This is a genomic window from Solibacillus sp. GQ1 (assembly GCF_059758555.1).
On record NZ_JCAXEX010000002.1, the window covers coordinates 230274 to 287944 of the forward strand.

Sequence of the window (57671 nt, forward strand, 5' to 3'; positions counted from 1 at the left end):
ACATCCTAATAAAGGAGGTGTAAAAAATGAAGAACAATCCGAAAAAGAATCAAAATGAAGAAATGAAAAACCGGCAAGTAGAAGAAACGCTTGGCTTTTCACCAAATGACAGCAAAGCGCTACTTGCTCATGCTGTGGAAGTACAAACAACAGATGTGATTCCAATGGATGAGCTGAATGAATACACCAAAGTGGACAGCACGACAACGACTTTGAATAATTTACATGAAGATAACACGTCCGCAATTTTAGATCGAAACGCACCGAGGTAAGTGCCAATGAGAACATCATTCAATTGATGTTCTTCTATTTTTAGAGTGTACGAAACAAAAAGAACACGGAAATTAATCCGTGTTCACTGTAATTATTTTCGAGTTGTCGTTGTTTCCCACATATCCTTCAGCCAAGCGTCAAACTGTGCACCTTTTTCGCCTTCATATGTGTTGTAAATATCGATACGCATTTTTTCCAATTTTACTTTGAAGTCCTCGTACGTGTGGTCCGCAGGCAAGCTCTTCTTAATACGTTTGAAAATTTTACGCAGGTCTTTGAACAATTCGCCTTTCGGTGCTTCCGACGGTTCAACTTGCTGACCCATCTTCTTTAATTGTTTCGCAGCAGCATCACGAACTTTTGTTACTAGATCGGCCTTCGCTACATATTGCAAAATTTTAATTGATTCATCGGCTTTAATTTTCGCTAATTCCTGTACCGCATCTAAACGTGCTTCCCAATCTGCTGTACGGTTTACAGCTTTCTTTAATTCACTGAAATTTTCAGGTAATTGTTGTGTTGTTTCTTGATTTTGTTGACTCATTATTTTGTCTCCTTTGTCATTGCCTTACTAGCAACGATCCGCTCCATCTATTATAGCATGAAAGTGAGGTAATTACTCGTTCTACTAGATGGGCGGAATCGATTGCAGTGAGGGTGATTTTCTAATAAAGCTCTCCATTGTTCTAATATCCCGAAAAATCTTCTAATAAAAGTGAGATGTTCAAATATAAATCCTATTTTTTCTAATAAGTGCTCCAACTATTCAAATAAAGCACGCGAATGTTCTAATATCCCATACAACTCTTCTAATATGTACGCGAACTTTTCTAATAAAAATCCGCCCCGTCACTCAATAACGTGATAATCAAAGCTTGCACCGGCAAAAAAGCACAACCTCAAACACGAAATCTCAACCCATTTCAGTTACACTCTTACTAAGCAATTTATAAAGGGCGCAAGGAATCGGGCGCTCCGTAGCAACCCATTTTGCAAAAGCCGGTGCGAATGTTATCATCGCAGATATCGAACATGACTTAGGTGTCCAGCTGGCAGGGGAACTCCAAAAAGAAGGGCACTCCGCCATTTTTGCCGAGACCGATGTGCGCAGTGAAGAGAGTGTACGTCAATTGATGGGAATGGCAGCTGACCGTTTTGGCGAGATTCATATTTTGATCAATAATGCGGGAAAAGGGAAATGGATTTCACCGCTGGAATTATCGCTTGAAGACTGGGATGACATCATCAATACGAATTTGCGGAGTGTCTTTTTATGTTCACGTGAGGCGGCAAAGCTGATGAAAAACGGTGGGGCAATCATCAATCTTGCTTCAACGCGTGCCGTCATGTCCGAACCGAATTCAGAAAGCTATGCGGCAACAAAAGGCGGAATCCTTGCCCTGACACATGCATTGGCAAGCTCGTTCAGTGAGCTCAATATAACAGTAAACAGCATTTCGCCTGGATGGATTGAAACAGGAGATTACGATGCTCTCAGACCTTCCGACCACGCCCAGCATTTTTCAAACCGCGTCGGCAAACCGGATGATATTGCACGTGCCTGTCTGTATTTAGCGAACCCGCAAAATGATTTTATTACAGGGACGGATCTGACAATCGATGGCGGGATGACAAAGAAAATGATTTATGAAGAATAGTAGATTAAAAGAAGGGCGCTTTCCTTGCAACGAGGAACAGCGCCATTTCCAATTGTTAAACGCACTCCTCGTTCTATCATCGTAATCTAATAGAGTTCTCAGTATTTTCTAATTTTGGGATGGTACAGTTACAATTAATAAATTTTGGAGGGATGCCTAATGAAAATTGTAATCGTACCATCAGGGTTTAAAGAATGTTTGGATGCAGAGGATGTCGCATTAGCGATGGAACGGGGGGTAAGACGTTTTGACCCGACCATTGATTTGGAAGTAATGCCAATGGTTGATGGCGGGGAAGGATTCGTGAAGACAATTGTTCGTTTAAAGGACGGAGAATTAGTTTATAAAAAAGTAACCGGACCGGTCGGCAAAAAGATTAAAAGCTATTTTGGTATTTATGAAGAGAACGGGAAACGGACTGCGGTCATTGAGATGGCGGCGGTGGCAGGTTTGAAACTCGTGCCGCGCCATCAAAGAAACCCGTTGAAAACGACTACTTATGGTGTAGGGGAATTGATTGTTGCGGCACTTAATATGGGCATTGAAAATATTCTGATTGGCTGCGGGGATTCGGGTACATCGGATGGGGGTGCAGGAATGGCGCAAGCATTGGGCGTTCAGTTTTTAGATGAAAACAGGCAAATTGTCCAAATGAATGGCGGAGAAGATTTAATGGCTGTCAATACCATTGATACGGAAAATGCTGATCCACGGTTAAAGAACGTTTCGATCAATGTTGCGTGTAACTGGGGAAATATTCTGTGCGGGGAAAAAGGGGTTGCGCATATATTTGGACCTCAAAAAGGAGCTACACCAAAACAGGTGGAACAACTAGCATCTACGCTTGATCATTATGCGGATTTGATTGAACAAGCAACTGAACTGGATGTTCGTTCATTACCGGGCAGCGGGGCATCCGGCGGGTTAGGTGCGGGACTGATTGCATTTGCGGGTGCCACGTTGCATCCACGGTTCAATATCATCATGAAATATATCAATATAGAAGAAAAAATTCTGACGGCGGATATCGTATTAACAGCGGAAGGCAGTCTTGATTTTCAGACACCGAACGGGAAAATCCCTGCTGAGGTTGCACGCATTGCGAAAAAGAATCACATCCCGGTCATCGCGATTACAGGAACAATCGGAAAAGGCGCAAATCTGAACTATCATGCCGGGATTGATGCCTACAGCAGCATCATTCAAAAACCGATATCTTTGGAAAAGGCGATTAAAAAAGCACCGAAATGGATCGAGGAAAGTACGGAATCAATTTTACGTAAAGTTTCAATTGGCATGGAAATAGCCAATAAAGAAAATAGAAAAGAAAGAGCCATTTAACATGTCTAGCAAAGTAGAAAGAAATAAACAAAAGCAAAATCGCCTGAAATCAAAGATACAATCGATGCCGAATAAGACAGCGATCATTATATCCATACACATTCTAATCCTGATTGCCGTTATTTTCATTCAAGATTTGGATTACAGTGCAAAAGTATCCCTTTTTGCATTTTTATCAGCGATGACGTTATGGGTGACAACGAAATTTTCAGCAGGCTGGGTGGCAATGACCCTTATTGCATTTATAATTTTAATGAATGCGGCAGAGCCTGATTTATTGTACAACTCATTATCCGAGAAAGTCGTGTGGCTTATGATCGGCGCGTTTATTATCGGGGAAGCCGTTAAAAAATCAGGGCTGGCCGAGCGACTGACGCTGTTCATCTTAAGTAAATCGAATAAAAAAGAAAATGTCGTGCTTGGACTAAGTTCGGTATTGTTTGCATCGGCCTTCTTTATCCCTTCAACATCAGGGCGAGCAGCATTGTCGATGCCGATTATTAAGCAAATCAGCGAGAAATTTTCTTCTAAAGAACAAAGTATTTTGGCGATTATTGCACCGGTAATCATTTTAATGAGTACATCGGCGACTTTAATCGGAGCAGGTTCCCATTTAATCGGCATCGGCTTTCTGGAAAATACGGCCGGTGAATCGATTTCCTACATCCAGTGGTTAATATGGGGTGTTCCGTTTGCACTTGTTGTAACATTGCTTTCATTAATCGTCATCAAATGGACATTGTGGCCGCGGGGTAGTGTAGAGAAATTGGAAAGTATTGAAACGATTCCTGTAACAAAACCTTTTGGAAAAGATGAAAAAAAGACAATGGTTCTCATATTATTTTTAATCATCGGCTGGATGACGGAAAGCCTCCACGGGTTGGATATTGAACTGATTACAGTAATCGGTGCCATTCTTTTCATGATGCCAAACTTCGGAATTATCAGCTGGAAACAAGGAATGAATGCCGTTTCATGGAATCTTGTGATGTTTGTTGCTGCAGCGACCGCGCTCGGCAAAGTATTGGTCGATACGGGCATTGTGGAATGGATAGAAAGTGAAATGATCAGCGTGTTGCATCTGTTTGTCGGTGCACCGGACTGGCTGATCGTATTAATGATCCTAACGATTACCGTAACAAGTCATCTGTATATTACTTCCCATACGACACGTGCCATAGTCTTCATTCCAGGACTGATCTTGTTCAGTGAGTTAATCGGCGTAAACCCCTCAACTGTCGTGTTTTTAAGTTTAATCGGGATGAACTATTGTGTAACGGTGCCGGTCAGCTCAAAAGCATTGCTGCTGTTTTATGAGGAGGGGGATATTTCCTATGATGCGCGGAATCTCGTAAAGCTTAGCGCCATTTTAATGCCCCTATATATATTCATCATCATGCTTTTCTACTTTACTTTTTGGCAATGGACAGGCATGCATTTATAAAGTTAGTGTCAATTTTCTATTTGAGGGAATTGGCACTTTTTATCTGCATTTTGCACGATTCCTAGCCTTTATTAACTAAAAGTTTTAAATTTAATAATTGTTCAGAAAATAAAGATTGTTTTTATTATTACCCTGTTATAATATAAAGTTTATTAAATAACTAGGAATTAAAAGCGGAGGCATTTAGCATGAAAAAATTACTATCAATCGTTACATTATCAGCGCTCGTTTTAGCAGCATGTGGTGGCGATAAATCAGAAGAAAACGCAAGCGAGGCAAAAAATAAATTAGAGGAAATCCAGGCAGACGGAAAAATTCAAATCGGTCTTGAAGGAACATTCCCTCCATTCAGCTTCCATGATGAATCAGGAGCATTAACAGGCTTTGAATATGAAATTGCTGATCAGATTGCAAAAGACCTAGGTGTTGAAGCTGAGTATGTTGAAACAAAATGGGATTCATTAATTGCGGGTTTAGATACAGATAAATACGATTTCGTAATTAACAACGTATCGATTACAGATGAGCGTAAAGAAAAGTATGATTTCTCAACGCCATATATGAAATCAGAAGCGGTTGTTGCTGTACATACAGATAACACAGAAATTAAAGAGCCGGCTGACATGGACGGCAAAAAATCTTCACAAACAATTACAAGTAACTTTGCCCGCGATGCAGAAGCGCTTGGTGCAGAAGTTGTCGCAACAAATGATCTGATGAGTTCAATCGAGCTTGTTGTACAAGGCCGCGCTGATGGAACAATCCATGACCGCGTGACATTCCTGACATACTTGCAGGAACAGCCGGACACGAAATTGAAAGTACTGGACGGTGCGATCAATTCAACTGATATCGCATTAATTTTAAATAAAGAAAACGATGAGTTCCGTGAGAAGTTAAATGAAATTATTAAAGAACGTACAGAAGACGGTACATTCGAAGCAATTTCGGAAAAATATTTTGGTGAAAATGTTATTTCAAACAACTAATGGAAAGGTCGTTTCGACGGCCTTTTTTACGTGGATTTAACTATAGAAAGGAGTGTTAGTGGATGAGTAGAGAAATGGATATTTTACTTAACTCGATCTGGCCGATTTTAAAAGCAGGACTTCTTGTTACCATTCCGCTATCGCTCATTGCCTTTGCCATAGCATTAGTCATCGCAGTCGTGACGGCACTGGCTAGAATCTCAAACTATAAAGTATTACGCTGGATTTTCGGTACTTACGTCTGGGTATTCCGTGGAACACCATTATTGGTGACATTGTTTATCGTATTCTTCGGTCTTCCGAAATTGGGGATTACCCTTGATGCCTGGACAGCGGCGATTATTACATTCTCACTGAATACAGGCGCCTATGCATCTGAATCGATTCGAGCTTCGATTTTGGCCATCCCAAAAGGACAATGGGAAGCTGCAGAATCTCTCGGTATGACGTATTGGCAAATGATGCGACGAGTTATCGCACCGCAAACCGTCCGAATTTCATTACCATCAGTGGCCAATGATTTTATCGATTTAGTGAAAGGCACATCGTTAGTTGCGAGTATTACTCTAGCGGATCTATTCATGGTCGGACAGCAAATTACCGCACGTACATATGAGCCGCTTATGATTTATTCACTTTGTGCGGTCATCTATTTAATCTTCATTAGTATACTGATGATCATTCAAAGCCGCCTGGAAAAATACGCATCGAAGTATGTGTAGAAGTGTCAGGTGAAGCGCTAGAAGGGAGGGCTTATTATCGTACAATTTCAGCAAATGTCGAAGTTCTTTGGCGAAAACGAGGCATTGAAAAATATTAATTTAACATTTCATGAAGGCGAAACAACGGTTATTTTAGGTCCATCCGGTTCAGGGAAATCAACGCTGTTACGCTGTATCAATTTATTGGAGCGACCTGAAAAAGGGATTCTGACAGTCGGCAACCAAAAAGTTGAACTGAACAAGCCAATCTCTCAAAAGAACCTGCTTTCAATACGCCAAAATACAGCGATGGTATTCCAAAGCTTCAATCTGTTCCCGCATATGAAAGTGCTTGAAAATGTGATGGAAGGGCCGGTTACCGTCTTAAGGAAAGACAAAGGGGCTGCTAAACAAAAGGCACAGCAATTATTGGAGAAGGTTGGCCTGAGTCATAAAACAGACCAGTATCCATCGCAATTATCCGGAGGGCAACAGCAGCGTGTCGCCATCGCAAGAGCATTGGCAATGGAGCCGCAGTTTTTACTGTTCGATGAGCCGACAAGTGCACTGGATCCCGAGCTGGAAGGAGAAGTGCTGAAGGTGCTGAAAAATTTGGCGGAGGAAGGCAAGTCGATGATTATCGTGACGCACAACTTGAATTTTGCGCGCGAAGTGGCAGATCGGATTTTATTTCTCGAAAACGGTGAAATCGGCTATGACGGCGTAACCGAAAACTTCTTTACGGCAAACAACAACGAACGGATTCAACAATTTATAAAATCGATGCAATTTATTTAACTAGGGGGATTCAACATGACAACAGAAAAAACAAATGTAGAGAGCTTTGATTTAGACCATACGAAAGTAGTGGCACCTTATGTGCGACTTGCCGGTACGAAAACAGGAGCGAAAGGCGATGTCGTAACAAAATACGATATCCGTTTCAAACAGCCGAACAAGGCACATATGGAAATGCCGTCACTACACTCTTTAGAGCATTTAATGGCTGACCGTATCCGCAATCATAGCGAAGATGTCGTTGATTTATCGCCAATGGGCTGCCAAACAGGCTTCTACTTGGCATTACTGAACTACAATGACTATGACGGCGTATTAACGATTATTGAAAATACGCTGCAAGATGTGCTGAAGGCAGAGGCTGTTCCAGCATGTAATGAAGTGCAATGCGGCTGGGCGGCAAGCCATAGTTTAGAAGGCGCAAAAGCATTAGCTGAGGAATTTTTAGCAGGCCGCGCCGAGTGGCATATCGTTTTCGGAGAATAATTGATGAAGCAAGTCTTCTGTGAGAATAATCTCGCAGGAGACTTTTTTATTGGAGCAATTGTTTTAAAAGTTCCTGTGAATAGGTTATTAATAAACTAAAGTAACTAAAAGGAGAATTTGAATGAACAATACCTCAACGACTACATTAACAATGAAAAGAGAATTTAATGTAAAGCCTGAAAAAGTGTTTGACGCATGGTTGAATCCTGTAATGATGAAAAAGTGGTTCTTTACATTGGAAGGGACGAACAAGGTTGCACAAAATGACCCAAAAGTAGGGGGCAGTTGGGAAATTGTAGACCACCGGCAAGGTGTAGACTACCGGGCGATCGGGAAGTATGTTGAAATCAATTCGCCTGAAAAAATCGTGTTCACTTTTAAAATGCCGCAATTCAGCGAACTGGAAGATACAATCACAGTGGAGCTGAAAGAGTTGGGACAAGGCAGTGAAATGACGTTCACTCAACTGATCCATGTTGAAAATGAAGAGCAATGGACAGATGCAGACATCGTAAAAGCTCTAGATGAAATGCGAGATGGCACAGAACATGGCTGGAATTTAATGTTCATGGGTCTGAAGGAATTAGTTGAGACCGGAAAAGTGAGCTATCAAGGTTAGGACGTATAATGAAACACAAGGTGGGGGTTATGACCATCCGGTGATTGAATTTTCGGGGAAGATTTTCTAATAAAAGGTTGAATTGTTCTACTATATCTTTATACGGTTCCAGAAGAAGTAGCCGCATCTTCGGAACAACAGCTCATCGCGAAATTTAAATATTAAATCAAAGGCACCGTCTAGTTAGGAGATGCCTCTAACTTATAGGGAGAAAAGTTCGCGAAAAATGGTAAAATAGGCTAAATTGAAGTGGTGTAAATTTGAATTCAGAAGGGGAAGGGTACAATGAAAAGCGCAAAACCATTTTTAATGTTTCAAGGCGGCGTTGCAGAAGAAGCAATGAACTTCTACACATCCGTTATCGAGGACGCAGAAATTACGAGTATTGTCCGCTATGGAGCAAATGAAGGCGGAGATGAAGGGAAAGTTATGCAAGCAACTTTTTCGATAAAAAGTCAGGAATTTATGTGCATTGACAGTAATTTAAAACATGAGTTTGGCTTCACACCGTCATTTTCTATTTTTATTACATGTGATACAGAAGAAGAAATCAATCATCTTTATGAAAAACTGCTTGATGGCGGACATCCGTTAATGCCAATCGGTGATTACGGTTTCAGTAAGAAATTCGGCTGGTTAAATGACCGTTACGGCGTGTCATGGCAGATCAATTTAGCTTAATAAAATGTGCCGGGTGCCATGACTCGATACCCGGCGCTTCATATTCTAATATATTTTAAAGTCTTCTAATAATAAATCCCTTGCGTTCAACGCCAGCTCTTCACCCAACATTCTGATAAAGCATCCCGCCAAATGCCCGATTTCTCACCATAATCTTCAGCAAGCCATAGCCTAAAAGCGCACCCGCAAACGAACTCATCATAAATGCCGGGACAAAACCGAACAGTGCCGCTTCCTGACCTAAAAATAAAATCGCAATCGGATAAGTAGCCAACGCACCGAGCAACCCTGTCCCAATCACTTCACCTACCGCTGCAAACGCCAACTTCTTCGTTTTCGCAAACAAAAATGCAGCGAGAAGTGCGCCAATCATACTCCCCGGATAGGCAAAGATACTGCCTGTCCCCATCAAATTTCTTAACGTCGATGTAAGAAACGCCTGTAATACCGCATACCATGGACCGAGCAGTACCGCCGATACGACATTGGCAAAGTGCTGAATCGGAAAAATTTTTGCAAAACCTAATGGGATATACACCAAACTGCTGAGAATCGTCGTAATCGCTGCGATAATCGCGGAATATGTAAGTTTTCTCGTTTTATTCATTTCTACCATCCTTTATAATAATTTTTGCAACAAAAAAAACCACTTTCAATTAAGAAAGTGGTATCGTAGCCTATACAAAAATAAAAATAGGGGATCGACACTACTTTCCTACGCTAGTATTACCTAGATCAGGTGCAAAGGGTACTTCTCAGCCAAAAGGCGCCCCTAGTAGTTTTATGAGCAGATCATCTGCTTCCAATATTGGGTTAATTTCACAATTATCATAACACGGCCGTTTCATTATGCAAATGCATTTTCTAAATTTGATTCCTTTGACCGAGAAAAACTACTGCTCATACCCGCCGCCATAATTACCGGGTTGGGCATGTTGCCAAGGGTTTGGCGGACCGATGAAAGTATTCGGTCTGACAGGAGCAATTGCCTGCTGCCATAAATTTTCGTTCATGCCATACGTATGGGCCATAATATTTGCTGGTGTCAGCTTAAGGAGGTCGGAACCTAAAATGACTTCCGGTGTCGGAGCATTAAAAATGGCAAGCAGATGCGTGTTGTTTTGCGTAGCGACTTCGTAATGCCACCACCCTTGAGGAACGTTCGCTACTTGACCGGGGCTAATCGGAAAATGCATCAGCTGTTTCGTAAACGGATTCAAAATCGAAACAATCGCACTCCCTGTAATACAGTAAACAAGTTCCGCCGCATTTTGGTGATAGTGCGGTTCAATCACATTATTGGCGCTAAGATATATATCAAGCAGCGATATATTATCAAGCGTATTTAACTGGTTGCCGCCCATTACATTAATAAAATTTTGCTGGTCTTTAACGAATAACGGGTTTTTATTAAGGTCGAATGTAAACTGGGATTGCACTGATGTATAATCTTGATTCGGGTTCAATAGTTCACCTCTTTTTTATTGTAGTTAAAATATGCAATAATTTACCAGTGTGTGCCTATGTCGTTAGTAGCCATCCATTTAAAAATACACATACAACGCATTGATTAATGTGAAAATTAAAATAAACAGGGTGGCACCACATACAATAATTTCTGTAAAGTGGACGAACATGACTCTTTCATAACTTAACTCAGCTTTACGAAAACCAAAGAAATTCCCATGACTGATAATATAAATAAACGTACTCACGACCATTAAGGAAGACATTAAAAACGAAATCGTTGGCAAAGAAGTAACGTAGCGCGAGTTGCCCCCTGTTTCCATATAGAGCGGAATATCCAACCTCTTGCTTAACACAAAACTGACAATGACCAGGATGTAGATAATAAGCGAAATATTAAAGGGATGTTTGCGGTAATCGATCAGATCAAGCATCATTTTTGTCTTCCCTTTATACTCCCAGTCCTTATTGTCTTCTACTCTGTCACCATTCAACATGTAAATAATACCGGCTATTACAAGCCCCGAAAATAAATACCATTCCAGCATCGTAAAAAACAGCGTCCAGTTATAAAACGGTGCGATCACAAGCGGTAGAACAACAAGTCCACTCAACCATTTATTAACTGGCTGATTAGCAGTAAGCCATTCGTTTAGAGCATGCCGTTTATCTTTTGTATGTGCTTTTTCCTGTTCCCGGTAACTGAAGATTTGATTCATTACAAAAGTGCATCCTACCAGTACTAACCCGATTCCGAAAGTAAGATAAGAAGCTTTCGGATAAATCACGACCTCATCATAATTAAGGATGATCCAGTTCCCGCATAGGGCAGTGATCAATATCCCAGTAAGCATCATATATGAAGATAAGTTTCTCATCCGTACACCTCCATTGTTCTATTCTACGTCGATTGGATGGAAATAGTTTCAAATAAATCAGGAGGCATTCAAACGCTTCTAATAACGACCTGCATCGTTCTAATAAACAAAAAAATGTTCCAATAAAAGTGCGATGCCAATAAATCAGTGAGTTGTTCTAATAAACAGCCGACATCTTCAATTAAAGGACACCGATGTTCTTATACCCCGCCGACATTTTCTAATAACCGCCCTAACTATTCTAATAAAATCACAAAACAAAAAAGCGATCGCACAAATAGAACCGATAGAACCGTCTCCTACTGTGCAGTCGCTTTCTTCAAAATAAGCTGCAGTATTTCATTGGCACAAATCGCATCCGCATCGGCTGTATGATGGTTAAGAAGCGGGATGTTATACGTTTCGGCAATGACATTTAAATTATTTCTCGGACTGTCCAAATATTTGCGCGCAAGCAGTACCGTACAGGCTGCCGGATTCGTTGGACGAATGCCATTTCGGAAAAACTCGAGTGCGAGGAAGCTGTACCAGTCAAACCCGATATGGTGACTGACAATCGGCAAATCACCTAAAAAATCTTTAAAGGCGTGAATGACAGGGGAGATCGTTTGCTCACCTTTCACCCGTTCATTAGTAATCCCGTGAATATGCGAATTTTTAATCAGTTTTTCCGGATTCACAAAGCGGTGAAAAAGGTCCACCGTTTCTCCGTTGCGAATTTTTAGTGCAGCAATCTCCACGATTTTATCACCTCTAGCAGCAGAGCCACCCGTCGTTTCAATATCGACGACGATATATTCGGGTGCATGCTCCAACAGTTCCACCATTTCCGCAACCTTCAAGCGCGGGCTATACGTTGTAATAAACTTTCTTAAATACTGCGCGGCAAGCTTCGTATTGTAATAATGGCCATAGCGCGTCCGGGCAATATAGCCGTGCTGTTCCAGTTCATCAATTGCCTCTGTCGGATAGCTTGCGGCCAATGCTTCACGTTTGGCAAAGCCCACAATCGAGCACGTAATCAGGATGCGGATATGCAGCCATTCGATGTTCATAAACTTCACCTCTTAATTGGAACATTTGTTCTATAATTGAACCATATATGAAGTAAATAATAAATAAAAAAGCTGACCACAACCGAAACAACGAGCGATGGTCAGCCTATCACTTATTCAGAAAACGGATTCGGCACTGGTTGCAGACGTTCTTGGACTTTCTTCGCTACGACCGTTTTTCCTTTTGAAGGAACGGTATTTGGTATCGAAGATCTTGCTTCGAGGTCTTCCCAGAAATCCGCATTTTTAATCCCTAACACTAGCGGGTTGAACGTTGGGTTAAGCCCCAAGCGTTTTTGCGTATCGTAATCTTTCAGTGCGGTTAAAGCGGTTTTCGAAAGCAGCACGATCGTAATGACGTTCACCCAGCCGAGCAAACCTACTCCTAAATCAGTAATCGCCCAAATAAGGGTAGCCGAATTCACTGCGCCGAAAATAACCATGCCTAAAAGTCCGAGGCGGGCAGCATGCGTAATGATTTTCCCTGCTTTGCCGATATTAAGCGTTTCTTTAATGAAGGCAATGTTTGTATCCATTTTGTAGAAGTACGTAATTAACGTAGTAAAACAGAACAGGAATAATGAAATTGTCATAAAGTACTGACCGAATGTCGGAGAGATCAGTGTACTCATTGCCGACTGTGTATAAATTTCAGGGTTAGCACCTGGAATGTTCGATACGATGGCCTCGCCTGCACTTGGCGCAACATTGTACATACCTGTAATTAAAATCATAAAGGCTGTCGCTGTACAGATTAGAAACGTATCGATGTAAATAGAAAATGCCTGTACTAAACCTTGTTTGGCAGGGTGCGAAACACTCGTTGCACCGGATTCAAACGTTTCCGTACCTAACCCGGCAGCACTTGAGAATACACCACGCTGTACACCCATTGCGATGGCTGTACCGACCAGACCTGCAAATGTAGCATTCAAGTTAAGCGCACTTGTCACAATCAATGAAAACATCGCCGGAATTTCAGAAATGTTAATAACTAATAATGCGATACAAATTGTCACGTATGCTAATGCCATGAACGGAACTAAATATTCCGAAACAGTGGCGATTCGCTTTACCCCACCGTAAATGATTACGGCCATTAATGCAGCAAGCAGTAGACCTGTTACAAGTGGGGGAACATTGAATGATTCCTGAACCGTTAAAGCAATCGTGTTCGCCTGTACTGTCGGCCATAAAATACCGATAACGATAATTAAAATCGTCGCTGAAATAATGGAAAACCATTTTAAATTCAAGCCTTTGTAAATATAAAACGGTGTTCCGCCGCGGTATTCACCTTCGATTTTACTTTTGAAAATTTGAGAAAGGGTAATTTCAATAAATGAAGTGGCTGCACCTAAAAATCCCATAACCCACATCCAGAAAACTGCACCAGGACCACCGAGGCTGATGGCTGCTGCAACACCGACAATATTACCTGTACCAATACGGCTTCCTAATGACATCGCTAATGCCTGGAAAGAAGAAATGCCGGCACTGTCATGATTTTTCTCAAACAGCAATGTGATCATATCTTTAAAACGTCTTACTTGAACGAATCGAGTTCTCAACGTAAAAATGAGACCGACCGCCAAAAATAAAAATACTAACGCATTACTCCAAACATATTTATTCAAAAAATTAACGATTTCCAACATTCATGAACCACGTCCTTTATTTTATTTTCTAAGTAAAACTGTAATGCACGTTTTTATGTATAGCTTTTTTCTGTTATCTGAAAAAAGTATTATTACTGTAATTAACACAAACAAGCGCTTGTTAAACAAAATTCTTTCGGGCTTGTAGTAATTTTTATGGGATTCAAAGCTTGGGAATGTTTTAGTAGCAGGTATTTAACGGTGTTCTACATTAACAGAAAAAAATAATATTCACAGGAAAAACGAATAAATTCCATAATCTTTTGTGCAGTAATTCCATATTCCTATCGCTCTCTATATCCAAGAATGTTTTTCTGGCAAAATATTTACACAATGATAGCTTCTCTACAGGTCAGTAATGAATTGATAAGACTACATAATAGAGGAGAGGAAGTTCATGTTTATTCCTTTATTTGGATTTAATTAACGCAGTTTTCCTTATAAATTGTTCAAAAATGCCGAATATTACTTCTTTAAATCAGCACTAAACTAAAACTTAGGTCTTTCTATTGGAATGTTTGAATGTCTCTTGACGTTGTAAAATGTTAGGCCTATCATTGCTAATAGAATCAATTGATAATGATTATCATTATTGATTGTTGATTCTAATAAGAAATCAAGCTGTCTATACATAACTGTAAACGAAAGGAAGTGTTGAAGTGAACTTTCAGGAGTTAAGAGGGAAAGTTGCTCTTGTGACAGGCGGAGCCCAGGGAATTGGCGCAAGCCTTGTCAAAAGCTTGGCTACATTAGGAGTAAAAGTTGCTGTAATCGATTATAACGAGGAGAAATTGAGAAGCCATGTGAATGGTTTAATAGAGCAGGACCACGAAGTTTTCGCCTTTCCTGCAGATGTCGGGGATAGTAACGCCATTGATGCAGTTGTAGAGAAAGTGGAAAACGAAATCGGGTCAATCGAAATGCTCGTCAATGTAGCAGGTGCATTGGCTACAGGTCCGGTCGAATCATGTACTGACCGTGACTGGGCAAGGATTTTTTCAATTAATACGACAGGTGTGTTTTATGTTTCAAGAGCGGTAAGCCGTTATATGATTCAAAGAAAAGCAGGTTCAATTGTAACAGTCGGATCAAATGCCGCAAGTGTACCGAGAATTTCTATGGCGGCCTATGCAGCATCAAAGGCGGCAACGGTCATGTTTACAAAATGTCTCGGTTTAGAGCTGGCAGAGCATAATATACGCTGCAATATCGTTTCACCAGGCTCGACCGATACGGACATGCAACGTTCGATGTGGTCCGATGATCATGGAGCTGAAGTTATGATTAAAGGAATGCCTGAAACGTATAAAGTAGGGATTCCGCTGAAAAAGATTGCACAACCGGACAATATTGTCGGCGCTATCCTGTTTTTCCTGTCCGTGCACTCAAGCCATATTACGATGAGCAATCTTGTCGTGGATGGCGGCGCAACATTGGGAGCGAGCTAAGTCTGTCTTTTGAATTCAGAGTAGTGAAACGAAAAGGAGCGGTAATATGGTAAGCAAACAAAAAGCACTAATCGAACATGAACTTTTAGATGAGTATGAAGTTGGTGATTTTTTCATTGAAACACCAAAAAGAACGATATTAGGCAAAGGTGTATTCATGCACGTGCCAGCGGGTGAACCACTTCAAAACCAGATGGAAGGATTGTCCGATAGAGTGGCGAGCGCGTTGAAGAAAGCCAAAGAACAAGGACATCCACGACCTGTCGTAGCGGGCGCGGTGCCATTTGATTACTATAAAAAGGCTTGTTTACTTGTTCCGGAATCTATCCAAATCGCACCATCATTGCAGCAGGAGGAAAGGGCAGTGACCGCTTCAGCATCTGTTACTGTTAATCGGCTCGTATCCAATCCATCACCAGAGCACTATAAGCAGGGTGTCATACAAGGGATTGAAAGAATAAAAAACGGCGAACTCGATAAAATTGTACTGGCACGTTCACTGGAAGTAAGTCTCAATAAGCCGATCGACCTTCCGCAGCTGTTACGAAATCTTGCGTATCAAAACAAACATGGATATACGTTTGCAGCACCGATTGAATACGGAAATCAAAAGGCTTCGCTCATCGGGGCTAGTCCGGAGCTGCTTGTTTCAAGACAAGGGATGTACGCCATCGCGAATCCATTGGCAGGTTCAAGACCTAGAAGTGAAGATCCGGTAGAGAACCAAAGACGTGCAGAGGAACTGCTTTCTTCTCCAAAGGATTTACATGAGCATGCGGTCGTAGTGGAAGCAGTCGTCAAGGGATTGCGTCCATTACTAAAAACGATCGAAGTCCCGGAAAAACCGTCAGTCGTGTATACGGAAACGATGATGCATCTTTCGACTGTCATTAAAGGAGAGCTCCTGGAAGCGGATATCTCATCGTTGGATTTAGCCATTGCCCTGCAACCTACACCAGCTGTTTGTGGCGCACCAACGGAAAAGGCAAGACAGGCAATCACAGAAATTGAACCGTTTGACCGAGGCTTCTTTACAGGCACAATCGGTTGGTGTGATGCTGAAGGCGACGGGGAATGGGTTGTGACGATTCGCTGCGCAGAGGCAAATGGCGATTCATTACGATTATTTGCGGGAGCAGGCGTTGTGAGCGAATCGAAGCCTGAAGAAGAATTGGCTGAGACGGGTGCGAAATTCCAGACAATGCTTCGCGCAATGGGTATCGATACAGAGCAGCTGAAGGATATTTAACGACTATTTATATGAAATACAACAGGGTTCACCAACAAAGAAAAAGGAGTGATTTAGATGGCTATTCCAGCGATCTCATCATATAAAATGCCAAAAGAAAGCAATCTTCCAAAAAATAAAGTAGGTTGGGAAGTCGATCCCAACAAGTCTGTCCTACTCATTCATGATATGCAGCAATATTTTATCGATTATTATGAGAAGGATTCATCATTAGTTCGTGAAATGATCGCCAACATAAAAGCAATCAGAAAACAATGCGATGAACTTGGCATTCCAGTTGTCTATACGGCGCAATCGGGAAATCAAAAACCAGAGGATCGCGCATTACTGACTGATTTTTGGGGAACAGGACTAAAAGACGATCCGAATATTACAAAAGTGATCGATGAATTGGCGCCAGGCAAGGCCGATATCGTATTGAAAAAATGGCGCTACAGTGCATTTAAAAAATCTAATTTACTGGAAATGATGAATGAACAAGGCCGAGATCAGTTAATCATTTGCGGGGTTTACGCCCATATCGGTTGCCTCATGACTGCTGGAGAAGCTTTCATGTCGGACATTAAGCCTTTTTTCATTGCCGATGCGGTAGCTGATTTTACACAAGATGAGCACGAAATGGCGATCAACTATGTGGCAGGACGCTGTGGGGCAGTTTATTCTACAGCACAAATTATGGATCAGCTAAAGCGTGAGACATCTGCAGAAGCAGAGCTCGTATAAGAATGAACAGGTGGTGAAAATTTTCGCCGCCTGTTTTTTGCGTTCAAATGGAAGCAAGTTTTTTTGAAGAATAAACAGGGAATTGGTTACCGACAATGTTTTTAGAAAAAAGGAGATGAAGTAGATGACAAATTCGGTGCCAAAGGAAGAAGGAATTGACCACAGCTTGAATCTTCTGAGAGAAGGCTATTTGTATATTTTAAATAGAAGACAAAGCTTTCATTCCGATCTGTTCGAAACACGATTGCTTGGAAAAAAGGCGGTCTGTATGGGCGGAAAGGAAGCGGCCGACCTTTTTTACGATAACAGTAAGTTTAAAAGGGCAGGCGTTGCACCAAACCGTGTTGCCGAAACATTATTCGGCAAAAAGGGTGTTCAGACACTGGATGGAGATACCCATAAGCACCGGAAAAAGATGTTTATGTCCATAATGTCCCAGGACAGACTTAAAAAACTGAATGAAATTGCCGCGAAGCAGTGGGACACGGCTTTAACTAAATGGCAGGAGATGGACGACGTTGTTCTTTACGAGGAAGCGCTGGAAATTATGTGCCGTACTGCTTGTGAGTGGGCGGGGGTACCGGTGGAAGACAAGGACATGAAAAAGCTCGCCGACGATTTTAGATCGATGTTTGAATCGGCGACGGCAATCGGACCATCGCACTGGGCTGGCAGACATGCACGAAACCGGGTGGAAAAGTGGATGGGGAACCTCATCGACCAAGTGCGCGAGGGGAAATTGAATCCCGAAGAAGGTACAGCACTGTATACGTTTTCAATGCATCGTGATTTGGAAGGGAATCTTCTTGATCAGGAGGTCGCTTCTGTAGAAGTAATCAATATATTAAGGCCGATTGTAGCGATTGCGGTCTATATTACTTTTTCAGCATTGGCTGCACATCATTATCCGGAAGAGCGGAAGAAACTTCAATCCGGCAACGAAAAAAATACACAGATGTTTGTGCAGGAGGTGCGCCGTTTTTATCCATTCTTCCCTTTTGCCGCTGCGGAAGTAAAAACAGATTTTACATGGAAGGATTATACGTTTGAAAAGGGTACATTAACTTTATTGGATTTATACGGAACGAATCATGATACGAATATTTGGGGGAATCCCGAAGTGTTTCAGCCGAGCCGTTTTGAAAACTGGGATGGCAGTCCGTTCAGCTTTATTCCGCAAGGTGGCGGCGATTACTATTTAGGCCATCGCTGTGCGGGGGAATGGGTGACGATTGAGATGATGAAAGTGAGTCTGGATTTCCTAGTTAACCAAATGACATACGATGTTCCGGAACAGGATTTAAGCTACAGCAAAGTAAGTATTCCAAGCTTGCCTAAAAGCAAAGTAGTAATTAATAATGTTCAGCGAGTATAAGATGAATGGATTAAGCCTGTAACCTTTTACTTGGTTACAGGCTTTTTAAATGCTAATTCGTTAAATCAATTTTCTCATATGTTCCAACCTTTTCCCTGAAAAACGTTTCAATTTGTGCCCACTGAACGTGCGTCACGTTTTCCAAGGAATCCTCCAAACAGACAGCTGCACTGTAACCAGGTGCAAGGAAAAAAGGTATGGTACGGGCTTTTACACATGAGGCGGGGTGATGAATCGATCCATCTTGCCGAATCGTTGCCTCTATTAAAGAATCGTGTAAACCAAACCCTTTATATTTCCCGTAACTTTCCTTAGCAGTCCAGAGGGCATAGAATGCTTCCTGTTCAAGAAGCTTATAGAAGTGATTCTCCTCTTCGCTCCACAATGTTTGAAAGAGAGAGAAGTCCCTTGTTACCTGCTGTTCCACATCAATTCCAACCGGAAAATCACTAATGGCACATGCTACATAACTTCCGGAATGGGAGAGATTGAAGTGAAGGTCTTGTCCTAGTTGGTATTTACCGTTTGAATCTTTGGTAAAGCGAATTTCAGACAATTCCATTTCGTAAGTCGTCACCAACATCATCTTCGTCAGTAAATGGGCACAAACCGTCCGCAACTGATCTTCCTTTTTCCGCATGCGTCCAATACGCTGCACCACGTCGTTTTCCAAAAAGGGAAGATAACGTTGCCAATCAGTAGGCATCTCGTTGATCTTGCAATAGGCAATGGTTGTCATGCTTTTTCTCCCTTTAGAATAGTTTCCTGTTCTTTCGCAAATAAAGAACAGCCGAGTCCTGCCAGAAGCAGAACAACCGTAGCAACGAGGGCGTACTGATAAGAAAGGATCTCTGAAAAGTAGCGACCAGACACGGTTAATGTCGTCGCTACAAGTGCAATTCCTACTGCTGCTCCAACGCGGTTAAGCGTATTGTATAGCGTTGTCGCCTTGCTCATCTGACTTTTTGCTACATGATGAAAGGCCGAAAGTTGCGAACCGATTACACTATGTCCTAAACATATCCCGACTGCAAACATCAATCCGCGTAACAGCCAAGGATTTGCTGAAGGACCAATGATGGCGATACAGCAGAAAATCATTACTGTACCGATCAAACCGAGACGTACTGTATGCAGCATTCCGAAACGCTTGGATGTTCGAGGCAGTAATTTGGATGCGACCATCAGTCCAAGTGCCTCGGTAAACGTAATAAGTGAGCTTTCCAGAGCAGAAGCTGAGTACGCGTACTGATACATGAGCGGGAACAGATACAGCATCCCCATCAAGGCGCCCATGGAACACATCGCGACGAGACTCGATGAAAGGAAAAGCGGTTGTTCATACAGACGCACATCCAGCAGCGGCTCTTTTATTTTTCGTTCATATACATAAAACCGGCTTAATAAAAATACACCGACAATCGCACAAAAGACGACCGTAATGGAAACACCGTCTGATGCAATAAGGCTCAGAGTGAGCATTAACAGCGGCAACCCGAGTGCAATGAGCAGATAGCCTTTCGTATCAAACGGTGCTTTAAAAATCTCAAATTCCGTTAAGGCAAAAAGTCCGATCAGGACGATGATGATACCAAACGGAATATTAATGAAGAACGCCCAGTTCCATGATAAATACTCCGAAAACAGTCCACCCACTAAGGGGCCAATCGCCGGTGCAAAGGCGATAGGCAATACTAATGAACGCGACAGATTTTGTCTTTCCGGTGGAGAAAATGTCCGAAACAGCAGTGTCATGCTGACGGGTGTAATGATTCCTCCTGCCAGTCCCTGCAGCACGCGCGCTAAAATAAGGGCCTGCAAGCTTCCCGCCAATCCGCAAAGAAGAGAGGCGAGTGTAAATAGACTGACAGAGAGTACATACATTCTTTTTACGCCGTACCGATTGCTTAAATAGCCGGCAGCAGGCAATGCAACAGCGATGCTGACAAGGTAGCCGATATTAATGCCGTTCGTTGCCCCCGGCGTTACACCGAATTCAACGGCAATTGTAGGAAGTAGCACATTGACAATCGTTCCGTCGATTGAAACCATGAACATCGCCACAACATAGAGGGCGATGATGACTGCTCGCTGTGCTTTCATCCCAAAACACTACGCAGACTTTTAGGTCTCATATCCAGCCAATTTTCTTCTATATAGAGTTGGCATAATGGTTTTAACGCAGGGCCATATACGACCTCCCATCCGGCAGGGACAGGAATGACTGCTGGCCATACAGAGTGCTGTTCTTCCGAATTTCGCAAAACGTAAAATTCACGATCTTCTTGTTCAAAAGGGTTAGACATACATTTTTTTCTCCTTTACTAAGTACTTGACTAATGTTTGACCGACTTCATTCAATGGGATGGATTGACACATATCTTTATGGCGACAGGCAATATCAATCTGTGTAAGCTCTCCTTTGATATACGGATTCCACGAAGTAACATCAACGTCCGGGATCCAATATGGCACAAGTGTAGATTTATAAAATAAAGCATCGCCATTATACGTTTCTTGCTGATGATTTTTCAGTAACTGAATCGAGTTTTTATAAACTTCTTTTAAGCGCAGAAAGGTCGATTCATCTAATGTTGCAATCGCGCTGCCCTCTGCTTTTAGAGCATCTATTACATATTCCTGTGTCACTTCATCTTCTATATCAGGTTCATACCCGGCTAGGGCAAGAAGTGCCACGAGTGCCTCCTGTTCTTCCGTCAGCTTCACTGGCGGGGTGAATGTGAACGGGTAGGCATCCATAATGCATAGAAGCGACAGTTCCTCTCCTTGGCGTTCCAGCTGGACAGCCATTTCCTGTACGACATTTCCGCCAAGTGACCATCCGAGTAGACGATAAGGTCCTTTTGGTTGAATTTCTTTGATGGCTTCAATATAGCCGAGCGCCATTTCAGTTAAAGAACCCGGAAGTTCACAGTCTTCGGCAATCCCTTTTGCTTGAATGCCGTATAGGGCAAACTCCGGCGGCAGATTTTTTAGCAATCCTGCATAGCACCAACTTAACCCACCAGCAGGATGGACAGCAAAAATCGGTTGCTCCCCGCTGCGTAACGACAGTACGGTGTTCAATGCCTGTGATTCTTTTCCTTTTTGCAGAATATGTGCGAGTCCGGATATAGTAGGTGCTTCAAACAAATGCCCGATTGCCAGCTCTTTCCCGAATGCCACTCGAATGCGTCCGATCAGATGTACGGCTAGTAACGAGTGGCCGCCAAGTTCGAAAAAGCTGTCCTCTGTGCCGACCTGTGGCAGATTCAGTACTTCGCAGAACAGTTCACAAAGCAATGTTTCCTGCGGTGTTTTCGGCAATACAAGTTCCTGCAATGTAATAACAGGAGCAGGGAGCTGCTTCGTATCCAGTTTTCCGTTTGCTGTAAGCGGCATTTGCTCCAGGCAAGTACAGCTTGAAGGAACCATATAGACCGGTAGCGAACGGGAGACGAAATCTTTCAACATTTGCTCGGTTACGTCCGTGCCTTGCTCCGGAACATAGTAGGCAGCCAAGCGGACATCTTCTTTTCGATCTTCTCTCGCAATGACAGCTGCCTGTGCGATTTGCGGATGATTCAGAAGCACTTGTTCAATCTCGCCAAGCTCAATGCGGAAACCGCGTATTTTCACTTGGTGATCAATGCGTCCGATATAGTCCAGTTCGCCATTTTTCGTCCAGCGAGCCAGATCGCCTGTACGGTACATCCGGCTTCCCGGAGGTCCATACGGGTTGGCGATAAAACGTTCTGCCGTTAAGGAAGCGCGGTTTAAATAGCCTTGTGCCAAGCCTTCGCCAGAAACATACATTTCGCCGACAACACCGGGAGGAACAGGTTTTAACTGCCCATCAAGGACATAAATATTTAAATCAGGAATCGCCGTGCCGATCAGACTATTCGCCTGTGACTGGCTCAGTTCTTCATTTACACTTAAGTAGCTGACATGGACAGTTGTTTCGGTAATGCCGTACATATTCACAAGGGTAGGTGCATCTTCCGGATGTCGGTCATACCATTCCTGTAAACGCGTCAGGTTAAGTGCCTCCCCGCCAAACACAATGTAGCGTAGTGCCAGTTGTCCGGACAGTTCGGGATGCTCTTTATCAACGGTCATGAGCTGATAGAAGGCAGATGGTGTCTGGTTCAGCACCGTAATTTTCTTGTCTGCAAGCAATGTCAAAAAGTCGGTAGGTGAGCGGCTGACATTGTACGGTATGATTACGAGCTCACCGCCATATAACAGGGCACCCCATATTTCCCATACGGAAAAGTCAAAGGCATAGGAATGGAACAGCGACCAGCGATCTTCTTCGTTAAAATGAAACCATTCATCTGTTGCATCAAGTAAGCGGATAACGTTCTGGTTCGGAATAACCACACCTTTTGGTCGGCCAGTTGAACCGGAAGTATAGATAACATAGGCCGGATTCATTGGATGATTGTTATGATTTGTATTTTCACCAGGGAATGAAGTAAGTGAAACCTCCTCCATTACAAGCACTTCCAACACAGATGTCGCTTCTGCAGACGGCTTCAGGTCTTCTGTAGTGATTAAACAGCTCGGGTTTGAATCGTTTAAAATATAGTCAATTCGGTCTTGCGGATAAACCGGATCAATCGGCACATAGGCAGCGCCGGCTTTTAAAACGGCTAAAATGCTGACAATCATATCGGTTGAACGCGGCATTAACAGTGCGACAAATGTTTGGGATGTAACGCCTTTTTCGAGTAAAAGATGTGCTAACTGGTTCGCTTTACGGTTCAATTCGGTATAAGTAAGCTCTTCGTTTTCGTCACTGACAGCAATTCGTTCGGCATGCATTTCCACAATCGCTTCGAATTGTTCGGCAATCGTTTTTGGCTTACTTACATGGCCTTTCGGATTCCAGTCAAGCAGAATTTGTTCCTGTTCCTGTTCCAACAGCACATTCAATTCTGAAATGGCCGGATTATGCAACGCCTGCTGCAGGACGATTACATAGCGTTCCATAAGAGCGGTAACTGTTTTTGCTTCATATAAATCTGTTCGGAATTCCACCTGTACTTCGATACCATTAGGCTGCTCGGCTAGATATACCTCCCGCATTTCGATATTCAAATCGAATTTCGGCTGCCCAACCGTATGCAGCTGAATGTCGGCATTTTGGCCTTCCATTACAAGTGATGGCTGAGGCGTGTTCTGTAAGGCGAACATAATCTGGAAAATCGGATGCTGTGAAGGGACACGAGTCGGTTTTAATGTTTCGACAATATGATCGAAAGGAACATATTGGTGCTCCATTGCCTCAATCGAGGTTTGTTTTACGCGTTCCATTAATTTTGTGAAACGAGGGTCCCCGGAAGTATCCGTCCGTATCGCAACCGTATTGATGAACATACCGACATTTGCCAGCAGTTCTTCCTGATCACGGCCCGCCATTGGACTACCGAGAATCAGATCTTCCCCTGCACCGAGCTTTGTCATGAGGGCCAAGAATCCGCTTTGTAGCACCATGTAAAGAGTTGCCTGTTCATCTTTTGCAAGCTGCTGCAATTGTCTGTGAAGCGCGGAATCGATTGTAAACGTCAAAGTTTCGCTAGTCGGTTTCACCTGCAATTGACGCTTTCCATCCCGGACAAGCTCAATTTCATCCGGAACATGCTTCAGTTTTTCCTTCCAATAAGTAATGTTGTCGTCTGTATAAACACCGTGCGTTTGCTGCCAAACCGCAAAGTCATGGTATTGAATCGTTAACGGCTCTAGCTCATGGCCTTCATAGGCAAGCTGCAGATCTTCAGTGAATGTTGCAAGTGACCAGCCATCCGCACTAATATGGTGGAAAACAACGACCAATGTGTTCAAATTGATGAGCGTTACACGGAAGCCGGGTTCCTGTTTCAAATCAAACGCATAGCGCGTGCACGCATTAATTTGAGCCGGCACCTCTTCGGGGCTTACTTCCTCAATCAGCACTTTCGGCGTATCCTCAACGATTTTCTGATAGGGCACCCCATCCACTGCAGGATAAACTGTACGTAAAATGGCATGTTTTTCTACCACTTTACCAATGGCTTTAATCAGTTTTAATACATCAATCGGCTGATCAAATGTATAAACAAGCGGAATATTATAAGAAGCACTTGATTCCTCCAGCTGCTGTATAAACCATAAACTGCGCTGTGCATGCGATAAAGGAATTTTTTCAACTTGCTGTCTGTCGATTACAGCGAGCGTCTTTTTCTTTGCTTTATCCACTGCTTGTGCCAGCTCTTTTACAGTAGGCTGATTGAAAATGACGGAGATCGATAAATCGATAGCAAATGTTTTCCGTAATGCCAATAGTAGCTCGGTTGCTAGCAGGGAATGCCCTCCTAGCTGGAAGAAGTTTTCATCAATTCCCACTGATTTGAGATTCAAAATATTTCCAAAGAATGTACAAATCGTTTCTTCGGTACGCGTTGTCGGTTTCACTTTTGCAATAATCGAAACATGAGGCTGCGGCAGCTCTTTCCGGTCGACTTTTCCGTTATTCGTTAATGGAAAGGTCTTCATGAAAACAAAATGAGCAGGTACCATATAATCCGGCAAACGTTCTCCAAGCTGCAGTCTGCATTGTTCCTCTGATTCATTCCCAACTACATAGGCTACGATTCGTTTATGACCCGGCTGATCTTCACGGATCATCACAACGGCTTGTTCAATTGAAGTGAATTCTTCAAGCGCATTTTCGATTTCACCTAATTCAATACGGAAGCCGCGAATTTTGACTTGGTGGTCGGCCCGGCTAACATAATGAAGGCTGCCATCCTCCTGCCACACAACTAGATCGCCAGTCCGGTACATGCGTTTTCCGGATGCAAATGGATGTGCAACAAAACGTTCTGCCGTTAAGGTTGGACGATTATGATAACAGCGCGCCAGTCCGTCACCAGCAATATACAATTCCCCAACGACACCAATCGGAACGGGCTGCAGCATGGTATCGAGCACATAAATATCTGTCCGGTCGATTGCATTCCCTAATGAAGGAGTATCTTGCGGGCGAATTTCCGTGCAAGTTGACCAGATTGTTGTTTCGGTAGGTCCATACATATTGTGAACGGTTGCTCCTGCTTCCAGTAGTGCCTGCGCAAGGCTTTTTGAAAGTGCTTCACCACCGACAAGTACAGTAAGTCCTTTCAGCGCATCTTTTGCGTACTGTACCATCATCTGCCAAACAGTCGGTGTTGCCTGCATGATGGAAATGTTTTGCTGCTCGATCAGCGACTGCATCACAACTGGATCCTGTACCTGTTCTTTTGTCGCCAGATGAATCGATGCCCCGTACAGCAGCGGTAAATAAAGCTCCAATGCCGAAATATCAAAAGAAATCGTTGTAATCGCCAGTAAATTGTCCTTTTCAGATAATGTAAATTGATGCTGCATCGCTTGTAAAAAGTTAACCAGGCTTGGCATTTCAACGACGACACCTTTTGGATTTCCCGTAGATCCAGACGTATAAATCATATAAGCTGTTTGTCCAATACAATTAGCAATCGGTTCGTAAATTTGCTTCGAAGGGTGTAACGGCACAATCGATGTTCCTTCTGCAATAAATGAAACCTCACCATTTACGAGCACAATTTTAGGACGAGCATCCTCAATCATATAAAGTAGCCGTTCTGCCGGATAAGCAGGATCCATCGGAATATAGGCAGCACCAACCTTGAAGCAGGCAAGCATCGTTGCGACCATTTCAATCGAACGGTCCATGCAAATTCCGACAAAGTCTTCGAGCCCAATGTCATGCGCTTTCAGCTGATGCGCAATCCGACCGACAAGCAGATCCAGTTCGGCATAGGAAATAGATGTATCATTCATCTCAACAGCGGTTGCACCAGGCATATTTTCCATCTGTTTTTTGAATAATTTATATACAGTGGCATTTTTCAGCTCACTGACAGTACCTTGTTTTGCCTCAAACATTGCCGCTTCTTCTTGCAATAGTATCGGGAAGTTGAACAGTGGTGTGTCAGCTTGATCTACCAATAACTCAAGCAACTGTAGGAAACGTGCGGCATGACATTCCACTTCTGCCTGTTCATAAAGATCCGAGTTGGCTACAAGATCAAACTGCATTCCATTTGGCGTGCTATAGAAATTGAAAGAAATATCTTCAACAGGCCCTGTCACAACTTTCTTGTGCTCTACCTCGACATTTCCGAACAGATAGTTTTCATAAAAAGGCATGAAATTAATTTCCGGACCATACAGCTGATCATCGGTAGTCAGCCGCAAATCACGGCGCAGCTGTTCTTGACGGTACAACTGATGCTGCTTCATCTCCGTCATAAAGCTTTTCACATTTATACATAGCTGTTCAAAAGTTTCTTCAGTCGTAAACGTTGCACGCAAAGGCAAAACATTTACCCGTGTACTTGGTACGGACAGTGACTTATGACCAAAACGGTTCATCAACGGAATGCCGACAATCACATCCTCTGCCTGTGACATCCGTTTTGTGTAGGCAATAACTGCTGCGGTAACGACTTCCTGTATGTTGACGTGCAGCTGCTTACTGTATGTTTCTAATTTCATCCATGTAGTGGCAGAAAGGGAAGAGGGGTGTAAAATAATCTGTCCCATACGACCACTCTTTTTTTTGCTGAGCGAAATGACTTCGGTTCCTTGCATTTTGGATAACCAGTAGGCAGCGTCCGCCGTTGCCTTATCGGAAGTTCTGTACTTCACTTCCTGCTCTACCATCTGAACATAGTCACCAAACTGCTTTGTGAATGATTCATGATGAAGCAAAGCCGAATAGCGCTCGGAAATTTGCTGGAACAGTAACCGGAAACTATACGCATCACTGACAAGATGGTGAATGCGCAAATAAAGGAAATGTTCTTCGGCAGACACCGAAAATAAAATAGCGCGAACAAAGTTGTCCTTTGTTAAATCAAGCAATGTTTCGACATCTTCCTGCATATGTTGAAACGCTTCAGCCATTGAACACCTAATCTGTTCAGAATGAAATTGAACAGAAGAAGGAATCGTCTGGAAAAGTGAACCTTCTTCCTCTGAACATTGGATATGTAGTCCAACCGCGCTTTCAATTGTGGCATCGACTGCCTGTAACAGAAGGGTGGAATCCACCGGAGCCTGAATATGTAAGTACTCCGCTGTATTGTATAAATGGCTTTCCGTTAAATGGTGGGCATACCAAATCCCTGCAGCAGCTTCAGTTAAAGGGAAACGTAATTCAGCCATTCGACTCAACCTCCGTAATCTGCCATCGATTGTTTGATCAGACGATGCCATCCATAGATTGTTGGCTCATCGGCAAGCTGTATGAATGTAAGTGCAAAGCCTTTTTGGCGGAGTTCTTCAACGATCGTCATCATCGTGATGGAATCGATTCCGACATCCAGTAAATAATCTTCATCCGAAATCGTATCAATCGGTTCTGTCACATATTGAGCAACAAGTTCGCGCAGCTGTTCCATTGTAAAATCAGTTTGAGTTGTCATATTATCAACCTTCTTTTCTTAATATTCTGTATTTTAACGTTGTAATTGCTGTTCAAGTAAAAGGCGTAAATCCTTTTTCGAAACTTTGCCTAGATGGGTCAATGGGAATTTCTCTACAAATAAAATTTCATCCGGAATTTTATAAGTAGCCAGTCCGCGCTCACGCAAGAATGACTTCAGCTGGCGTTTCGTTACCTCCGTATTCCTTTGAATAATGAAGGCACAGCTTTTTTCACCCATATAGTAATCGGGCATCCCGACAATTGCCGCATCATGGACTGCTGGGTGGGCAAGCAGCATATTTTCAACTTCTTCCGCCGCAATTTTTTCCCCGCCGCGGTTAATTTGATCTTTTGCCCGGCCTTCTACGATTAAATAACCGCCTTCCGTGCATCGGACAATATCACCTGTCCGGTAAAAGCCATCTTTTGTGAACGCCTTTTCATTATGTTCGGGCGCTTTATAGTATCCTTGGATCGTATAAGGTCCGCGTGTCAACAGATGACCTGTTTCGCCAACCGGCAATTCCTGGTCTTCATCATCCACGATTTTCACCTCGTCATATGGGGACATCGGGCGACCTTGCGTATGAATGACAATTTCATCAGGATCATCCAATCGAGTGTAATTCACCAAACCTTCCGCCATACCGAATACTTGCTGCAGTTGACAATCAAATACAGGACGCACACGTTTCGCTGCTTCAGCACTGAATTTCGAGCCGCCGACAAGCATGACTTCCAAGCTCGATAAATCCTCCGTATGATTCGGCTTCATATCCAGCCAATGCAGGGCAAGGGACGGGACAAGCGGTACCATTGTCACACGGTGCTTTTCAATAAGCGGGAAAGCAACATCCGGACTAGGCGATGGACTTAAAACGATTTTACCGCCTGCATAAAGGACCCCTAATATCCCCGGGGAACTCATCGGATAATTATGAGAAACCGGTAGCACAACCAAAAATACCGTCTCTTCTGTCACCTGGCATTGTTCAACACTCAACTTAATCGTGTACATATACTCATCATGCGTTCTCGGAATCAGCTTGGAAATTCCTGTACTCCCGCCAGATAGCTGCAAAAATGCTACTTCGCTCCCTCTAACTTCAGGGAAATCGATAGATTGTGTACTGAATAATGAATCAAATGATACAAACTCCTGCGCCTCGCCAAGAACGATGACATGCTCCAGCGAATGAACTGCGTGCTGAACTTCTCGCGCAAGACCTCGGTAGTCAAATCCCCCAAAATGATCCATTACGATATAAGCTTTCGCTTCCGCAAATTCGCAGAAGTATCGAATCTCATTGGAACGGTGAGAGGGAAGTGAAAAGACAGGCAGTGCACCAATCTTAAATAGGGCAAATACAATTTCTACATACCCCGCCACATTCGGAAGCTGTACAACGACACGATCCTCTTTCTGAATCCCAAGCAGTAAAAGACCGGCTGCCAACTGGTCCACACGCTCATTAAGCTGTGCATATGTAAGTGATCGTTTACCATCCATAACCGCCACATTGTCAGCAAATAGTCGAGCACGATCTTCAAGCATCTGGCCGAAAGTTAAACCTACCCAACAACCAGACTCCCGATAAAACTCAGCTCGCTCAGCAGACCACGGTGTAAAACCATCTAACATGGGCTGAAACCTCCTATAATAAATCTTCAATAATCAACATATCAATAATGATATTGATAATCATTATCAATACACTGTAACGGCTATGCTACTCCTTAAACGATTACTCGTCAACAATTGATGGACAATTTGATTCAATTAGACCAATCGCTCTGGTTCTTTCGACTTTTTTTATATTAATTATTATGGACTTAAAGAGGGATCTGTAAAATACAGGAGGATCGTTACCTAAAAATTAGGAAAGTGTGTCATAAGCAAAGTGAACTGTAACCTTTTTGTAACTCTTTCCATAGGAGTTGGCTATATAATAAACCTATTCCAGAAAACGATTAAAGCCAGCGTTAGTTAGGGGTGCGTATGCACATGAGAAAATGCATTGGATGGATAACGATTTTAATAGTTACATTGCTTGCGGGCTGCGATCTTGTAAAATCTCCAAATGATTTAATTATTTCACCAGACCAGCAAGACGAACAGAAAAGGAAACTGGAACAACAGCTCAAGATATTGTTGCCACCCTCCAGTGAACTCGTCACACCGGTGCAAAGCCACAAAAATCAGTCCATTTTTATCGAGGATCTGGATGGTGACGGACAGCAAGAAGCCATTGTTTTATACAGAAATCCACAACAGAAATCGCAAGTTCATGTTGTTGTTTTACAAGAAGAAGATAATGAATGGCGGGAAGCGACGAAGGTTGAACCAAATGGGCAGGCAATCGATTATTTTGGACTTCATGACTTAGATAAAGACGGTGTAATGGAAGTAGTAGTCGGTTTAGGAGAAAGTGAGTTTGAAACGAAAAAACAGATGATGATTTATGTATGGCAGGACAGAAGCTTGAAAAAGACGGTCGAACGCAGTTATGAAGGGCTTGATATTTCAGATTATAATACTGATGAAAGATTGGAACTTCTTCTTGTGGACGGTGAAAGAAGAGCGTCGTATACCGCCGAATTATTTCACTACGAATTAGGGGATTTAGTCTCCCTATCTGCAGTTTCTTTAAACAGCTATGCATTTCATCAGCGGATGAAGAGCGGAAAGTTACATGACGGCAATCACGCATTATTTATCGATAGCGCAATTGGTGTGAACGCTATGCTAACTGAAATTATTGCTTATGACGGTACGAAATTGATAAAGGTAGGGGCTGAACAAGGAGATCTTCCACTTAAATCGCTGCCATTATACAGTACGGATATTAATGAAGACGACATAATGGAAGTCGGTGAAACCTATTTGCCGCAAAGGTGGGTTGAGGCAGATTCAACTGAAACCCCATATCTCGTGCGCTATGTCTCCTATTCAATCAACGGTACTTCTAAAAAAGTAACAGAAAGGGCTACCAACCTTGAACATACTTTTTATATAGATATTCCGGAAAAATGGCACGGAAAAGTGACCATTAAATCGATAGAAAACGGCATTCAACTTGTATCACTTGCAAACAATGATCTGCTGTATGAAGTGAAATGGGCGAATAAAGAAACACCCAATTCCGCTCAAACAATATTAGAAGAAACGAAAGACACGATTTATTATTCTACAATAGAAGAAAACCCGGATTTTCCTGTTGAAGCATTTCATTTGGAACAATACGAGTTTTAAGCGAGGGCAAATATGACAAACATCCTAGTTGTTGAAGATGAACTATCCATTCGCAGTTTTGTCTCATTAAGTTTGAGAAAGAAAGGCTATGAAGTGATGGAAGCCGAATCAGGCGAACAGGCATTAGAGTTATTTCGAAATAGAAATTTCGATGTTGTTTTGCTCGATTTAATGTTGCCGGGAATCGATGGATTTACGGTCTGCCAGGAGATCAGGAAAGTGAATCAAAAGGTAGGCATCATCATGATTACAGCCAAAACACAAGAGAAGGATAAAATAGAGGGCCTTGTGATAGGGGCCGATGATTATTTATGTAAACCGTTTAGTCTACAGGAATTGGAAGTGAGAATTTTTTCGCTTATGCGGAGAATAAATGTCGGTGACGAGGCAGCATCCAAAATGACCGATTTACTGATTTCCGGGGACTTCAAAATGGATTTAAAAAACAACAAATTTTACAGTTCAGACGAAATAGTGAAGCTGACACCGACTGAATTCTCCCTGCTGCATTTTCTTATGGAGCATCCAAACGATTTGTTTACAAGGGATGAGTTATTGGATGCTGTATGGGGTGAAAATTATGTAGGCGAATTAAAAGTTGTGGATGTCAATATAAGACGGATTCGTCAGAAAATCGAAAAAGATCCTTCCTCCCCAATGTATTTATGTACAGAATGGGGACGCGGATACCTTTGGAAGGTTAACGAATGAAACGTAAAGTCATTCTTTATTTCATGATTATCATCATTTTGACGTTAACCCTCGTGATGACGGTATTTTGGGGCGCAATGACAAAGTATTATTACCAAGGAATCGCCAATACATTTCAACAACATGTTGAAGCGATACATCCCAGATGGGCAAATGAAATCGAGCTTACTTCCGACAGGATAAAAGATTTCGGTGACTTCGTTGTAAAAAGCTATGAGTTTGACGGTGCGGAACTGCAGCTGTTGAATCGTGACGGTGAAATGATCCAGTCTTCTACAGGGTTTTATGAAGACATCAGCTATACAGTGGATCCGAATCTCTTTTCTTCCTATAGCCCTTATTATGAAAAGGAGGAGCTTGAACAGACAGAAGAGAAAGTTTTGGCTATGTATATCCCGTTGCTGTTGGACGGCAAAGTGATAGGCGTACTTCGTTATACTACGTCATTAACAGAGACCAATCTTCTCATACAAAGCCTGTTAGGATACGGAATCTTGCTATGTTTCGGAGTTGCGGCAATTGTCTTTCTTGTAGCCCTTCAGCTTGCCCAGTCTATTGTGAAGCCCTTTAATGAAATCATTCAATTTACAGAAACAATGGCGAAAGGTCACTTCGAAAAAAGAATCAAGGAAGATTATCCGGCTGAATTAGGCGAAATGTCAAAAACACTGAATTATATGGCGGATGAGATTGTCAAAACGGACCAGTTAAAAAATGATTTCATCTCCTCAATTTCCCATGAACTTCGGACACCGCTGACAGGAATAAAAGGGTGGGCTGAAATGCTGGAGTCACCAGAAGGCTTAACGGAAAAAGAAATCAACTTTGGTTTACGGATGATCAACAGTGAATCTGATCGCCTCATAAAATTGGTGGAGGATCTTCTGAATTTCTCAAGATATGAGTCAAACCGCATTGAGCTACACCTGACAAAGTTTGCCTATGCGACACTGGTTGAAGAAGTAACATTACAGTTGCAAAGTAAAGCAAATGAAAAGAATATCCGCATGAAACTGAATAGTAACCCAGTTTCTATTTACGCCGATGAAGATAAAATCCGGCAAGTTTTATTGAATACACTCGAAAATGCGATTAAATTTTCGCCTCATAACAGAGAAATAGTTATTAATCAATATGAATCGAACGGGAAGGCGATTTGTATAATTCGGGATGAAGGAATTGGAATAAAGGAAGAACAACTACAGCATATTATGAATTCTTTTTATAAAGCCGATGTGAAATCCGTTGGTGCCGGACTTGGATTAGCGATTTCCCGTACGATCATTTTAAAGCACGGCGGGACAATCGAGGTGAATAGCGTATACGGAAAAGGTACAGAAGTTTTTATTGAATTGCCCTTAATTAGTAGCCTGTAATAGAGAGAGGGGAAACAACATGAAGAAATTAGTAGGAATGTTTACTGCTTGCTTATTGCTGGCCGGCTGCGGTACTGAAAGTGAGGAGCAAATAAAAGACAAAATCATCGTAGCTTTGGAAAATGAGGAATACGAAGAAGCATTAACATTGATTGAGGAAAATAGTTTAGCCGATGAAGAAACAAAGGTTTTGTCTGCACAACTTCAAGAATTCAATGAAGTAAAGGAAGCAAAGAGTCAGGCCGATTGGGACCGTGTTTTGGAAAAAGCACACTCACTGCTGGAAAATCCGGCATTGGACAACAATTTGAAAAAAGAGCTTGAAGGCATGATTGTAGAAGCCGAAACGGAAATTAATAAGAGCATCAGAGAAAGCTTTGAACAAAATTCCGCGAACGGGGACGAAGAAGGAAATCCCCCGCCTGGAGAACCCGAAGATCCATCTGTCAGCTTGAAGGAAAAGTACCTCGCTAAATTAGTGGATGTAGAAAAAAGTGTGAAAGAGTTTGATGAAATTTTTGATCAAGGGATACAAGTAGAAATGACAGCCGCAGAGGGAGAAATATTCTCGAAATGGGATATGCTATTAAATGAAATCTACGCAGATCTAAAGAAAACCTTGCCACCTAATGACATGAGCAAACTAAGAGAAGAGCAGCGTGACTGGCTGGAATATCGCGACGAAAAGGCAACAGAGGACGCATTACAATATAAAGGCGGATCAATGGAAACACTACAATATGTAAGCACTCAAGCACAGTTAACAAAAGAGCGATGCTATCAATTAGTCGATTTGTATATGAAATAGGACTGTAAGGTCAATTCCTTACAGTCTTTTTTGAGACTCCCCGGATGTTCTAATAAAACGTAAAATGTTCTAATATCCACGACAAAACTTCTAACTAAAATCCCACCCCCAATCGAATCAATTAATCGCCCATCGAAGGCAGTATAAAATATAAATTAACATTGATTCTTCAAATAGAATGATTTAATATGGTCAACAAAGTAATTTTTGGAAAATTTAGAAAAATATCTGTTGGAGATGATATAAAAATGGAAGAGTCAAAACCTTGTAATGCTTCAAGAGTAATTCGTTCAAGTCGGGTATTCCCGAATGATTTTAATAATCATAATACGCTGTTCGGCGGCAGACTGTTGAGCGATATGGACCAAGTAGCCTCAATATCTGCGGCAAAGCATAGCAGGCGTGAATGTGTCACGGCATCGGTTGATACTGTAGAGTTTTTAACACCAATCCGTCCGGAAGAAGCCGTTACCTTCGAGTCATTTGTAGTTTGGACGGGGACGAGCTCGATGGAAGTGTTTATAAAAGTGCATGCCGAAAATATGCGGACAGGAGAAAGCAAGATTGCGGCAATTTCCTATTTTACATTTATAGCGCTTGATTCAGCCGGGCAACCTACTAAAATTCCACAAGTTTATCCGGAAACAATCGAAGAACGCTATTTATATGAAAAATCCAAACAGCGCACGAATTACCGGAATGATAAACGGGTTTTCAATAAAGAAACAGTGAGTTACCTTCGAAAAAATCATTCTTGGATGGCGTAATCCCTCCCATTCAATTAAATAAACGGCAAGTACTAGCTTGCCTAAAAATAAAACCGAACCATTTTGACGCTCGATAAAGCGCCCCAAAATGATCCGGTTTTTTAATTATTCGTTCACCCGTACCGGTTGGCTGTCAAACCGCCATCAATTACAAACTCTGATGCTGTTGAATAGCTGGAGTCATCACCGGTTCAACAGTTTTCCAATTGAATCCGTAACAGTAGGATTTTCGTCTTTTGTCATAACCATTCATCTCGAATCTTCTAATAAGCAGCTGCTACTTTCTAATATCCGTACCAACTGTTCTAATAAAACCCCCGCTTCTTTAAGAGACATATTTTAACAAAAAATATATAGTAAAACAAAGGGGGAAGCGAAATGAGAATTTTTGATGCACATTTTCATATTATCGATTATCAGTTTCCGATTATTGAAAGTCAGGGGTATATGCCGCCAAGCTATGACGTTGCAGCTTACAATAAGGAAACAAAAGATCTATCAATTAAAGGCGGAGCAATTGTTTCGGGCTCATTTCAAGGATTTGACCAGACATATTTACTGCATTCATTGAAGAAACTTGGACCGGCATTTTGCGGCGTAACCCAATTGCCGTATACGGTGTCCGACGAAGAAATTGAAGCACTGCACAAAAGTGGAGTGAGAGCATTGCGCTTTAACATTAAACGCGGAGGCTCGGAAGATTTATCGAAGCTTGATTATTTTGCAAGACGTGTGCATGAATTGGTCGGCTGGCATAGCGAGCTGTATATTGATGCGAAAGAACTGCCTGAAATAGCTGCAACCATTGAAAAATTACCGGCGATCTCCATCGATCATTTAGGGTTATCCGAAGAAGGGCTGCCGCATTTACTGAAGCTGGTCGATAAAGGGGTTCGTGTGAAAGCGACAGGTTTTGGCCGTGTCGAATTGAATGTACAAAAAGCACTGCAGGAGGTATACAGCATTAACCCGGATGCACTGATGTTCGGAACGGACTTGCCGTCAACCCGGGCAAAAAGGCCATTTGAGGTTGCCGATATTACACTGATCCAGCAACTTTTCGATGAACAGGCTAGCGATAAGATTTTATATTCGAATGCGTCGGCATGGTATTTTGGAAAATAATAAAAATTAGTGGTAAATCCAATGAGTATCACCAAAATAATTATAGAAAGATAGTAACATTCATGGTAAGGATGTTTTGAAATAGCATAATATGGGTAATTTCTCTTCAATGTATTTAAAGAGGTGAACATATGAAAGGGAAATATTTTTCGAATACTGTATTTACAGTTTCAGCAGTATTTATTTTAATCTGTGTTATTTTTGGTAGCATCGCACCAGATGCCTTCAGTAATGTTGCTACATATTTATTTGGTTTGACAACCGACTATTTTGGCTGGTTCTACTTGCTCTCCGTTTTTATTATTATTGTGTTTCTGTTCGTACTGGCTATTTCCAAGTACGGGAAAATCCGTTTAGGAGGAAAAGATGCACAACCGGAATTTAAATTCCATACATGGATTGCGCTGTTATTTGCAGGGGGCCTTGGAATTGGGTTAGTTTTCTGGGGTGTGGCCGAGCCGATGAGTCATTACTTTAAAACACCATTTAACGATGTCCAGGCGCAAACAACGGATGCTGCCCGTCTCGCAATGGGCTATGCCTTTTTCCACTGGGGGATTAGCCAATGGTCCGTATTTGCGATTATTGGATTAGTTATGGCCTATATGCAGTTCAATAAAAAAAGAGATTTGTTAATATCTACAGCGTTAGAGCCTGTCACAGGAACAAATCAGGGCATTAAAAATACAGTTGATATATTGGCTGTTATTGCTACAGTAATGGGTGTTGCCACATCAATTGGATTAGGTGTTTTACAAACAAACGGCGGTTTAAATGCCGTCTTTAACACACCGATTTCCATTTGGGTACAGCTAGCAATTATAGGTGTAGTTTTCATTGGATATATGGCATCTTCTATAAGCGGCCTGCAAAAAGGGATTCGTATATTAAGTAATGTAAACATGTACTTAGCCTTGATTTTACTAGTATTTGTTTTTGTTACAGGCCCTACAGTTTTCATATTGGAAAGTTTCGTTTTAGCAATCAGTGATTATATTACGAATTTTGTGCAGTACAGCTTACGTTTGCAGCCGTATGCAGGGGGAACGTGGGTGAAGGATTGGACAATTTTCTATTGGGCGTGGGCAATTGCCTGGTCACCTTTTGTCGGGTCTTTTGTAGCGCGCGTATCGAGAGGGCGTACAATTCGTGAATTTATCGTCGGCGTTTTAATCATTCCGCCGGTTATTTCTTGTTTCTGGATTGCGGTATTTGGCGGTTCAGCACTTTACTTTGATTTGAACAAAGGCACAACAATTGCCGAAGCAGTTGATACTGATTTGACTGTCGCATTATTTCTAATGCTGGAACAGCTTCCGTTAACAACGATCGCCTCGATATTAGGGATTGTTTTAATTGTTATTTTCCTTATTACATCAGGGGATACAGCGACATTTATTATGGCAAGCATGACGGATAAAGGGACGATGAACCCTCATAATCGATTAAAAGTAATTTGGGGTGTTTTAATTGCTGCGATTGCAAGTGTACTATTGTTTTCAGGCGGGCTCGAAGCTTTGCAAACAGCTTCACTCATATCAGCCCTTCCATTTACTGTCGTCATGCTCTTACTCATTGTTTCCTTCTTCAAAATGATCCGACATGAAGTCATTCCTATTACGAAGCGGGATGTCCGTCGTCATAAACGAATTATGGAGCATATCGAAAAAACTGAAAATAAACCCAAAAAATAAATCGTAAAACGGGTACTGCTCACTAACAGGTGAAGCGGTACCCGTTTTTTAGCAATCATAGTTATAATATGTATAATAATTTTTATTTAGAAGATTTTTTATGAAATAAAGTTTAATCACAAATGAGGCGGGTAATTGTTAGGGGAACGCCAAAACACAATCTAGGAGGAATTACAAAATGAGTGAAATGAATAACATTAACAAGAAACTTGATGAATTATCTCCAGAGAAAAAAGATCAGATTTTAGAAAGCTTTTCAACGTTCAAAAGCTATTTGAACGACCAGCTTGCTAAAGGTGAACGACTAGGTTTGAGCGATGACATGTTGGCAAAAGGCGCCAAGTTTGTAGCGGAGCATTTAGCTAAAAACGAAGAACCTCGAAACAGTGAAGAAAAAGTGCTGCAGGAATTATGGAAAGTAGCAGATGAAAGCGAAAAGAAAGCATTGGCAAGTGTGCTAGTGAAAATGGTACAAGCAGATTAATTCGTTGGATTAGAGTTTAGTAGAATCCAATAATACAAATAGACGCAAAAGCTGATTTTACAGCTTTTGCGTCTTAAATTTTACACTTTAAATTCGTTAATTTGTTCTTGAACTCCGACAGCGCCTACGCTCAATGATTGGGCGACAGCGTTAATTTCCTGCATAGTGGCAGTTTGTTCTTCAACTGCTGACAGGACAATGCCAATCTCACCGGCAGCTCCGTTAGCTGCATGAGCCATTTCAGCAATAGATGCTGCAACTTCCTCTGTACTTGCGGAAATTTGTTCGGATGATGCAGACACTTCTTGAATTTGAGAAGTCATCTCTGTGATCGACCCGACAATATGATTAAATGAAACTTGCGCATTTTGTAAGTAAATAACACCTTGATCAACATTTTGAGCTGTTGCATTAACGCTTTCTTCAACTTCTCTCGTATCTGCTTGAATCGTAGATGTTAAGCCGGCAATTTGCGATGCCGAGCTTTTCGATTGCTCAGCAAGTTTGCGCACTTCGTCAGCAACAACGGCAAACCCTTTACCATGTTCTCCTGCACGGGCCGCTTCAATTGCTGCATTTAGAGCAAGAAGGTTTGTCTGATCTGTAATATCCGTAATCACTTTTGTAATGTTCTCGATCTCGGCAGATTGTCTGCTCAGCTGTTTAATTTTTTCTTTTGTTTCATAAGAAGACTGCTGAATAACCGACATTTGCTGTTCAGCTGTCTGTAATGTATGACCGCCTTCTCCAGCAATTGTCTGCATGTCCATCGCATGTGAGTTCAATACTTGCGCGGCTTCAGCGATTCGGCTTACACCTTGAGCTGTCTCATCCATAGCAACAGCACAATCATTGCCGATTGCTGCAGCGTTACTACCGCCTTCAGCAACAGTTTCCACACGTTTTGCAATATCAGCAGAAGCTGCAGATACTTCATCGGTACTGCTCGCCAGCTGTTCAGAAGCTGCTGTTGTACTTGAAACGTTTAATGATACATTACTGATCAAGCTAGCAAGATTGGCTTTCATTGCATTAAAGGCAGTCGCAAGGTCTCTAATCTCATCTTTTGATTTAACATGAATATCTTCTTCGCGTAAATCCCCATTCGCTATCACATTTGCAGCATTTGTTAATCTGCGTAATGGACGGGTAATGCTGAGTGTAATGTAGATGGCTAAAGCAACTGCAATGAGTGTACCTATCACAGAAATTGTAATAAGCGAAATTTTAATTATATTTGCGCTTTCAGTTGTTTCCTTACTAGTAGTGTTCATCTGTTCCTTTTGGAAATCAACCATACCATTGATTGTTTGCTGAATATTGCGGTTAGCTGGTACAGCGAATTCGAATAACATATTATAAGCTCTATCTGTTTCTTCATTATCGACGTACGCAATTACTTCTTCTACATAGCCGTTATATAAAGCTTGTTGTTCTTTTAATATGCTTAATTGTTCCTGCATTTTAGCGGTTCTAAATAATCCTTCGATTTCACCGATTTTTTCTGCAATTGTTTCTCTTTGAGTAGTAAGTCTTTCTATATCAGTTGGATCTTGGCGTAAAACATAGGAACGGATATATAGTCCCTGTAATGATGTCGCATTTTGAATTGCCGATAATTCCATCGCATTAAATACGGCCCCATCGATTACATACGAATAATCCTCATCAATTTCAGTCATTTTAATGACAGAAAAAATTGAAAGAAAAATGAGAATTACAATAACGATACCAAAGCTACCGAACAGTTTCTTTCCAATATTCATATTTATTTTCCTCCGAATTCATAGTTAAAATATATTTATAACTTCGGTTTAAATTTAAAGTACTTAAGACTAATTTTATAGGTGATAGGTAGTTATTTAGGCTTAAAATGAAGTTTTGGAATTAAGTAAAATTTATTATGGTTTAAGCAGGGAATTTTGTCATATAACATTTCTATGGATGGGGGTGAATTGCAGAGGTTAGATATTCTAATAAATTGCCGGGATGTTCTAATATAGCGAAAAGTTATCTAAAAAAGTCTTATTTTCTAATATAAGTGTCAGTTGTAATAAGTATCCGAGATGTGCTAATAAAGGTGGTGAATGTTCTAATAACGAATGAGGATTTTCTAATATCAGTTGTAACTCTTCTAGTAGACCCACCCCAACAAAAAAACCGAAACCCTATTAAAGGATTTCGGTTGGCACATGTAGCATCAAGTTCTAAACTTCGCCACGATGCCTTGCAGTTCTTCGGCAAGGTGGGCAAGAGAACCTGCTGCGGTATTCACTTCGGACATCGATGCAAGCTGCTCTTCTGAAGCGGATGCGACTGAAACGGCATTATCTGCTGTAGTTTCAGAAACCGACGCCATCTCAAGTGATTGCTCTGACACCGATTCCATTTTCGAATGAATGCTGTCAGATACAGCGGTAATCTCGTTTACCTGAGCTTGTACTTGACCGATAATAACAAGAATTTCATCAAACGTTGCCTTCGTATCGTGCGAAATCGTGATTCCCGCATTGACGCGGTCTTTCACTTGCTGGATTGACGAAACGGTGGTAGTCGTATCGTTTTCAATTTCAGCGGCAATGCGCGAAATATCGGATACGGACTGCTTCGTCTGCTCAGATAATTTCTTCACTTCATCCGCGACAACGGCAAAGCCTTTACCTGCTTCACCTGCACGCGCTGCTTCAATTGCAGCATTCAGTGCAAGCAGGTTCGTCTGGTCGGAAATATCCTGTACAAGCTTTAATATATTCACAATCTCAGTCGTACGGCTAGCAAGAAGTGTTAACGAATCTGCTGTTTCTTCTACTGTTGATTGAATGAGGTTCATTTGAGACACGGTGTTTTCTACATACACCGAACCTTTTTCGATTTTCTCATTGGTTGAAATAGAAAGTGCTGTCGCCTGATTTGCCTGATTCGCGATTTCTTCAGCTTCTTCCAATACTTTTTGCGCAAAGGCAGCAGAGGAGCTCGACATTTCTTTTTGCTTATCTGCTGCGTCCGAAACATTTTGAATGGAAGTGGAGATCAGTTCTGTACCAAGCATTGTTTCATCGGCACTGGCCATCAGCTCCTCGGCAGATGCTGCAACCTGATCAGAACTGTCAGAAACATGCGTAATGATTTCCTTTAAGTTACCGGTCATCTGGCGGAATGAAGTCTGTAATTCACCAACTTCATCATCAGCTTCCTGATCTTCAAACTGCACATTTAAATTCCCGGCAGCAATTTCTTTTGCACCTGTTGTTAATCGACTGATGCGGCCAACAATTTTGTTTGTGAAATATAGTGCCGACACGACACTTACGATGATAAGTGCGATAGCGGAAATAATGGAGATCCATGTAATCGCGTTTATTTTATTACCAAGCTCTTGCTGCATCGCAGTATAGTTTGCGCTCACATCACGTTTCAACTCGATTACATCATTAACGATTCCTCGTGTACGCTGGGATTGACGCTTAATTTCAGCAACATTTGTTTCCTGTAGGGAAGCGGCAGTCGCTTCGGCAATTTTTGCGAACTTTTCTTCAAACTGTGCACTAATTTGACGTTGGCGTTCTGTTGAAAAACTGCCTTTCAGATTGTTATAAACTTCTTCAGTTCGCGCTAAATCCGTTTCAATATTATATTTATTGTTTTCGGATACATTGATCGAATAGACGCTCAATGATTTTTGCAGGCTTTGAACTGAGCTGTTTAATTCCTCAACGGCAACTAAGGAATCCACGACTTCTTCTGTTGATGCGTTCAGGCTCATAAGCTGGCTAATATTATAGCCGATAATACAGACAGCTAAAAGCAGCGGTAACAATGCTAACATTAATATTTTCTTTTTTAATTTCACTGTTGTACGATCCTTCCTTCTACTTAATCTTCACTTGGCCGTCCGAAATCTCCTGCTGTAACTGATCAATTTGCTTTTGTTCCTGCGCAGTTAAATTCACGACACGGATTGGTGCAAGACTAACACCATATTCTTTAATGCCAAGCACATTATCTTTTTCTGAAAGTGTCCCTGTTTCCGCAATTTCTTTAATTGCCTGATAAACAGCAGTATCGACCTGTTTTAGCATTGAAGAAACAATCGTATCCTCAGCAAGGAAAAACTGATCGCTGTCCACACCGAATGCATGTACACCGGATTCCTGTGCCGCCAAAATAGAGCCGACCCCTGTGAAGCCGGCAGCGGGATAAATATAATCCGCACCTTGCGCAATCATATCGCGGGCAATTGAAGCACCAAGCTGATCATCACCGAAATCACCTGCATATTCAGATAATACTTCTATGTCAGGGTTTACTTGTTTGGCACCGGCTTTAAACCCAGTTTCGAAACGCTTGATAACTTCATTTTCAACACCGCCGATAAATCCGATAGTATTGCTGTCTGTTTTCATCGCAGCGAGCGCCCCGAGTAAATAGGAACCTTCATCTTCTTTAAAAGTTATATTATGAACATTCGGCAGGTCAGACACTGCGTCGATTAATATAAATTGCTCGTCCGGATTAGCAGCAGCCACTGCTTCCATATCTTCCTGGACTGTAAACCCGATTCCAATGATCAGATCCTGTCCTTCCGCAACGAGTTCTTCCAGCCCTTGCTTATATGTACCGGTAAATTCAAGTTCACGGTAATCAAACGTTATATTTAACTCATCGCGTGCTTTTTCGAGACCTTCAAAAGCAAGATCTGAAAACGACTGATCACCAAGTCCTGCATCTGACAGCATGACCCCAATTTTCACCCGTTCCTTATTCTCTTCCTCTGACTTCTGAGAGCAGGCAGAGAGCACGACTACAACGAGAAGACTCATCAAAAACAACCATCTTCTTTTCATTTCATCAGTCCTTTACTTTAAATACATTATGTAGAGGTTCGACCTCCAACATTTTCAATTTTAACGTATACTTGTCATTTAATAAATGAAATAAAAAAATTATGCAGAAAATTAATAATTTTTGGGAGATTATGGGTAATCGGAATTTTATTAGAAGATAACTCGGGGATATTAGAAAAGATCCAAGCGTTATTAGAAAATCGTAAAGTCATATTAGAACACCTCAAATTAGATGAGTACTTCTCCAACTATAAAAAGAAAATTCTGAAACTTATGTTGACACAATCTGGAAGCATGCAGTATAGTGTAGTAATTAAAAAGGGGGAAATTTTATGAAAGGGTTCATTTATACTCAGCAGCAGTTTACACAATTACATCTTCATACTAAGTAGTCTTGCTATCTTTATTAGATTTTTAATAATGAATAGGAAGACTTTTTCGCATTGAATCGTATAATAAAGCCGTTTTGGAGCTTTATCATTATACGATTTTTTTATTTCTCAAAAATAGGAGGATTTGTATGAAAAAAATGGACTATCAAAACGTAAGAGGAACACAGGATTATTTACCAAGCCAGGAAGTCATCAGACGCAACATACGGCGCACATTAGAAGATACGTTTATATTGTATGGATGCAAGCCATTGGAGACACCGATATTAAATTATACAAAGTTAATGGCTTCCAAATATGCAGGTGGGGCAGAAATTTTAAAGGAAATGTACACATTAACAGATCGTGGGGAACGTGATTTAGCACTTCGTTATGATTTAACGATACCTTTTGCAAAAGTAATTGCGATGAACCCACAATTATCAATGCCCTTTAAGCGCTACGAAATCGGGAAAGTCTTCCGGGATGGACCGATTAAAGCAGGAAGGTTTAGAGAGTTCACTCAATGCGATGTGGATGTTGTCGGCATAGAATCCCAGTCCGCAGAAGCTGAATTGATGATGATGACAATCGATGCTTTTAACAAGTTGAATATTGAAATGGTGATTCAATTCAATAACCGTAAGCTATTGGCAGGGTTACTGCAATTTTTTGAAGTCCCTCAAACAAAAATAAACAGCGTCATTCTTATACTTGATAAGATGGAGAAAATCGATCAAATCACTTTACTGAAAGAACTGGAAGAACAGAACCTTTTACCTTCCACAATTGAGTTTATTAAGCAGTTTTTAAATGCTAATCCGACACTGGCATATTTTGAACAGTACCGAATGGAGAATGAATTAATTAAGCAAGGATATGAAGAATTAGTCGAGCTGCTAGATTATTTACAAGTTTTAAATGTCGGTGAAAGTTGTGTGTTTAATCCATTTTTAGCACGTGGTCTGGAAATCTATACAGGAACGATTTATGAGCTGTTTCTAAAAGATGGTGCCATTAAATCAAGTATTGGAGGCGGCGGTCGTTACGATAATGCCATTGGAGGATTGATCGGTTCAGAGGAGAAAATTTCTACTGTCGGCATTTCATTTGGTTTAGACGTTATATATACAGCGATGGAGCAAAGAGAAAATAATGCCAACCAATCGTTGGTGGATATTTATATTATTCCATTAAATAAGGAAAAGGAAGCCCTGCGTATAGCTTGGCAATTACGTCAGCAAGGAAATCGTGTAGAAGTTGAATTAAGTGGGAAGAAATTGCGAAAAGCAATGGAAAAAGCAAATCGTGAAAATATCCGGAAAGTAGTTATTTTAGGGGAAAATGAAATTCAACGCGGACGATATGAGCTGAAAGATATGAAAACAGGTGACATTGAGCAATTTGAAATATTTTAAATAGGAAGGGAAGAGACGGGATGATTATTCGCAAAGCAAATATAAGTGATGCCACTGGGATAGCCAAAGTCCATGTTGATAGTTGGCGGACTACATATAAGGGAATTATTCCACAGAGCTTTCTGGATGGGCTCAGCTATGCGCAACGCACAAAACTTTGGGAAAACAATATTTTAGATAAAACTAATACAATCTTCGTTGCAGAAAATGAGGGAGAAATTATTGGTTTTGTCACAGGGGGCTCACGTAATACAAATAAAGAGGCAGGAGCAAGCGATTTAACATCGATTTATTTACTTGAAGAATGGCAAGGCAAAAGCGTCGGGAAAAAACTATTGAATCAAATTATGAGTACCTTTTTAGAGCAGGGCTATCAGAAAATATATGTGGATGTATTAGCAGATAATAAAACAAGACTGTTTTATCAATATTATGGAGCTGAGTATGTTAAAACGGTTCAATTAAATATAGCAGGTAAGACAGTAAATGAAGAGATTTATGTATGGAACAATGTAGAAAAAGTAATCCAACGGTCTAAATAAAAGATTTACATTTTTTGTGTTATTTCAAATAATATTATTGAAAAATTGTATAATTATGTTATTATTTTACAGTACGGTAAAGCTAAAAACCTATCAATTTTCTATTTATTAGGATAATAGAAACAAAAAATTAGGAACTAAAACATGCTACATTCCTTAGTAGTCATGATATACTAATAGTTGTCAGACATTTCAGTTAAAGTGGTGGGGGGGCCGGTATGGAATTTAATCAAAGAACAAAACAGAATGTATTATTGCTTTGGTTAGCTACTGGGCTACCCCTCATGTACGGTTTATATTTTCTGTTTCCAAGTCAGCCAATCGACTGGGAAATTTTCGTGTATCTGACTATTTTCGCACTCATAACAACAGCGATTCCTTTCCAAATCGGGAATACGACGATTATTCTTTCTCAATGGGTGACATTGGCAGCCTTTTTGCTGTACGGTGTCGGGGCAGAAATGCTTATCGTCCAGTTAAGTATTTTGCCGATTATTTACCAGATGAGAAATCATAAAGATGCATTTTACCGGATTATTTTTACTTCGTGGATGTTTGCCTATACGTCGTTTTTCGCTGCTGGCATTGTACATTTAGCGGGGTTTGAAGTAGGGAACACGAATTTAACGCACTTACTGCTTTACGGAACAGTATTTGTCGTATTGCATTTGTTTATCAATCATACGATTTTGTATGTGCGTGACCGTTTTACAGGAGAAGATGAAAAGTTTTTCAGCGAACATATATTATGGGATTATGGCAGTGCGACTATTACGATCCCGTTTGCGGTTACATTAGTTATCCTGATTAATGGAATTGGAGCACCGGCGATTTTCCTGCTAGGCATTCCTTTTTTTGCGGTAACGTTTATTGCAAAAATGTACAATATTTCGGAACGCGTCAACTATTCGCTCAGTAAAGCAAGTGAGTTTGGTCATGAGCTGGCAGATCGATTAAGCGCACAGCAAATTATTGAACTGTTTATGCACCGGGTTGGTCAGCTCTTTGCCCATGATGCGATGTATCTTGTCGATCATATTCAAGGGAAATATGTGATTTTGCGTGCAAGAGTAGATGGAAAGGATATCGAAATTCAAGCAGATTCCGATTCAATCCGAGATTCCTTTATTCATATTTGCTTCCAGACAGAAGACAAAAAAGTGTTCTCCAGTGCGAAAGAATGGGAAAAAGATGCTCCGGATTTTATTCCTTTTGATATGAATAGTGTCATGATTGTTCCAATACACCGTAATCAAAAGACGGAAGGAACATTGATTTTAACGGCACGCAAAAAGAACGCTTTCGAAAAGTACCAGATGGATATCGTTCACTTACTGTCGACGTATTTTGCTGTATCGCTGGAAAAAGCGAAGTATTTCAGCGCGGCAGTTGAGAAAAGTGAGACATGTGCATTAACAGGTTTATATAATTATCATTATTTAGATAAAAGGCTAGTGATGGAGCAGGAGCGGATTATAGCGAACCCCCATCTGCAGTTCTCATTGTTAATGATGGATATCGATTATTTTAAACGCATTAATGATACGTATGGCCATCATGCGGGTAATATTATCCTTCAAAATTTTGCTAAACTACTGGAAAACTTTGTTCCGGAAGAATCGGTTTTGGCAAGGTATGGGGGAGAAGAATTTGTCATGCTTCTACCGCATATGACGAAGGAAGAGGCAGTCCAATTAGGTGAAGAAATTCGTCAATGTGTAGAAGTAACACCATTTTTAATTGAATCCGATTTGGCCGAAGAGGGTCAGAAAGAGCTAGTATTTATTACAGTGAGCATCGGCATTTCGAATGTGCCGGATGATACGGATGAAACGAAAGGGCTTTTACGTAACGCTGACCGTGCCCTTTATATCGGAGCCAAACAGGCAGGACGCAATAAAGTAGCAGAGTATTCACGTTAAAAGAACGCCTTAGTTAACGCTAGGGTGTTCTTTTATTATTTTCTAATGAAGTTTTATTAACAACCGGGTAACAAATCATACTAATTTCATATGGATTAATGTATGATGGAAGTATAATCTTTAAAGTTGAAAAATTCTGTGTAAAAGCTTGCAACATATCGGAGGAATGACAGATGGCAAAAATCTACGTAATCCATGAAAATGATGATTGGACGCGTCACTTAGTAAATCGTTTAGAAGAATTAAACTTACCATATGAAACTTGGCATTTAGACGAGGGGATCGTCAACTTGACTGAAGCCCCACCGGAAGGAGTATTCTACAACCGAATGAGTGCCTCATCACATACGCGTGATCACCGTTACGCACCTGAACTGACAGGAGCAGTACTGGACTGGCTTGAATTCCACGGAAGAAAAGTATTAAATGGCAGCAATGCACTACGCCTGGAGTTAAGTAAAGTAAAACAGTACACGGCACTGGAAAAGCACGGAATTAAAACACCGAAAACAATTGCGGCTGTTGGAAAACAGCAAATTGTTGAAGCGGCAAAAGCACTGAATATCGTACCTTTTATTACGAAGCATAATCGTGCAGGTAAAGGATTGGGCGTTCAGCTGTTCTATTCAATCGCTGCACTGGAAGAGCATTTGGCTAAACCGGACTATGAAGAGCCTGTTGATGGAATTGTGCTGATCCAGGAATATATTGAATCACCTGAATCGTACATCACACGTGTTGAATTTATCGGAAGCGAATATTTCTACTCAGTTCAAGTCGATACGTCGGAAGGATTCGAGCTTTGTCCAGCAGATGTATGCCAAATTGGCGATCTGTTCTGTCCGGTAGGAGAAGAGCCGAAAGAACAGCGTGCAAAATTTGAAATCGTCGAAAACAACGAAACAAAGCTGCTTGAAAACTATGCGAATTTCCTGAAAGACAGTGGAATTGATGTAGCGGGCATTGAATTTATCCGCAATGCAAGAGGGGAAATATTTACGTATGATGTCAATACAAATACGAACTACAACCCGGATGCAGAGGCAAAAGAAGAGAAGTATGCAATGTTGCAGCTCGCGAAGTTTTTAGGGCAGGAACTGGAAAAAGTAACAGTTCAAAAAGTGAAATAATATAAAAAGTCCAATGAAGGGGGAGCACAGTACGGCACTTTCTTCATTGGACTTTTTTATTTATATTTCTTATGTTGCTTCATTCGTTTTACTAAGAAACCGCCTTTAAACGATTTCGGTTCATAGGAAATTATAAACGCGGATGGCTCATGATGTTGGACTAGCATAAATAATTCCTTTTCACGATTCCGTTTTGTTAAAATTTCATATTTATAACGTTGGCTGTCACGCCCTTCACCAACGTATGTCGTTACCGCAAACCCTTCATTTCTCATAACTTGGATCAGCTCTTCATTGCGGATTTGCGTATTAATCGTTACATAAATATAGCCAATCGCCAGCTTTTGTTCGATGCGAGTCCCGATAATAATACCTAGACCAAAACCGACCGCATAAACGACCATTGCAAGAAAACCTTGGTCGCCACTGAAAACAAGAGACAGACCAAACACATAGATGAGCATTTCAACGATTCCGATCATTGAAGCGAGCGTTGTAATATTTTTGACTAAAAAAATTGTACGCAGTGTAAATAAAGGAACGTAAAGAAGTTGTAATAATAGAATAAGTAAAATTTCTTTCATCAAATCGAATCCTTTTCTTTAAATAATTATGCTCATCATATATGTACACTCTTACAAATGCAATAGATAAGATTATATAGAGAAGTATTATTCAACGTATTATACACCCTGGATAATTTCCCAATAAAAAATATTCTATACAAAATTTCTCAAAATAAACATAACTTATATGTTTACCCATCCGTTATTTGTGGGAAACATATATGAGGATAATCCATAGAAAATTATTCGTTATTACTTATTACTTTTATACTCAGTGAAAGAGACTAGCAGGAGCTTTCGTAATAGGTTTATTAATTACTTATATTATACATAGTACATAGCTAATGAGACTTATAGACTGAAAATGTGACAAGAAAGCCTCCGCATTTCTTTTAACTGTTGTTTTCTGTATAATTATGGGGAACGGGCAATGAATTTATATGCTTTATCTAAAAAAATAGAGAGAAGTTGATGTAATGACCATTCTTGTTGTAGACGATAACCAAGTTAACCTCTTCGTTATTGAAAAAATATTGAAAAGTGATGGTTATGAGAAGTATGTTTCCGTACAATCTGCAAAAGAAATGTTTGACTACTTAGATCCATCCAATGCTCCTAAGTGCTATGACATTAATGTTATTTTATTGGATGTTATGATGCCGGAGATGGATGGAATTGAAGCTTGTCGTATTTTAAAACAAAATCCTCAATGGAAAGATATCCAGGTGATATTCGTAACGGCACTTGAAGATAAAGTGAAATTGTCGGAAGCTTTAGATGTTGGCGGGATTGATTACATAACAAAACCTATTAATCGAATAGAATTATTAGCCCGTATACGTGTTGGGAAAAGGTTGAAAAAAGAACTGGACTGGCATACAAATCAGGAAAAGATTATTCAAAGAGAGTTGGATCTGGCAGCCCGTGTCCAACAAAGTCTTTTAAGCCCAGCTGTTCATGAACCGAATATCTCAATTACTGCTTCTTATTTACCATCATCGAATCTGGCAGGCGATTTATATTACTGGGACAAGCTTGATGAAGACCGCTATGCTGTCATGTTATTGGATATGATGGGGCATGGGGTGTCCGCATCGCTTGTTTGTATGTATATTTCATCTGTTTTGCGTGAGGCAATTAAAAAGCTGACCGACCCAGAGCTTGTTATTGCAGAGTTGAATCGTTATATGAATTTACTGCAAAATGAAAAAGAAAATATATTGTATTATTTCACCGGCGTGTATTTTATTATTGATACGAAGAAAAAGACAGTGGAATACGTCAATGCAGGTCATCCGAAAGGGTATGCACTAGTTGATGGGGAAAAGACAGTACCGATTACGTCGACGAGCTATGCGGTAGGATTTGTGGAAGATATCAAAATTGAAAAAGCAGTTATACCATATAATTCTTCTATCCAAATTGTCCTCTTTACAGATGGTGTTCTGGAAGCAATGGGTCCGTGTGATCTGGAATCTGAAAAAGAGCTATGTAAAATTGCGAGTAGCCACTGGTCGACGGAAACTTCACCAATCGACTATTTACTGAAGGGCGAACAGCAGCATAATCAGCCAGATGATATGTGTGTACTATTATTGCGTGCCAACAGTTAATTAACGGATTTAAATAAAAGAACTCAATTTTTCTCTTGTAGAAAAATTGAGTTTTTTGCTGTTTAATCCAAAAAAAAAAATGGTACATCCGTATTAGATGTACCATTTTTTCAACTTTTACATATTTAAATAGTTACTAAAATCTCTTTTGATAGATACGCTCCGTACCGTTAACGGTGCGGTATTTGGATACGAGCGGAGTAAACTGCAATGTTTCTTTATCTCCTAAGCCAAGATATCCGTTTCTTGCTAAGCTATCGTAAAAGAGGTGATGTACTTCATGCTGCAGCTCAGGTGTAAAATAAATGAGCACATTGCGGCAAATAATAACATCAAATTCCTGGAATGATTTATCCGTCGCCAGATTATGCTGTGCAAACATAATATTTTCGCTTAAGTAAGGTTGAAATGTGGCAAAGCTATCATCCGTTTTATAGTAATGGGAAAAGCTTTCAGTTCCGCCAGCTAAAATATAATTTTTCGTATAGGCTTGCATTTTATGAAGAGGGAAGGCACCATGCGCAGCTTTTTTCAGCACATCTTCGTTCATGTCTGTCGCATACATCATCGTACGATCCAGCAGACCTTCTTCCTGCAGAAGGATAGCCATTGAATAAACTTCTTCACCCGTTGCGCAACCTGCATGCCATATCCGTATTTTATCAAGCTGTTTCAACTGTGGGATAATCTCTTCCCGGAACGCCCTAAAGAATGAGGGGTCCCGGAACATTTCAGTTACATTAATCGAAAAATCGTTCAACAACACTTTTAACAACTCTTTATTGTATATAACCGATTCGGTTAATTGTGATATTGATGAAAAATTATTAAGTCGCATGCGATGTTCAATGCGTCGCAATATAGATTGTTGATTATACTTTCGGAAATCATATCCCGATAATGTGTAAACTGCTTCCAATAATAATCGTACTTCTAACTTCTTTCTATACATTTCGTAAACTTTCCCCACTTGTGAGCCATACCGTTAGTACGGAGAATAGTTGTTCCAAGTTTAAAGGCTTACTAATATAATCGGAAGCCCCAGCTTCAAATGCTCGATCTTGGTCTTGTTTCATCGCTTTTGCTGTTAATGCAATAATCGGCAGCTCATGTAATTGTAAATCTTTGCGGATACGCTCCATTGTTTCATATCCGTCCATTTCAGGCATCATAATATCCATCAGAACAGCATCAACACGTGTTGCTGTCTGTAAAATATTCAAGCATTCTACACCGTTAGACGCTTCTATAATGTGAACACCTTTATGTTCCAATGCCTGACGAAGCGCATAAATATTACGGTAATCATCATCAACAATCAAAATATGCTTTTCATCAAATATCGACTTTGATGCACCCATCGGAAGTGCTGGAGTGGCATCTGTATAAACTGCTTCCTGTTCAGCAATTGTCGATTGTACAGCATTTCCATCAGGTAAGCTTGGCAAGTACACAGTAAACGTACTACCTTGACCTTCAGTACTTGTTAACGTAATCCAGCCACCAAGAAGTTTAGTAACTTCGCGGCAAATGGATAAACCTAAGCCTGTTCCGCCATATTTACGAACAGTGGCTCCGTCCGCTTGCTGGAACGATTCAAATACAATGCTTTGTTTATTTTTCGGAATACCAATACCGGTATCTGTCACACTAATCGAGATCCATGTGTCGCTTAGCTGTCTCATGGTAGGTGTTATACGTGCTTTATCCACCTTCACTGTTACCGAACCTTCCTCAGTAAACTTCAGTGCGTTGGAAAGCAAGTTATTTAAAACTTGATGGAATCGTTTCACATCTGTATGGAAAATTTCAGCAAGGTTATTTGCTACATCCACCGATAATTCCAAACCTTTTTGTTTCGCTACCGGCAGGAATAGACTTTGAATATGCTGTGGAATTTCATAAATATCCATTTCTCTGAACCATAAATCCATTTTTCCGGCTTCAACTTTCGATAAATCCAGTATGTCATTAATCAGGTTCAGTAAATCTTCGCCTGAATCATGGATAACTTTTGCATATTCCAGCTCGTCATCAGATAAATTATGCTCATGGTTTTCCGCAAGCATTTCAGACAAGATTAAAATGCTGTTGAGCGGTGTACGTAATTCGTGAGACATATTCGCAAGGAACTCTGATTTGTAATTTGAGCTTTGACGCAGCTGTTCTGCACTTTGTCTTAACTCAACCTGTACTTTTTCCAGTTCATGTGTTTTCTGTTCCGCGTCACGTGTACGCTCTTCTAAACGTTCATTAATTGTTGTCAGTTCTTCTGTTTGCATTTTCAGTTCTTCAGATTGTGTTTGTAGCTCTTCTGACTGAACTTGCAATTCTTCTGTCATCGCCTGTGATTCATTTAAAAGACGAATGACTTCCATACGACCAATAATACTGTTGATCGTTACACCTAGATGCACAACAACTTCTTTAATAAGATCACGATGCTGTTGGCTATAAGGCTTAAGTGAAGCCAATTCAAAAACAGCTACAACTTCTCTTCCGAAAAGTACAGGAACGATAATACCGTTCGAGATCGGAATATTTCCGAGTGATGTTTCTAAGTAGTGGAAACTGTTATCTTTATTGTCATAGCTCAATACACGTTTTTCTTTTACACTTTGACCGATGAAGCCATGTCCAACTTCGAAGCTGTCACGACCTACATTATCGCCTGTTTCTGCAAAGGCAGAAATTTTATTGAACTTGTTATGGTTGCGAATATCCTGAATGTAAAATGCACCATACACCGAATGTGTACGAGTCGTTAATGATTTCAGCAATACTTCACCTAATTCATCAAGCGTATCGACACCTTGGTAGGCTGTTACAACTTCGGCCAAGTTCGTTTGGTACCATTGACGGTTTTCCAATGTCGTAAGAAGCGAATTCGTTGCCAGAACGAGATCTTTTACTTCATCGTTTGTTTTGGCAGTAATACGTTTCCGTACTTTACCGTCTGAAGCATTCATATCCTGAATCGCTTCCGTAACTTCGTTGATCGAACCGGCAATATTACGTGAGATAATTGTGAAAATAACGATTGTCACTGTCGCAATTAATGTTAGGATTGCAAAAAGACTATACGTTAACGCTGTATTTTGATCATTAAGATCCGCTACTTTTTCTTGAATCGATTCTGTTTCAAAAGTACGGAAAGCAGTGAATTTTTGCTGCAGTTCACTAATGGCCAAGCTGCTTTCAACACCGTTGAACGCTCCAAGTATTTCTTCATTATTATTAGCAAGTATCGCATTCATTAGAGGTTGTCCAATATTGTTAATCCAATCTTCGATACCGCTATGTACTACTTCCAGCTGTTCCTGACCGCTTGAAAAGTCATAAACAATAGTGCTTAATTCATCATAGGAAGCTTTCCATGTTGCCATTTCTTCATTAAACTTATCTAAATGCGTTTCATCGTCCGTAATTAAATAACGATGTAAGGAGGATTCCATATTAAGAATTTGGCGTTCCAAATTGTTTGACATCATACGCATTTGAGAATCATATTTAATAATGTCGTTTCGTTCTTTTTGTAAACTTGTTATTTGATTATTCAAGACAAGAGCTGCGACGATTAAACATACTATGAGAATAATATATCCACTCGTAATTTTGAAGCCAATGCCCAATTTACGTTTTTTCTTCATTATGTTCCTACCCTGCCTTTATATAAAATTTCTATCAACTAAGTATACTATAACTTAGTAGAGTGTACGAATATGATGATTGAAAAAGTGGAAAGAATTACAATGTTTAATTGATATAATGGATTTAATTCGTATCAATTTTCCCGTAAATCCCGCCACCGCCTCCCGTTATGGCAATTTGTCCTTTTCTAGATAAGTCGATTAGGACTGCGAGTTTTTCGGGAATGACGTTTTTTAGTTCTTCCAATGAAGCCTCATGCAAAATATTCATCTCTGTACCAAACACATCCAGCATCTTTTCGATTGTTTTAGAACCAATACCTGGAATAAAGTCGAGCGGAACTTGATGAATGTATGGAGGCCTGCTGATTTCCAGTAGCGGGTTATCCGTTAATTCTACAATTCTTTTTGCAACACCTTTGATTAGTTGTTCCTTTCCGCAATGAGGACAGCGGCTATGACCTTCTTCGGTTAATTGTTCACCGCAGTTGGCACATACCGTCTCGTGATATTTGCCAAGAAGGGGATTGAGTCCGTAATTAGCTATGATTTGTCTGCCTTCTATCTGATGGAGCGCTTTTCTCAGCTCTTCAAAATTAGCATCCTTTAGCCGGATTTTCTGATATTCACGGGCAAGCTTTCCTAATGAATGCGCATCCGAATTTGTTACAAAGCTAAAAGGGGCCAATTCACTAATCCCTTTTACCATCATCGTATCAGAACTTAATCCGAGTTCAATTCCATCAATGAGGTTTGAATCAAATACTTCCGTTAAACTACTTTTAACCCCTCTGCCGAAAAGGCTTTTAAACGGGGTAAATACGTGCGCCGGAATAAAAAGGCCGCCAAGTTCATGGACTTTTTGCTGCAAAGTGTGTCCATCACATCGCGTACGCTGTGTGCTTAGATGGATGTTCTTCTGGTGAAGCTGCAGCCAGCTTGAAAACTGCTTCATCTTCGTAAGCGTTGGTATATAGCAAAGGACATGGATCGGTCCATGACAATTGGCATCATAAATCTCGATTTCCGTTCCTAAAATAAGCGTCGTCTTTTTATAACGAATGCCGCCTTCCGCTAATTCTGTTGCTTTTTGTTCATGAAGCAGCTGTTCTACTTCTTCGATTACTTCTGGTGAATGACAATCGATAATGCCGATTAAATCCAAACCTTTTCTCGATGTAGCGGTTTCCAAAATATTTGTCAGCGTCAGGTTTTTACTTCCTGTTATTTTGACTGCGCGTCCTTTATACGTACGCCCAATATGTATATGTAAATCCGCATAAATTTCCTTCCACATTATGCACACATCCTTAAAAGAGTTGTTTTTTAAATAATACCCGAAATTCGAAGTTTATTTTCAACGTGGGGAAGATTATTTATATTAAATAACTCAGACAGTGGTCACGACATTCGAAAGCTGCTGAAGCAAAAAGGAAGGGGGCAAAACCCAAAAACACCCTTTTTTTCTATAAGAAAAAGGGTGTTTTTACTATGCTTAAAAATATACGTTTCTTAATAAGAGATTTTACTTGTCTAACGAAATTTCTAATTATGTTGCCTTATCTTTAAATTCAGTTCTGTTAATCAACTGCTTCGGACAGTGTTGCTTTAGTTGCGGTAACATTTTCTGGAGACACGCGATTTTGCATATTTACATACGAGCGTTTATCCGAAACGAATGTTAAAGCAATCGCAGCAATTAAACCCGGAATGGCAAATGCGATGAAGTTCATTTCAATCGGCAATGCAATTGATAATAGGAAGCCGCCTAGAAGGGGACCCATCATGCCGCCCATACGCCCAATCCCGGATGCCATCCCTAATGCAGTGGAACGGATATTTGGCGGGTAGTACTGTGAAACGTATGCTTGTACAATATTTTGAGCACCGATTGTTGCAGCACCAGCGACAGCAACTAACACATAAATGTAAAACGTATTACCTCCAAACCCTAGAAGTGTTAAAGCGATTGCACCAGAGGCATACATCGGAACGAGCATTTTCTTTGAACCGTATTTATCACATAACCGGGCGATAATAATCGTACCGACCATTGCACCACCTTGAAGTGTAATGAGGAAGCCTAAGCTCGAGTTCAACCCATAGCCCGCTTCAATCATGAGCTTTGGCAACCATGTGTTTAATCCATAAACCATTAGAAGACATGAGAAAAACGCTGTCCAAAACATGACCGTACTTAAACCACGTTTATTATTAAATAATCCGACAACAGGAACTTTGGAATTATCAATCGGAATATGTTCGAGCTCTTCCGTTCCGTCAAATGTTATATTCGGATCTACTTTTCGTAAATTCTTGAATAACTCTTCTGTCTTTCCTCTTCTAGCAAGGTAAACTGCTGATTCCGGCAGCTTTTTATACATCAATGGTAATAATAGTAGTGGAATTCCGGCCACCCAAAAAATCGACTCCCAGCCTAAGCTTGGCATAATTAAGATACCTAAAATAGGGGCTAACATCCCGCCGACAGAATAGCCGCATAATACAATGGAAACGACCATACTGCGCATTTTTTTAGGTGAATAATCTGTCAATAATGCGATGACATTCGGCATAATGCCACCGAGGCCCAACCCAGCGAAAAAGCGGAAAATTGAAAATAACAATACATTTGTTGTAAAGCCACATAGGACTGTAAATAAGCTAAATAATACGATCGAAATCGCGGTAACTTTTTTTCGGCCAATACGGTCTGCTAAAATTCCTAAAATGATCGCACCAAACATCATACCGAACAAACCATAACTGCCAATTGCTCCGGCTTGAACTGTCGTCAATCCCCATTCCTCGATCAGTACAGGGACAACTGTACCATAGACCACTAAATCATACCCATCAAATAAAATAATGAGAAAACACCATGCCAATAAGCTGAAATGAAAGCGGTTAAACTTACTGTCTGCAATAACCTGTGCTACGTTAATTTTCTTCATATGCATTCCCCCTAAAAGTCCCCAATCCCCATTGAACCGACTTAAATTATTAATATAGTGAACAAAGTTCATAATATTTATAGATAATAATATTCTGAATT

General features: G+C 40.9%; 46 protein-coding genes, 1 pseudogene and 1 riboswitch. Of the genes and pseudogenes, 27 read left to right on the top strand and 20 right to left on the bottom strand.

Features of this window, described 5'->3' with window-relative positions:
* Window positions 1–26: 26 nt before the first annotated feature.
* A complete protein-coding gene (locus AC6CH1_RS13520) occupies window positions 27–272 on the top strand; it encodes a cAMP-binding protein (RefSeq protein ID WP_498317983.1) in 246 nt (81 codons plus the stop codon).
* 92 nt (window positions 273–364) lie between these two features.
* On the opposite strand, the gene AC6CH1_RS13525 is transcribed toward AC6CH1_RS13520, so the two are convergent.
* Complete coding sequence (locus AC6CH1_RS13525) at window positions 365–817, bottom strand: HEAT repeat domain-containing protein (protein ID WP_498317985.1); 453 nt, start codon at window positions 815–817, stop codon at window positions 365–367.
* Window positions 818–1238: 421 nt separating this feature from the next.
* On the opposite strand from AC6CH1_RS13525, the gene AC6CH1_RS13530 reads away from it, so the two are divergent.
* The 9 genes from AC6CH1_RS13530 (at window position 1239) to AC6CH1_RS13570 (ending at window position 8990) form a co-directional block, all read left to right on the top strand.
* Window positions 1239–1931, top strand: a complete 693-nt coding sequence (locus AC6CH1_RS13530; protein WP_498318114.1) for an SDR family NAD(P)-dependent oxidoreductase — start codon at window positions 1239–1241, stop codon at window positions 1929–1931.
* A gap of 159 nt (window positions 1932–2090) precedes the next feature.
* Window positions 2091–3272: a glycerate kinase family protein gene (locus tag AC6CH1_RS13535; RefSeq protein WP_251690180.1), complete on the top strand. Its 1182-nt coding sequence runs from the start codon at window positions 2091–2093 to the stop codon at window positions 3270–3272.
* 1 nt (window position 3273) lies between these two features.
* Window positions 3274–4716: an SLC13 family permease gene (locus tag AC6CH1_RS13540; RefSeq protein WP_498317987.1), complete on the top strand. Its 1443-nt coding sequence runs from the start codon at window positions 3274–3276 to the stop codon at window positions 4714–4716.
* A gap of 188 nt (window positions 4717–4904) precedes the next feature.
* A complete protein-coding gene (locus tag AC6CH1_RS13545; protein ID WP_079524307.1) occupies window positions 4905–5705 on the top strand; it encodes a transporter substrate-binding domain-containing protein in 801 nt (266 codons plus the stop codon).
* Window positions 5706–5767: 62 nt separating this feature from the next.
* Window positions 5768–6427: an amino acid ABC transporter permease gene (locus AC6CH1_RS13550; protein WP_251690177.1), complete on the top strand. Its 660-nt coding sequence runs from the start codon at window positions 5768–5770 to the stop codon at window positions 6425–6427.
* A 36-nt stretch (window positions 6428–6463) separates the two neighbouring features.
* On the top strand, window positions 6464–7204 hold the full coding sequence (locus tag AC6CH1_RS13555) for an amino acid ABC transporter ATP-binding protein (protein WP_251690450.1): 741 nt from the start codon (window positions 6464–6466) through the stop codon (window positions 7202–7204).
* Window positions 7205–7219: 15 nt separating this feature from the next.
* A complete protein-coding gene (locus tag AC6CH1_RS13560; RefSeq protein WP_251690176.1) occupies window positions 7220–7690 on the top strand; it encodes an S-ribosylhomocysteine lyase in 471 nt (156 codons plus the stop codon).
* 121 nt (window positions 7691–7811) lie between these two features.
* Window positions 7812–8309 (top strand): SRPBCC family protein, encoded by a 498-nt coding sequence (locus tag AC6CH1_RS13565; protein ID WP_498317990.1) that lies wholly within the window; start codon window positions 7812–7814, stop codon window positions 8307–8309.
* Window positions 8310–8594: 285 nt separating this feature from the next.
* Window positions 8595–8990, top strand: a complete 396-nt coding sequence (locus tag AC6CH1_RS13570; protein ID WP_498317991.1) for a VOC family protein — start codon at window positions 8595–8597, stop codon at window positions 8988–8990.
* Window positions 8991–9090: 100 nt separating this feature from the next.
* Here AC6CH1_RS13570 and thiW read toward each other — a convergent pair whose 3' ends face one another.
* From thiW to AC6CH1_RS13595, 5 genes are all read right to left on the bottom strand, one after another.
* Window positions 9091–9597, bottom strand: coding sequence for an energy coupling factor transporter S component ThiW (thiW, locus tag AC6CH1_RS13575; RefSeq protein ID WP_498317993.1), 507 nt, complete (start codon window positions 9595–9597; stop codon window positions 9091–9093).
* Between the two features lie 88 nt (window positions 9598–9685).
* Window positions 9686–9774: riboswitch (TPP riboswitch) on the bottom strand.
* Between the two features lie 109 nt (window positions 9775–9883).
* On the bottom strand, window positions 9884–10456 hold the full coding sequence (locus tag AC6CH1_RS13580; RefSeq protein WP_498317995.1) for a cupin domain-containing protein: 573 nt from the start codon (window positions 10454–10456) through the stop codon (window positions 9884–9886).
* A gap of 78 nt (window positions 10457–10534) precedes the next feature.
* Window positions 10535–11335 carry a nucleotidyltransferase gene (locus tag AC6CH1_RS13585; protein WP_498317997.1) on the bottom strand — a complete coding sequence of 267 codons (801 nt, stop codon included), beginning with the start codon at window positions 11333–11335 and terminating at the stop codon, window positions 10535–10537.
* A gap of 299 nt (window positions 11336–11634) precedes the next feature.
* Window positions 11635–12390, bottom strand: coding sequence for a 3'-5' exonuclease (locus AC6CH1_RS13590; RefSeq protein WP_498317998.1), 756 nt, complete (start codon window positions 12388–12390; stop codon window positions 11635–11637).
* 113 nt (window positions 12391–12503) lie between these two features.
* A complete protein-coding gene (locus AC6CH1_RS13595) occupies window positions 12504–14048 on the bottom strand; it encodes an alanine/glycine:cation symporter family protein (RefSeq protein WP_498317999.1) in 1545 nt (514 codons plus the stop codon).
* 659 nt (window positions 14049–14707) lie between these two features.
* On the opposite strand from AC6CH1_RS13595, the gene AC6CH1_RS13600 reads away from it, so the two are divergent.
* The 4 genes and pseudogenes from AC6CH1_RS13600 to cypC all read left to right on the top strand — a co-directional run bounded on the left by AC6CH1_RS13600 (window position 14708) and on the right by cypC (window position 18843).
* Window positions 14708–15496, top strand: coding sequence for a 2,3-dihydro-2,3-dihydroxybenzoate dehydrogenase (locus tag AC6CH1_RS13600; RefSeq protein WP_498318001.1), 789 nt, complete (start codon window positions 14708–14710; stop codon window positions 15494–15496).
* 46 nt (window positions 15497–15542) lie between these two features.
* The gene (gene dhbC, locus AC6CH1_RS13605) at window positions 15543–16745 is read left to right on the top strand and encodes an isochorismate synthase DhbC (protein ID WP_251690168.1); all 1203 of its coding nucleotides are present in this window, start codon (window positions 15543–15545) and stop codon (window positions 16743–16745) included.
* A gap of 57 nt (window positions 16746–16802) precedes the next feature.
* Window positions 16803–17435, top strand: a pseudogene (locus AC6CH1_RS13610) (isochorismatase family protein); the annotation flags it as partial.
* Window positions 17436–17592: 157 nt separating this feature from the next.
* Complete coding sequence (gene cypC / locus AC6CH1_RS13615; RefSeq protein ID WP_498318003.1) at window positions 17593–18843, top strand: CYP152 family fatty-acid peroxygenase CypC; 1251 nt, start codon at window positions 17593–17595, stop codon at window positions 18841–18843.
* A 52-nt stretch (window positions 18844–18895) separates the two neighbouring features.
* Here the strand turns inward: cypC and AC6CH1_RS13620 are convergent, their stop codons facing one another.
* From AC6CH1_RS13620 to AC6CH1_RS13645, 6 genes are read right to left on the bottom strand one after another with little or no spacing between them, the layout of a single operon-like run.
* Entirely contained in the window at window positions 18896–19549 is a 654-nt protein-coding gene (locus AC6CH1_RS13620) for a 4'-phosphopantetheinyl transferase family protein (protein WP_427712142.1), read from the bottom strand.
* Between the two features lie 29 nt (window positions 19550–19578).
* Window positions 19579–20946, bottom strand: a complete 1368-nt coding sequence (locus AC6CH1_RS13625) for a DHA2 family efflux MFS transporter permease subunit (RefSeq protein ID WP_498318005.1) — start codon at window positions 20944–20946, stop codon at window positions 19579–19581.
* Window positions 20943–21149, bottom strand: a complete 207-nt coding sequence (locus AC6CH1_RS13630; protein WP_498318007.1) for an MbtH family protein — start codon at window positions 21147–21149, stop codon at window positions 20943–20945. The genes AC6CH1_RS13625 and AC6CH1_RS13630 overlap by 4 nt, the downstream gene beginning before the upstream one ends.
* A complete protein-coding gene (locus AC6CH1_RS13635) occupies window positions 21142–28080 on the bottom strand; it encodes an amino acid adenylation domain-containing protein (protein ID WP_498318008.1) in 6939 nt (2312 codons plus the stop codon). The genes AC6CH1_RS13630 and AC6CH1_RS13635 overlap by 8 nt, the downstream gene beginning before the upstream one ends.
* A 5-nt stretch (window positions 28081–28085) precedes the next feature.
* Entirely contained in the window at window positions 28086–28340 is a 255-nt protein-coding gene (locus AC6CH1_RS13640) for a phosphopantetheine-binding protein (RefSeq protein ID WP_014822959.1), read from the bottom strand.
* 33 nt (window positions 28341–28373) lie between these two features.
* A complete protein-coding gene (locus AC6CH1_RS13645) occupies window positions 28374–29984 on the bottom strand; it encodes a (2,3-dihydroxybenzoyl)adenylate synthase (RefSeq protein WP_498318010.1) in 1611 nt (536 codons plus the stop codon).
* Between the two features lie 363 nt (window positions 29985–30347).
* On the opposite strand from AC6CH1_RS13645, the gene AC6CH1_RS13650 reads away from it, so the two are divergent.
* From AC6CH1_RS13650 to AC6CH1_RS13685, 8 genes are all read left to right on the top strand, one after another.
* Window positions 30348–31595 carry an FG-GAP repeat domain-containing protein gene (locus AC6CH1_RS13650; protein WP_498318011.1) on the top strand — a complete coding sequence of 416 codons (1248 nt, stop codon included), beginning with the start codon at window positions 30348–30350 and terminating at the stop codon, window positions 31593–31595.
* Window positions 31596–31607: 12 nt separating this feature from the next.
* Window positions 31608–32306, top strand: a complete 699-nt coding sequence (locus AC6CH1_RS13655) for a response regulator transcription factor (protein WP_498318013.1) — start codon at window positions 31608–31610, stop codon at window positions 32304–32306.
* A complete protein-coding gene (locus AC6CH1_RS13660; protein ID WP_498318015.1) occupies window positions 32303–33682 on the top strand; it encodes a HAMP domain-containing sensor histidine kinase in 1380 nt (459 codons plus the stop codon). Before AC6CH1_RS13655 ends, AC6CH1_RS13660 begins: the two co-directional genes overlap by 4 nt.
* A 19-nt stretch (window positions 33683–33701) precedes the next feature.
* A complete protein-coding gene (locus tag AC6CH1_RS13665; RefSeq protein ID WP_498318017.1) occupies window positions 33702–34490 on the top strand; it encodes a lysozyme inhibitor LprI family protein in 789 nt (262 codons plus the stop codon).
* 248 nt (window positions 34491–34738) lie between these two features.
* Window positions 34739–35257, top strand: coding sequence for an acyl-CoA thioesterase (locus AC6CH1_RS13670; protein ID WP_008406119.1), 519 nt, complete (start codon window positions 34739–34741; stop codon window positions 35255–35257).
* Between the two features lie 378 nt (window positions 35258–35635).
* Window positions 35636–36382, top strand: coding sequence for an amidohydrolase family protein (locus AC6CH1_RS13675; RefSeq protein WP_251690160.1), 747 nt, complete (start codon window positions 35636–35638; stop codon window positions 36380–36382).
* A gap of 131 nt (window positions 36383–36513) precedes the next feature.
* Window positions 36514–38076, top strand: coding sequence for a BCCT family transporter (locus tag AC6CH1_RS13680; protein ID WP_498318019.1), 1563 nt, complete (start codon window positions 36514–36516; stop codon window positions 38074–38076).
* A gap of 178 nt (window positions 38077–38254) precedes the next feature.
* A complete protein-coding gene (locus tag AC6CH1_RS13685) occupies window positions 38255–38560 on the top strand; it encodes a DUF3243 domain-containing protein (protein ID WP_251690158.1) in 306 nt (101 codons plus the stop codon).
* A gap of 80 nt (window positions 38561–38640) precedes the next feature.
* Here the strand turns inward: AC6CH1_RS13685 and AC6CH1_RS13690 are convergent, their stop codons facing one another.
* The 3 genes from AC6CH1_RS13690 to AC6CH1_RS13700 form a co-directional block, all read right to left on the bottom strand.
* Window positions 38641–40326 (bottom strand): methyl-accepting chemotaxis protein, encoded by a 1686-nt coding sequence (locus tag AC6CH1_RS13690; RefSeq protein ID WP_427712230.1) that lies wholly within the window; start codon window positions 40324–40326, stop codon window positions 38641–38643.
* Window positions 40327–40760: 434 nt separating this feature from the next.
* Window positions 40761–42410 carry a methyl-accepting chemotaxis protein gene (locus tag AC6CH1_RS13695; RefSeq protein WP_498318021.1) on the bottom strand — a complete coding sequence of 550 codons (1650 nt, stop codon included), beginning with the start codon at window positions 42408–42410 and terminating at the stop codon, window positions 40761–40763.
* A gap of 19 nt (window positions 42411–42429) precedes the next feature.
* Window positions 42430–43404 (bottom strand): BMP family lipoprotein, encoded by a 975-nt coding sequence (locus AC6CH1_RS13700; protein WP_427712235.1) that lies wholly within the window; start codon window positions 43402–43404, stop codon window positions 42430–42432.
* 520 nt (window positions 43405–43924) lie between these two features.
* On the opposite strand from AC6CH1_RS13700, the gene AC6CH1_RS13705 reads away from it, so the two are divergent.
* The 4 genes from AC6CH1_RS13705 (at window position 43925) to AC6CH1_RS13720 (ending at window position 48787) form a co-directional block, all read left to right on the top strand.
* Window positions 43925–45193 (top strand): histidine--tRNA ligase, encoded by a 1269-nt coding sequence (locus AC6CH1_RS13705; RefSeq protein WP_251690154.1) that lies wholly within the window; start codon window positions 43925–43927, stop codon window positions 45191–45193.
* 20 nt (window positions 45194–45213) lie between these two features.
* The gene (locus AC6CH1_RS13710; protein ID WP_498318023.1) at window positions 45214–45735 is read left to right on the top strand and encodes a GNAT family N-acetyltransferase; all 522 of its coding nucleotides are present in this window, start codon (window positions 45214–45216) and stop codon (window positions 45733–45735) included.
* Window positions 45736–45953: 218 nt separating this feature from the next.
* Window positions 45954–47657: a sensor domain-containing diguanylate cyclase gene (locus AC6CH1_RS13715; RefSeq protein WP_498318024.1), complete on the top strand. Its 1704-nt coding sequence runs from the start codon at window positions 45954–45956 to the stop codon at window positions 47655–47657.
* A gap of 173 nt (window positions 47658–47830) precedes the next feature.
* Window positions 47831–48787 carry an ATP-grasp domain-containing protein gene (locus tag AC6CH1_RS13720; protein ID WP_498318025.1) on the top strand — a complete coding sequence of 319 codons (957 nt, stop codon included), beginning with the start codon at window positions 47831–47833 and terminating at the stop codon, window positions 48785–48787.
* 56 nt (window positions 48788–48843) lie between these two features.
* Here the strand turns inward: AC6CH1_RS13720 and AC6CH1_RS13725 are convergent, their stop codons facing one another.
* A complete protein-coding gene (locus tag AC6CH1_RS13725) occupies window positions 48844–49371 on the bottom strand; it encodes a DUF2179 domain-containing protein (protein ID WP_251690150.1) in 528 nt (175 codons plus the stop codon).
* A 458-nt stretch (window positions 49372–49829) separates the two neighbouring features.
* Here AC6CH1_RS13725 and AC6CH1_RS13730 point away from each other — a divergent pair, with 458 nt between their 5' ends.
* Window positions 49830–50966, top strand: a complete 1137-nt coding sequence (locus tag AC6CH1_RS13730) for a SpoIIE family protein phosphatase (protein WP_498318026.1) — start codon at window positions 49830–49832, stop codon at window positions 50964–50966.
* A 136-nt stretch (window positions 50967–51102) separates the two neighbouring features.
* Here AC6CH1_RS13730 and AC6CH1_RS13735 read toward each other — a convergent pair whose 3' ends face one another.
* The 4 genes from AC6CH1_RS13735 to AC6CH1_RS13750 all read right to left on the bottom strand — a co-directional run bounded on the left by AC6CH1_RS13735 (window position 51103) and on the right by AC6CH1_RS13750 (window position 57570).
* Window positions 51103–51918 (bottom strand): CheR family methyltransferase, encoded by an 816-nt coding sequence (locus AC6CH1_RS13735; RefSeq protein WP_427712249.1) that lies wholly within the window; start codon window positions 51916–51918, stop codon window positions 51103–51105.
* Window positions 51911–54616 carry an ATP-binding protein gene (locus AC6CH1_RS13740; protein WP_498318027.1) on the bottom strand — a complete coding sequence of 902 codons (2706 nt, stop codon included), beginning with the start codon at window positions 54614–54616 and terminating at the stop codon, window positions 51911–51913. The genes AC6CH1_RS13735 and AC6CH1_RS13740 overlap by 8 nt, the downstream gene beginning before the upstream one ends.
* Window positions 54617–54740: 124 nt before the next feature.
* The gene (locus AC6CH1_RS13745) at window positions 54741–55913 is read right to left on the bottom strand and encodes an endonuclease Q family protein (RefSeq protein ID WP_498318029.1); all 1173 of its coding nucleotides are present in this window, start codon (window positions 55911–55913) and stop codon (window positions 54741–54743) included.
* 283 nt (window positions 55914–56196) lie between these two features.
* Window positions 56197–57570 (bottom strand): MFS transporter, encoded by a 1374-nt coding sequence (locus AC6CH1_RS13750; RefSeq protein WP_498318030.1) that lies wholly within the window; start codon window positions 57568–57570, stop codon window positions 56197–56199.
* Between the last annotated feature and the right edge of the window lie 101 nt (window positions 57571–57671).

Coding starts and splice junctions, on each gene's coding strand:
- AC6CH1_RS13520 (WP_498317983.1), top strand. CDS start 27: ATGAAGAACAATCCGAAAAAGAATCAAAATGAAGAAATGAAAAACCGG.
- AC6CH1_RS13525 (WP_498317985.1), bottom strand. CDS start 817: ATGAGTCAACAAAATCAAGAAACAACACAACAATTACCTGAAAATTTC.
- AC6CH1_RS13535 (WP_251690180.1), top strand. CDS start 2,091: ATGAAAATTGTAATCGTACCATCAGGGTTTAAAGAATGTTTGGATGCA.
- AC6CH1_RS13540 (WP_498317987.1), top strand. CDS start 3,274: ATGTCTAGCAAAGTAGAAAGAAATAAACAAAAGCAAAATCGCCTGAAA.
- AC6CH1_RS13545 (WP_079524307.1), top strand. CDS start 4,905: ATGAAAAAATTACTATCAATCGTTACATTATCAGCGCTCGTTTTAGCA.
- AC6CH1_RS13550 (WP_251690177.1), top strand. CDS start 5,768: ATGAGTAGAGAAATGGATATTTTACTTAACTCGATCTGGCCGATTTTA.
- AC6CH1_RS13560 (WP_251690176.1), top strand. CDS start 7,220: ATGACAACAGAAAAAACAAATGTAGAGAGCTTTGATTTAGACCATACG.
- AC6CH1_RS13565 (WP_498317990.1), top strand. CDS start 7,812: ATGAACAATACCTCAACGACTACATTAACAATGAAAAGAGAATTTAAT.
- AC6CH1_RS13570 (WP_498317991.1), top strand. CDS start 8,595: ATGAAAAGCGCAAAACCATTTTTAATGTTTCAAGGCGGCGTTGCAGAA.
- thiW (WP_498317993.1), bottom strand. CDS start 9,597: ATGAATAAAACGAGAAAACTTACATATTCCGCGATTATCGCAGCGATT.
- AC6CH1_RS13585 (WP_498317997.1), bottom strand. CDS start 11,335: ATGAGAAACTTATCTTCATATATGATGCTTACTGGGATATTGATCACT.
- AC6CH1_RS13590 (WP_498317998.1), bottom strand. CDS start 12,390: ATGAACATCGAATGGCTGCATATCCGCATCCTGATTACGTGCTCGATT.
- AC6CH1_RS13595 (WP_498317999.1), bottom strand. CDS start 14,048: ATGTTGGAAATCGTTAATTTTTTGAATAAATATGTTTGGAGTAATGCG.
- dhbC (WP_251690168.1), top strand. CDS start 15,543: ATGGTAAGCAAACAAAAAGCACTAATCGAACATGAACTTTTAGATGAG.
- cypC (WP_498318003.1), top strand. CDS start 17,593: ATGACAAATTCGGTGCCAAAGGAAGAAGGAATTGACCACAGCTTGAAT.
- AC6CH1_RS13620 (WP_427712142.1), bottom strand. CDS start 19,549: ATGCCTACTGATTGGCAACGTTATCTTCCCTTTTTGGAAAACGACGTG.
- AC6CH1_RS13625 (WP_498318005.1), bottom strand. CDS start 20,946: ATGAAAGCACAGCGAGCAGTCATCATCGCCCTCTATGTTGTGGCGATG.
- AC6CH1_RS13630 (WP_498318007.1), bottom strand. CDS start 21,149: ATGTCTAACCCTTTTGAACAAGAAGATCGTGAATTTTACGTTTTGCGA.
- AC6CH1_RS13635 (WP_498318008.1), bottom strand. CDS start 28,080: ATGGCTGAATTACGTTTCCCTTTAACTGAAGCTGCTGCAGGGATTTGG.
- AC6CH1_RS13640 (WP_014822959.1), bottom strand. CDS start 28,340: ATGACAACTCAAACTGATTTTACAATGGAACAGCTGCGCGAACTTGTT.
- AC6CH1_RS13645 (WP_498318010.1), bottom strand. CDS start 29,984: ATGTTAGATGGTTTTACACCGTGGTCTGCTGAGCGAGCTGAGTTTTAT.
- AC6CH1_RS13650 (WP_498318011.1), top strand. CDS start 30,348: ATGAGAAAATGCATTGGATGGATAACGATTTTAATAGTTACATTGCTT.
- AC6CH1_RS13655 (WP_498318013.1), top strand. CDS start 31,608: ATGACAAACATCCTAGTTGTTGAAGATGAACTATCCATTCGCAGTTTT.
- AC6CH1_RS13660 (WP_498318015.1), top strand. CDS start 32,303: ATGAAACGTAAAGTCATTCTTTATTTCATGATTATCATCATTTTGACG.
- AC6CH1_RS13665 (WP_498318017.1), top strand. CDS start 33,702: ATGAAGAAATTAGTAGGAATGTTTACTGCTTGCTTATTGCTGGCCGGC.
- AC6CH1_RS13670 (WP_008406119.1), top strand. CDS start 34,739: ATGGAAGAGTCAAAACCTTGTAATGCTTCAAGAGTAATTCGTTCAAGT.
- AC6CH1_RS13675 (WP_251690160.1), top strand. CDS start 35,636: ATGAGAATTTTTGATGCACATTTTCATATTATCGATTATCAGTTTCCG.
- AC6CH1_RS13680 (WP_498318019.1), top strand. CDS start 36,514: ATGAAAGGGAAATATTTTTCGAATACTGTATTTACAGTTTCAGCAGTA.
- AC6CH1_RS13685 (WP_251690158.1), top strand. CDS start 38,255: ATGAGTGAAATGAATAACATTAACAAGAAACTTGATGAATTATCTCCA.
- AC6CH1_RS13690 (WP_427712230.1), bottom strand. CDS start 40,326: ATGAATATTGGAAAGAAACTGTTCGGTAGCTTTGGTATCGTTATTGTA.
- AC6CH1_RS13700 (WP_427712235.1), bottom strand. CDS start 43,404: ATGAAAAGAAGATGGTTGTTTTTGATGAGTCTTCTCGTTGTAGTCGTG.
- AC6CH1_RS13705 (WP_251690154.1), top strand. CDS start 43,925: ATGAAAAAAATGGACTATCAAAACGTAAGAGGAACACAGGATTATTTA.
- AC6CH1_RS13710 (WP_498318023.1), top strand. CDS start 45,214: ATGATTATTCGCAAAGCAAATATAAGTGATGCCACTGGGATAGCCAAA.
- AC6CH1_RS13715 (WP_498318024.1), top strand. CDS start 45,954: ATGGAATTTAATCAAAGAACAAAACAGAATGTATTATTGCTTTGGTTA.
- AC6CH1_RS13720 (WP_498318025.1), top strand. CDS start 47,831: ATGGCAAAAATCTACGTAATCCATGAAAATGATGATTGGACGCGTCAC.
- AC6CH1_RS13725 (WP_251690150.1), bottom strand. CDS start 49,371: ATGAAAGAAATTTTACTTATTCTATTATTACAACTTCTTTACGTTCCT.
- AC6CH1_RS13730 (WP_498318026.1), top strand. CDS start 49,830: ATGACCATTCTTGTTGTAGACGATAACCAAGTTAACCTCTTCGTTATT.
- AC6CH1_RS13735 (WP_427712249.1), bottom strand. CDS start 51,918: ATGTATAGAAAGAAGTTAGAAGTACGATTATTATTGGAAGCAGTTTAC.
- AC6CH1_RS13740 (WP_498318027.1), bottom strand. CDS start 54,616: ATGAAGAAAAAACGTAAATTGGGCATTGGCTTCAAAATTACGAGTGGA.
- AC6CH1_RS13745 (WP_498318029.1), bottom strand. CDS start 55,913: ATGTGGAAGGAAATTTATGCGGATTTACATATACATATTGGGCGTACG.
- AC6CH1_RS13750 (WP_498318030.1), bottom strand. CDS start 57,570: ATGAAGAAAATTAACGTAGCACAGGTTATTGCAGACAGTAAGTTTAAC.